We start from the raw sequence: 56,848 nt of genomic DNA on the forward strand, positions 1-56,848 counted from the left end.
TGCGGGAGGAACTCAGCAAATACCAGACCGCCATGCCGTGCGAGACCTGCCACGGCGCCCGCCTCAAGCCGGAGGCGCTGGCGGTGAAGATCGCGGGGGAAGACATCTCCATGTCCACCCGCCGCTCGGTGGTGGACGCGCTCGGTTTCTTCTCCACCCTCCCCAGCCGCCTCAACGATCAGCAGAACCAGATCGCCCGCGCCATCCTCAAGGAAATCGTGGAGCGCCTCGGCTTCCTCAACAATGTCGGCCTCGACTATCTGAACCTGGACCGCACCAGCGGCACCCTGTCCGGCGGCGAGTCCCAGCGCATCCGCCTCGCCTCGCAGATCGGCAGCGGCCTGTCGGGCGTCCTCTACGTCCTCGACGAACCCTCCATCGGCCTGCACCAGCGCGACAATGACCGCCTGCTCATCACGCTCAAGCGCCTGCGCGACCTCGGCAACACCGTCATCGTCGTGGAACATGACGAAGACGCGATCCGCACCGCCGACTATATCGTCGACATGGGGCCGGGCGCGGGCGTCCACGGCGGCACCATCGTCGCGCAGGGCACCCTGAACGAACTGCTCGCGCACAAGGACAGCCTGACCGCCGACTATCTGAACGGCACCCGCCGCATCGAAGTCCCGCCCCGCCGCCGCAAGGGATCGGGCAAGAAACTCACCGTCCACAACGCCCGCGCCAACAACCTGCAAAATGTCACCGCCAGCATCCCGCTCGGCACCTTCACCTGCATCACCGGCGTATCGGGCTCGGGCAAGTCCAGCTTCACCATCGACACCCTCTATGCGGCGTCCGCCCGCACCCTCAACGGCGCGCGCATCGTCGCCGGCCCGCATGACAAGGTGACGGGCCTCGAACATTGCGACAAGGTGATCGACATCGACCAGTCGCCCATCGGCCGCACCCCCCGCTCCAACCCGGCGACCTACACCGGCGCCTTCACCAACATCCGCGACTGGTTCGCCGGCCTCCCCGAAGCGCAGGCGCGCGGCTACAAGCCCGGCCGCTTCAGCTTCAACGTCAAGGGCGGCCGCTGCGAAGCCTGCCAGGGCGACGGCGTGCTCAAGATAGAGATGCACTTCCTCCCCGACGTCTACGTCACCTGCGACGTCTGCCACGGCGCCCGCTACAATCGCGAGACGCTGGAGGTGAAGTTCAAGGGCAAGTCCATCGCCGACGTCCTCGACATGACGGTCGAGGACGCGGTGGAATTCTTCAAGGCCGTCCCCCCGATCCGCGACAAGATGGCGATGCTGGCCGAAGTGGGCCTGGGCTATGTCAAGGTCGGCCAGCAGGCGACCACCCTGTCCGGCGGCGAAGCCCAGCGCGTCAAACTCGCCAAGGAACTCAGCCGCCGCGCCACCGGCAACACGCTCTATATCTTGGACGAACCCACCACCGGCCTCCATTTCGAGGACGTCCGCAAGCTACTGGAAGTCCTCCACGCCCTCGTCGAACAGGGCAACAGCGTGGTCGTGATCGAACACAATTTGGATGTCATCAAGACCGCTGATTGGATCATCGACATGGGACCAGAGGGGGGCGTCAAAGGCGGCGAAGTGGTCGCCGAAGGCACGCCCGAAAAGGTCGCAAAGAACGCCCGGAGCTTCACCGGACGCTATCTCGCGCCGTTGTTGGGGATGGAGGCTGTGGCGGCGGAGTGATTGACTTGAACGATCTTAACTGGAAATTTTAATATTTTTCAGCAAGATGGTGTGCAGGTATAATTGGGGGGTTAAATGGAACTGGCTACTAAACTGGTCGAACTCGAAAAACGAACAGCCCAACATCGCGAGCTATTGCTAACCGAGGAAGCAGCCAAAACGGCGCTAGTGATGCCGTTTATCCAATCATTGGGATATGATGTCTTCAATCCGGCAGAAGTCATACCCGAGTTCACGGCAGACGTAGGGATAAAGAAAGGTGAGAAAGTTGATTACGCAATCTGCATTGACGGTCAGCTAAAAATTTTGATGGAATGCAAACCTTCCTCTGTTGACCTCGATCTCAAACATGCTTCTCAACTATTTCGCTATTTCTCAACAACAGACGCTCGCGTCGCGGTCCTAACGAATGGCGTTCAATATCAGTTTTATTCTGATATAGAACAACCCAATAAAATGGACGAAAAACCATTTTACATCTTTTCCATGGATGGGATAAAGCGGACCGATCCGCCTATCTTAGAGAAATTTACACGTCAGCATTTTGATATCGACTCAATTGTCGCAGCCGCTGGTCGATTGAAGCTTGAATCACAAATGCGCATTGAATTGGAAAAGGAATTTGCCGACCCTTCGGATGACTTCATCAAAATGATGGCTGCAAGGGTGCAAGGAGGGCGTGTAACAGCATCCCTCAAAGAGCAATACCATGCTGTTCTTACGGCATCTATCGCCTCGATCATCAGAGACCGGGTCAACGATCGTTTAACATCGGCACTGAATGTTGCCAATCCGGCTTCCGAAATCATTGAGGAGGGTGGGTCTGATGACATGTCCGATGCGGCAGGCATCATCACGACGGATGATGAGATTAACGGGTTTCGTATCGTACAAGCCATAGCTGCACGACATGTAGATCCTAGTCGCGTGGTCATCCGGGATTCAAAATCATATTGCGCCATATTGCTAGATGACAACAATAGGAAATCTCTAGCCCGGCTCCACTTCAATAGCCCAACGACACGATATGTTGGCACGTTCGTTGACAAAGTAGAGACGCGGCATGCCGTTTCGTCCCTCACCGACATATACAAACTTGAGGAGTTAATCGTAGCGCGTATCACGGCTTTAGAAAGCGGGCCTGACAGCTAATCATACCATGCCTCAATATCGCTTAGAATTCACCGCCGCGCTGGAAATCTTCGCACAGATTTGTGATGCAATGGCCGCACGAGGCTTCACTCGACCTGTGCTGGTGGGAGGCGCGGCAGTAGAATTTTACAGCATGGGATTTATTACTACGGGCGACTTCGATCTCTGCTCACCGGCGCAGGATGCCCTCGAAGAAGAATTTCAGCGCTACGGGTTCGTCCGCCCCTCAGGACCAGGCCGTGCTACACGCGGGTGGGTTCATCCCGATCTCGGCCTCGGTTTCGAAGTCGTTGGCGACATGCCGCTCGACGGCGCTGTCACACGCGACCATATCGCCCTTGTCGAGGATTTTGAAAATGGTCCGCCCTTTGCGATTATCTCTGTGGAAGATCTGATAGCCGACCGCATGGGCCAATATGCCTCCGGCACCGCCCGCGAGATGCTGGCGCAAGCAAAAACGCTGCTACGCCTTCACCCGGAAGCCGACATGGATTATCTTGAACGCCGCGTCCGCCATGAAACTGGCGGTGATTTCGGAGCAGATGATGTCCTTGACCGACAAAACTGAGAATTGGCCCGGCCGCCGCATCGCCTTCAAAAGCTTTGCGGCCGATCTCGCGCGCCGCCGCGCCGAACTCGGTATCACCGACGCCGATATACCCCGCAACAGCGGCACCCGCCGCACAGCCAGCAAAAAGGCCCTCCTGAAAGCGATCAGGGACGCAGGCGGCAACTGGTAAATCCGACTCATCTAATCGGACCAATTCAGCCGTTCCATGATTGGCACAGACCGCGGCTACTGATATTTTCCAATCCATGACAAAACTCACTCCCATCGAGTCCGAGTTCGCGACCACCGAGGACGCCGAGGCCTATGACGCTTGGTTCCGCGCCAAGGTCGAAGCCGCCTTGGCCGATCCCCGACCCGGCATCCCGCACGATCAGGTCATGGCGAAACTGCGCGCCATCATTGAGGCCAAGAAAGCCAAGCAGGCCTGATGCCGCACGTCATCTGGCGCCCGAAGGCGCTCGAAGATGCCGACCGCATCATCGACTATATCTCCGACCGCAATCCCGCCGCTGCCGCCCGCCTTGCCGATCTGTTCGAATATGCCGCTGAGCGACTGGCCGACCATCCCTATATGCATCGCGCCGGTCGCGTCCCGGATACGCGGGAAGCCATCGTTACCCCCAACTATATTCTCGTTTACCGCGCAGGCGCAGACGTCATCGAAATACTGGCCATCCTCCACACCCGCCAACAATATCCTTGACTTCGTTCCCATTTTGTTCTGTCCTACACGCCCTCCCCTTACATATCCTCCCGGCAAAGCACCTAACGGAAAAGGGCCTTGCCATGACCTGCCAATTCCCTCCCCTCCCCACCACCGCGCAGCAGATCCGCGCCGACGGCTGGAGCCCCGCTCGCCAACGCGCCTTCCTTGAAACCCTCGCGGCCACCGGCATCATTCTCTCCGCCTGCGAAGCCGCCCGCATCAGCCCGCGCTCGGCCTATGCCCTGCGCATCCGCCGCGACGGCGCGGCCTTTCGCCTCGGCTGGGACGCCGCCATCCTCATCGCCCGCGCCCGCCTCGCCGACGATCTGCTCGCCCGCGCCCTCACCGGCCATGAGGAGGTGATCCGCAAGGACATGGACGCAGGCGAAATCACCCGCCACCGCCACGACAACCGCCTCGCCATGTCGATGCTCTCCTGCCTCGACCGCATGGCCGACAGCCCGCCGCAGGGCAGCGACGCCGCCCTCGCCCGCGTGGTGGCGCAGGATTTCGCCGCCTATCTCGACATGCTCTGTCCGGAGGATCAGGCGCAGCCCGACCGCCCCGACGCCGCGCCCCCGCCCATGGCCGCCGATGCGGACCACGCCGCCCTGCCTGACCACGCCGCCCCCGAAGATGCGCCGGCCATCGAACAGGCCGCCGCCGCCTTGTCCCCCGGCGCCTCCGCCGCGCTGTTCGTCGCCGCGCGCCTGGCGCTGGGCGAGGGCGGCAAGGCCCCGCTCTTCGCCCTCGATGGACGGTGTGAACTTCGGCCCATTCCGGCCGCTCCGCCGGTCGACCGCGCCAGCTTCCCGCCGGAGGAAGCCGCCGCCCGGCCGCGCGGCATCTGGTGGGATGAGGAAAGGGACGGCTGGCGCACCGACTATCCCGCGCCGCCCGGCTTCGACGGCGAAGAAAGCGACGCCCTCTACGACATCGACGCCTATGAGCGCGACCTGACGATGGCGGAGGAACAGGCGCTGGCCCTGCGCGCGGAGGCGGAGCGCCGCCCCTATGAACATGCCGCCGCCCGCGCCCGCGACGCCTTTTTCGGCTTCGCCGCGCTGGCGGGAGCAGGATGATCGCACCCGCCGATTTGCTATTCCGCCCCCATGCCCCTATATGGGGAAGGCTATAGTCGCAAATCGACGGTCTTTCGGCGCTTTGCGGCACCAAACTTCCTTCTTTCCCTGCCCCTCTAGCGCAAGGCCCGTCCACACGGGACGCGCCCACGTAAAGAAGGAAATACCCCATGAGCATCATCGGAACCGTCAAATTCTTCAACGCCGACAAGGGCTATGGCTTCATCGCTCCCGATGACGGCAGCCCGGACGCCTTCGTCCACATCTCCGCGGTGGAGCGCGGCGGTCTCGCCACCCTGCGCGAAAAGGACCGCGTCTCCTACGATCTGGAGCAGGACAAGCGCGGCAAGATGGCGGCGGTGAATATCCAGCACGCGCAATGATGCGCCGCTGACAGGCCGGGCGCCGCCCACGCGGCGCCCGCCACTCTTGAAAGGAGCGTCCCATGGCCAACCCCGATTTCCGCGCCCTCGCCCGTCAGGCCCGGAACGAAGCCGACGCCGCCACCCTGGACAATGTCCGCCAGCGCTGCCGGCGTTCCGAAGCCGCCTTTCTGGTCATGGCCCGACGACAGGAATATGTCGACGAAAGCCGCGCCCGCCGCGCCGCCGCCACCAACTGAACGGCCCCGGCCGGCCCTGCCACTCTTCGCATCGCCGGCCCCGCTCGCCCTGCCGCACCGCGCCGGAACCGATCCGCGCCGCCAATGTTATCCTTGCAAATTCCCCACGGAACAAGGAGCCCCCACCCATGATCCGCACCCTGATCTTCGGCGCGATCGCAGGCTATGTCGGCAAGAAACTCTATGACGAAGGCAAGCTGACAGAGTTCAAGGACGACCTCGTCGCCCGCTACAACCAGGCCAAGTCGGACCTCGACCAGCGCCGCGACAGCGACAGCACGGTGACCAGTCCCAACCTCGCCACGCCCGCCGCCAGCACCACCGGCGCCGCGCCCGTGACGCCCTGACGGCCCGACCCTTTCCTTTCCAGCGGTGAACACCCTCTCCCCGCTGGCATCACTGCCCGCCCGGCTGCCTTTCCCCCCTTTTGGTGCCGCGGCGGGCAGACTATTTCGCGCAACTTCCTCCCTTCCCAAGGGTTGTCATCCCAGCAGGGAAAGCACAGGAGAAAAGGACAATGCGCACCCCCCTATTGGCAGCGGCGCTGCTTGCAATGCCGTTGACGGCCTGCGTTTCGGACGGTGACGGTGGCCGCTACGGCTACGACCGCCCCGGCTACGGCCACCGCCCCGGCGGCCGGCCCATCGGCGACAACGACTATATCTACCGCGACAATGACGGCCGCTACTATTGCAAGCGCGACGACGGCACCACCGGCACCATAGTCGGCGCGATCGCGGGCGGCGTATTGGGCAACATCATCGCCCCCGGCGGCTCCAAGACGCTCGGCACCATCCTGGGCGGCGCTGGCGGCGCGCTCGCCGGCCGCGCCATCGACAAGAACGACGTCCGCTGCGAATAGAACGAAAAAGGGCGCGGACCCAAAGGCCCGCGCCTTCCTTCTGAACCCCGACAGGGCTTACAGCTTTTCGACCAGCTCCGGCACGACCTTGAACAGGTCGCCGACCAGCCCGATGTCCGCCACCTGGAAGATCGGCGCGTCCTCATCCTTGTTGATGGCGACGATGGTCTTGGAATCCTTCATCCCCGCCAGATGCTGGATTGCCCCGGAGATGCCCACGGCAATATAGACTTCCGGCGCCACGATCTTGCCGGTCTGCCCGACCTGATAATCGTTCGGCACATAACCCGCGTCGACCGCCGCGCGGCTCGCGCCGACCGCCGCGCCCAGCTTGTCCGCCAGCGGGAAGATCGTCGCCTCGAACGTCTCGCCGTCCTTGAGCGCACGGCCCCCCGACACGATCACCTTGGCCGAAGTCAGCTCCGGACGCTCCAGCTTGGCGATCTCGGCCCCGACGAAGGAGGAAATGCCCTTGTCACCCGTCGAAGCCACCGCCTCGACAGTCCCGTTGCCGCCTTCCTTGGCCGCCTTCTCGAAAGCGGTGCCGCGAACGGTGATGACCTTCTTGGCATCCTTCGACTTCACCGTCGCGATGGCGTTGCCGGCATAGATGGGCCGGGTGAACATATCCTCGCTCTCGACCGACAGAATGTCGCTGATCTGCATGACGTCCAGCAGAGCCGCCACGCGCGGCGCGATATTCTTGCCATTGCTGGTGGCGGGCGCGACGAACGCATCATGATGGCTCATCAGCTCAACGACCAGCGGCGCGACATTCTCGGCCAGCGCATGACCGAAGGCGGCGTCGTCGGCGACATGGACCTTGCCCACGCCCGCGATGCTGGCGGCTTCCGCAGCAACGCCGCCGACGTCCTGCCCCGCAACCAGCAGATGCACTTCACCCAGCTTCGACGCAGCGGTGACGGCGGAAAGCGTCGCGTCCTTGACCGCGCCGCCCTCATGTTCAACCCAAACGAGCGTCTTCGTCATGCTGCAACTCCCAGAGCCTTGAGCTTCGCGACCAGTTCATCGACATCGGCCACCTTCACGCCGGCCGAACGCTTGGCCGGTTCGGACACCTTGATCGTCTCCAGACGCGGCGCAATGTCCACGCCGTAATCGGCAGGCGCCTTGGTCGCGAGCGGCTTGCTCTTCGCCTTCATGATGTTGGGCAGCGAGGCATAGCGCGGCTCGTTGAGACGCAGGTCGGTGGTGACGATGGCCGGGACGTCGAGCTTCACCGTCTCCAGACCGCCGTCGACTTCGCGGGTCACGCTGACCTTGTCGCCTTCGACCTCCACCTTGCTGGCGAAGGTGCCCTGCGGCAGACCCAGCAGGGCCGCCAGCATCTGGCCGGTCTGGTTGCTGTCGTCATCGATCGCCTGCTTGCCCAGGATGATCAGGCCAGCGCCTTCCTCTTCCTGCACCTTGGCGAGCAGCTTGGCCACGCCCAGCGGTTCGACCTCATCGTCGGTCTGGATCAGGATCGCCCGGTCGGCACCCATGGCCAACGCCGTGCGCAGCGTCTCCTGCGCCTTGGCAACGCCGATCGACACCGCCACCACCTCGGTCGCCACGCCCTTCTCCTTCAGGCGAATGGCTTCCTCGACCGCGATCTCGTCGAACGGGTTCATCGACATCTTCACGTTCGCCAGATCGACGCCCGTCCCGTCCGCCTTCACCCGAGGCTTCACATTATAGTCAATCACCCGCTTCACGGGCACAAGGATCTTCATCTCCAACATCCTTCCTTCATTCACGCCAAGCCCGCAAATGCAAGCAGGGGCGCGGGCAGCCCGTCTCCGGACCACCCGCACCCTTTGGTGTCTTGTTCAGGCGAAAAGCTGCGTCAGGCTGCCTTCCTCACTTCCGCCACGATCTTCTTGGCCGCGTCGCCCAGATCGTCCGCCGGGACGATGGCCAGGCCCGACTTGGCCAATATGTCCTTGCCCTGCTGGACGTTCGTGCCTTCCAGGCGGACGACCAGCGGAACCGACAGGTTCACATCCTTGGCGGCGGCGACGATGCCGTCGGCAATGATGTCGCACTTCATGATGCCGCCGAAGATGTTGACCAGAATGCCCTTCACCGCCGGGTCCTTCAGGATGATCTTGAAGGCCGCCGTCACCTTTTCCTTGGAAGCGCCGCCGCCGACGTCCAGGAAGTTGGCCGGGAATTCGCCATTCAGCTTGATGATGTCCATGGTCGCCATGGCAAGGCCCGCACCATTCACCATGCAGCCGATATTGCCGTCCAGCTTGATATAGGCGAGGTCATATTCCGAAGCCTCGACTTCCGCCGCATCTTCCTCGGTCAGGTCGCGCAGTTCGACGATGTCCTTGTGACGGAACAATGCGTTACCGTCGAAGCCGACCTTGGCGTCGAGGACGAGGAGATTGCCCTGCTCGGTGACGGCGAGCGGGTTGATTTCGATCTGCGACGCGTCGGTCGCCAGGAAAGCGTCGTAAAGCGACGAAGCGACCTTGGCGGCCTGCTTGGCCAAGTCACCGGTCAATTCCAGCGCGGCGGCAACGGCCCGGCCATGGTGCGGCATGAAGCCGGTGGCCGGGTCGACGGCGAAGGTGTGGATCTTCTCCGGGGTCGAATGCGCGACTTCCTCGATGTCCATGCCGCCTTCGGTCGACACGACGAAGGCCACACGGCCGGTCGCACGGTCCACGAGCAGGGCGAGGTAGAATTCCTTCGCAATATCAGCCCCGTCGGTGATGTAGAGGCGATTGACCTGCTTGCCTGCTTCGCCGGTCTGCACCGTCACCAGCGTGTTGCCGAGCATGTCGGTGGCGTGAGCCTTAACCTCGTCCAGGTTGAAGGCCAGACGGACGCCGCCCTTCGCGTCGGGACCGAGTTCCTTGAACTTGCCCTTGCCGCGGCCACCGGCGTGGATCTGCGACTTCACGACATAGAGCGGCCCGGGCAGCTTCTTGGCGGCTTCGACCGCTTCATCGACGGAGAAAGCGGCGTAACCGGCGGCGATCGGCGCGCCGTACTTCGCCAGCAGTTCCTTCGCCTGATATTCGTGGATGTTCATGGGGCTCGCCCGTCCTTTCCGCTGAAACTCTTGTGTCCAGCGGCTAAGCACAGGCAAAAGGGCAACACCAGCAAATTTCGCAAAATGACTTTGCAAAATTGCAAAACCTTTGCGAAGCGCAAGCCTTGTTTATTGCGAAATCAGCCGTCGATGGCGCAGACGATCGCCGCCTTGCTGGTCACGGCAAAGATCTCCGGATCCTCCAGCGCGCGGACCTTGAAGAGGAACCGGTCCACCGTCATGTCTCCCATGTGAGACTTGCGGAGCGATGCCAGCGACTGAAGCCTGCGGAGCTGCATCAGACTCAGCCGATCGACCATCCTTTCGGCCATGCAGCCGGCCATGCGGGGCGATATGCCCGCATCGATCAGCCCGGTGCGAAGGCGCGATTCGGGCGAGACCGTCGCGCAGGACAGGAGGAGGAGCGAAGCGCCCAGCCCGCAGGCCAGCGAACGGAGGGGGATGGTTGTAATCCCTCCTTCATGGCAAGCATGGTCTGAACAGAGGCTAAATGCTGGCCGCGCCCAAGGGAGAAAAAGAGAGATGGACAGGATTTTCACGGCCTTTGCCCACCGGATCGCAAGCTGGTCGGGCCAGCCGGCCGCCTTCATCCTGGCCGCGCTGGTGATCCTGGGCTGGATCGTGACCGGCCCGATCTTCCATTATTCCGACACCTGGCAGCTCATCATCAATACAGGCACGACGATCGTCACCTTCCTGATGGTCTTCCTGATCCAGAATGCGCAAAATCGCGACGGCTCCGCCATACAGGCGAAAATGGACGAACTGATCCGCGCCGTATCGACGGCGCGGAACGAGTTCATCGGCATCGAACATCTGACTGAAGCGGAACTGGAGAAGATCAAGACGGTGCTGGAAAAGGAATGCGGCGACAATGAAACGCACCGCGAGTCGATAGAACGGCTGATCGAACGCCGCTAATGCGCCAAGTCGACCAGCCTTTCATTCTCACGGCGATAGGCGTCGATCTGATCGGTATAGCCGCGCGCAAGGCCTTCATAGGCCTCCCGGCCCTTCACCGACCGGCTCATCTGCGCGCGGATCAATGCAACTTGCTGTCTGTGCAGCAGATAGTTGACATCCATCTCCCCATTCATATTCACCCTCCTACCTGATCGCTGAAAGAGATTGGCTGGGGTTCGCATCCTGTGCGAGTCGCTCTACGGCGTGCTTACGATAGCATCGGCCCGATGGTCATGCGATTCCATCCGGCGCATGCGGAGAGCAGCCTGCCGGATATTACCCTCCTCCTCAAAAGCGGGCCGCCTTCCAAAAGGAGGCAATCCACAATGGTCAAAGCAGCAGCAAGCCAGCCAGAATGGCGGTCTTCGCCTGCTCGAAGAGCAGCGAGGGCCTGAAAGCCACTGTTGGGGAAGGCTATGTATCAATAAAAATTATTACGGTTATGAAATGATTATTTGTTTGAGAATCAAGTCTTTGCTGTCATAGCCGTTCGTCGGGAACAGGGGGAGCTCGATCCGTGGAGGCAATGATCTTCGCTTATCTGGCGGGGGTTCATCATGAAATTCTGCTGTTCGCGGTGGTGGCGCTGGCGATCGGCGGCATGGACGATTTCATCATAGACCTGGTCTTCCTGTGCCGAAGGCTGTGGCGCAAGCTGATTGTCTATTCCCGTCATCGACGAATGACGACCCTCACCCTGCCCGCCTCCCCGCAACCCGGCCGCATCGCCATCTTCATCCCAGCCTGGCAGGAAGCCGATGTGATCGGCCCGATGCTCCGTAACGCGCTCAGCCACTGGAGGGACCAGGACTATCGGATCTTCGTGGGCGCCTATCCCAATGACCGGGCGACATTGGATATTCTCACGCCCTTGGCCGGTCGGGAAACGCGGTTGATCCTGTGCATCAACGAACGAAATGGGCCAACTACGAAAGCCGATTGCCTGAATGTGGTCTGGCGCGCCATGCTGCGGGAGGAAGAGCGCACGGGGGTCCGGTTCAAGGCGATCGCCCTGCACGATGCGGAAGATGTCGTCCATCGCGACGAGATCAGGCTGTTCGACCTGATGACGGATCGGTTCCAGCTCGTTCAGCTCCCGGTCCTGCCCCTGCCCGGCCAGGGCGGCTGGTGGTCGAGGGCCATAGCCAATCATTACTGTGATGAGTTCGCGGAAAGCCATGGAAAGTTCCTGACCGTGCGCGAGGCCATGGGTGCGTCCATGCCCTCGGCCGGGGTGGCCTGCGCATTCGAGCGGCAAATGCTGGAAAGGCTTGTGAATCCGGCCAATGGCGGACCGTTCGATCCGGAATCGCTGACCGAGGATTATGAGGTCGGCCTGCGTATCAGCAATATGGGCGGGCGCGGCGTGTTCGTCCGCATGCGCGACGGTGAGGGCCAGCTTGTCGCGACCAAGGAATATTTCCCGGACAATCTGACGGATGCCGTCAAGCAGAAGGCGCGCTGGACGGTCGGCATCTCGCTTGCCGGATGGGATCGCATGGGCTGGCAGGGCGGCCCCGCCGAATGGTGGATGCGGATGCGGGACCGGGGTGCGGCGCTTTCCGCCTTCGTCCTGTTCACCGCCTATCTGGCGCTGCTGCTCTGGGGCGTGCTGCTTGCCGGGAGCCTGTTCAGCGCCTTTCCCGTGCCCAGACCCACGCCAGTGGTCGAAGCCCTGCTGTGGCTCAACTTCGGCTTCATGAGCTGGCGGATGGCGATGCGCGCGATTTTCTCGGGCATGGCTTATGGCTGGGCCTTCGGGCTGGGGGCGATACCGCGCACGCTGATCGCCAACATCATCGCGATGATGGCTGCCCGTCGCGCCATGTTCCTGTATCTTCAGTCGCTGTTCGGCAAGCCGCTGACCTGGGACAAGACGCATCACCGCTTTCCCGAGCTGGATTTTCCGGGGTGAGCGAAGCCGCCACCGGGCGCCCGCTCCGCTTCTTCGTCCTCGTGATGGCGGGTTGGGTCGCGATCCGTCTGGCAGGCCCAGAGGGTGATCTTCCCCAAATGGCGAGGGGAATTGACGGCGAGAGGCGTTTTCACCCCACCGCCTATTCGAAGAAGAAGGGCTCCGCAGCCGCGACGGGGCATGACGCACCGGCCTGGTTCGGTGAAATGCCGCAAAAGCGCCAGCCTGCCGCCATCCTGGGTCCTATATTCAAGGACTCTCGACGCCTTGGGAGAAGGACAAGCGCGGCCCCCTTCCTATCCGTCGAAGAGAAGGCGGCGCCGGCTGCACAGGACCAGAGTGGCGGTCGCGTCGTTCCATCGAACAATCCTGCGCCAGCCTTACCCCTCGCTTCCACGCCATCCGCAAGCGACGCGCGCTGGCATGGCAGCGCCTGGCTGCTCTGGCGCGACGGAAGCACGACCCGCGCCGATGCCGTGACGGGCGGCAGGCTGGGCGGATCGCAGGCGGGCCTACGCCTCGATTTCGACCTGACCCCGCGCTCATCGAGCCGGGCGGCCGCCTATGCGCGAGCCAGTGCCGCGCTGAACGAACCGGCATCTCCGGAAGGCGCGCTCGGCATTGCATGGCAACCGGCGCGCACCATTCCGGTCAGCTTCGCGGCGGAACGACGGATTGCACTGGGCAAGGGCGGGCGCAACGCCCATGCCGTGCTGGCGGCAGGCGGTTTCGGGCCGGCGCCGGTGGCGCCCTCGCTGGAAGTCGAAGCCTATGCCCAGGGCGGCATTGTCGGCTTCCGCTCTCACGACCTGTTCGTCGATGGCAAGATGTCGCTGCTGTCGCCGCTAGGCCATTCGCCCATGCGGATCGGCGCGAGCCTTTCCGGCGGCGCGCAGCCGCAGGTCGAGCGGCTGGACATCGGGCCGGAACTGCAGGTCCGCCTGCCGCTCAGGCCGGTGAGCGCAAGGCTGAGCATCGAATGGCGGGAACGGATTGCGGGGCGCGCGGCACCGCCGTCCGGCCCGGCCGTTACGCTGGGCGCTGATTTTTAAGCGGGAGCGCCTTTATCTCTCCGCATATTGCGCTTAACCCAGGAAGCGCATGGATCTCTATCTGCCCATCGCCAACCTGTCGGTGAATGCGCTGGTCATCATCGCCCTGGGCGGCGTGGTGGGCCTGCTTTCCGGCATGTTCGGGGTAGGCGGCGGATTTCTGACGACGCCGTTGCTGATCTTCTACGGCATTCCGCCGACCGTCGCGGCCGCTTCGGCGGCGAGCCAGGTGACGGGCGCCAGCGTATCGGGGGTCGTCACCCATATGTCGCGCGGAACGGTCGATTTCCGCATGGGCGGCGTGCTGATCGCCGGCGGCGTGGTGGGCGCCGGCCTCGGCGTGCTGATCTTCCGACTGCTTCAGGCCATCGGCCAGATCGACACGGTGATCGGCATCCTCTACGTGCTGATGTTGGGCGGCATCGGATCGCTGATGGCGAAGGAGTCCATCCAGGCGCTGATCGCGCTCAAGACCGGGAGGAAGATTCAGGCCCGTAAAAGACGGCACCATCCGCTGGTGGCGGCCATGCCGATGCGGTGGCGCTTCTATCGGTCCGGGCTGTATATTTCCCCGCTGGCGCCGCTGCTGCTGGGCATGGCGACGGGCATCCTCACCATGTTGCTGGGGGTGGGCGGCGGCTTCATCCTGGTTCCGGCGATGCTCTACCTGCTGGGCATGACGACCCAGTCCGTCGTCGGCACGTCGCTGTTCCAGATATTGTTCGTCACCATGGCGACGACGATGATGCACGCCATGACGACGCATGCGGTCGACCTGGTGCTCGCCCTGCTGCTGCTGATCGGCAGCGTCACCGGAGCGCAGGTGGGAACGCGCCTTTCGATGACGATCCGGCCGGAATATCTGCGCATCCTGCTTGCCGCGATCGTGCTGCTGGTGGCGGCACGCATGGCGCTGGGGCTGGGCTTTCGGCCCGACGAAATATACACGGTGGAGATCCGGTGAGGCGGCGGGCGCTTCTGGCCCTGCCGCCGGCCCTGCTGCTGCTGACGGCGGCGGACGAACCGATGCTGGTGCCTGACGTGTCCCAGCGCGAGGTGGAAATACAATATAGCTTCACCGGCGCTGACCTGCTGCTGTTCGGCGCCATCGTCTATCCCGATGGGCGTCGGCCCAGCAAGCCGCCGGACATCATGGTCGTGCTGAAGGGTCCGGACCAGTCGATCACGATGCGCGAAAAGCAGAAGGTGGCCGGCATCTGGGTCAATGCCGACAGCGCGCGCTTCCGGTCTGCGCCCAGTTTCTACGCCATCGCATCGTCCCGACCGGTCGACAAGGTGGTCGATGAGCGAACGGCGGCGATCTATGAAATGGGCGTGGACAAGCTCCAGCTCTCCCCTTCCTCGCTCAACGACAGCGCGGAGCTGGACCGGTTCCAGAAGGGGCTGATCGACCTCAGGGAACGGGCCGGGCTCTATGTCGAGCGGCCGGGAACGGTGGAGATCACCGACGGCGTGCTCTACCGGGCGCGGCTGCCGCTTTCGGCGCGTGTGATCGTCGGTGACTATACGGCGGAAACCTTCCTCGTGCAGGATGGCCGCGTGGTGGCCGCCGCCGTGCGCGACATCACCGTCCGCAAGTCGGGCTTCGAACGCTTCATGGCCGTCGCGGCGGAACAATGGCCCTTCGCCTATGGTCTGGTCGCGATGATGCTGGCCGTTGGCATGGGATGGGCAGCAGGCGCAATCGCCAGGCGGGTTTAGCGTCGCGCCGCTTTCCTGGGCCGCAGCGCATCGCGCATGGCGATGCTGCTGTTGATCCGCGTGACGCCCGGCATGCGGGAGAGGATTTCGCTGTGGATCGCTTCATAGGCGGCCACGCTCTCGGTCTCGACGCGCAGCCAGTAATCAACGCCACCGGTCATCAGGAAACATTCGCGGATTTCAGGACATTGCCGCACGGCATGTTCGAAACGGGCGAGATAATCCTCCGTCTGCCGGTCGAGCGTCACCTGCACAAGGACATCGACGGCGCGGCCCTCTTTTTCCATCGGTGCGGTCACGATGGTATAACCGCGGATCACGCCGGCATCCTCCAACATCCGGATGCGCCGGTGACAGGCCGAGGGGGACAGGCCGATCTCCGCCGCAATCTCCGAATTGGGACGCCGCGCATTGAGCCGCAGCAGACGGATGATCGAGCGGTCCACGGCATCCAGCGATTCTGCCATTTTTTCCATTCCTTGCGAAGGATCGTTCAATTATCCCGTCACATTAGACGATCCTGCGATCATTTGGGAGCATTTTCACCGAACGCCGCGTTACCCTCCCTGCAAAAGGGGGCAGATATGCAGTCCATCGATACCGCCGGAGCCGTGCTTCGCATCGACCTTGATGCACTGGTCGAAAACTACCGCACGATTCAGCGGCAGGTCGCCCCCGCCACCGTCGCCGGCGTGGTCAAGGCGGACGGTTACGGCCTGGGCGCGAACCTCGTCGCGCGCAGCTTGATCGGCGCCGGGTGCCGACACTTCTTCGTCGCGCATCTCAGCGAAGCCATGGCGCTCCGACCCATTCTGAGCGATGGAATGGCGCTGTTCATCCTCAACGGCCTGCAACCAGGCGCGGAAGGCGAGTGCGCAGCCATCGGCGCCATTCCGGTCCTGAACTCGCTCGACCAGATTGGGCGCTGGGCCAGGACGGCACGCACGCTGGAGCGGACCCTGCCCGCTGCGTTGCAGGTGGACAGCGGCATGTCCAGGCTCGGTCTTCCGCCCGAGGAGGTCGCCATTCTGCTTGCCCAGCGGGAAAGATTGGAGGGCGTGGACCTTCGCCTGCTGATGAGCCACCTCGCCTGCGCCGACGATCCCGATGCCCCCTCCAACGCGATGCAACGCCGGAAATTCGATGCGTTCAGCATGAATTTCCCCGGCGTGCCGCGCTCGCTGGATAATAGCGGCGGAAGCTTCCTGCCCGCCGATCATTTCGACATCGTCCGCGCCGGGATCGCCCTGTATGGCGGAGCGCCGCAGGGCGAGCGCCGGGAGATGCGGCCGGTGGTCTCGCTGGACGCGCGGATCATCCAGTTGCGGAACATCCCGGCGGGCGCTGCCGTCGGCTATGGCCTCACCCACCGTTGCGAGCGGCCGACGCAGATCGCGACGATCGCCTTGGGCTATGCCGATGGCTGGCCTCGCCACCTGAGCAACGGCGGCTCCGCCTATATCGACGGCCATCGCGCGCCGATAGCGGGACGGGTTTCGATGGACAGCATCACGCTGGACGTGACCGACGTGCCCGATGTGCTCCTCTATCCTGGCGCCCTGGTGGAACTTCTGGGGCCTCATCAGACCGTGGATCAGGTCGCCGCCGACGCCGGCACCATCGCCTATGAAATACTGACACAGCTCGGGCATCGCTATCACCGCTCCGTACGGGGTGGCCGCGATCCGGCACAAGCGGAGCATCACGCCATGAAAGTCGCCATATGAGGGTCGCCATTCTGGGCAGCGGCGTCATCGGCGTCACATCCGCCTGGTATCTGGCACAGGCCGGGCATGAAGTGACGGTGATCGACCGGCAGGACGGGCCGGCGCTGGAAACCAGCTTCGCCAACGCTGGAGAAATCTCGCCCGGCTATGCCTCCCCCTGGGCTGCGCCGGGGATACCGATGAAGGCGCTGCGCTGGCTGTTCATGAAGCACGCCCCGCTGATCCTGCGGCCGCGGATGGACATGGCCATGCTACGCTGGATGGTGGCGATGCTGGGCAATTGCAACGAACGCGCCTATGCCATCAACAAGAGCCGGATGGTGCGCCTGGCCGAATATAGCCGTGACCGGCTGATCGACCTGCGGCGCGAAACCGGCATCGCCTATGACGAGCGGTCGCGAGGCACCTTGCAGCTTTTCCGCGAGCAGAAGCAGCTTGACGGCATCGCGAAGGACATCGCCGTGCTGAAGGCGGACGGAGTGCCTTTCGAAGTGCTGGATGCGGCAGGCTGCATCGCGGCGGAACCGGGGCTGGCAGGCAGCGGCGCGCCTGTGGCCGGGGGCCTGCGGCTTCCCAATGACGAAACCGGCGACTGCTTCAAATTCACCAACGCGCTGGCCGACATGGCGAAGGCGAAGGGCGTGACCTTCCTCAACGGACGGACTATCGGAAGGATCGCCGTCGACAATGGAAAGGTCAGCCATGTCGAAACCGACAGGGGCCATGTCGTGGCCGACGCCTATCTTGTTGCGACGGGCAGCTATTCCCCGCTGCTGCTGGCCCCGCTGGGGATCAGGCTGCCGGTCTATCCGGTGAAGGGCTATTCGATCACCGTTCCGATCGTCGATGAGGCAAGGGCGCCGGTGTCGACCCTGCTCGACGAAAGCTACAAGGTTGCGATCACGCGGCTGGGCGACCGTATTCGTGTGGGCGGCATGGCGGAACTGTCGGGCTATTCCAAAGGGCTGCCCAGGGCGCGGCGTGATACGCTGGAATATTCGGTGGGTTCGCTCTTTCCGGGCGCAGGCGATCTGGGCGGCGCCAGCTTCTGGTCCGGGCTGCGGCCGATGACGCCGGACAGCACGCCGGTCATCGGGGCGACGAAAGTCCCGAACCTCTTCCTCAACACCGGGCATGGCACATTGGGGTGGACCATGGCCTGTGGGTCGGGGCATGTGATCGCGGACATCATCGGCGGGGGCAGGCCCCGGATCGAAACCGCCGATCTTGCGATCAGCCGCTATTCATAACCGAAAAGGAGCCTTTCCGCATGACCATCACCCGCATTGATCGCGGCCCGCGCATGAGCGAGGCCGTCATTCATGGCGACACCATCTATCTGGCGGGGCAGATCGGCGCCCCCGGCGAGAGCGTCACGGCGCAGACCCGGGCCGTGCTGGCCGAGATCGACGCCCTGCTGGAACGCACGGGCAGCAGCAGGAACCATATGCTGAGGGCGCAGATCTGGCTGGCGGACATGAACGACTTTGCCGAGATGAACGCGGTGTGGGATGCGTGGATCGCGGATGCCGAAGCACCCGCCCGCGCCACGGGCGAGGCGAAGCTCGCCAGCCCCGATTACAAGGTCGAGATCATCGTGACCGCCGCCAGGGCGAAGTGAATCGTGCGGGTGGAATGCCGTGCAGCAAGGCACGGCATTCCACCCAAAGCGTCGTCTGAAAAAGAGACGCACGACTTATATTCATATATTTATTGCGATTGACTTGCATTATTATGAGCAATAAGGCCCTTTCTGCCGGTTGCGCCCGGCAAGAAAAAGGGTCCGTCCGCATGTCCATCGCTTTCCGTTCCGTTCTGCTCACCCCTGTCCTTGCCGCTTGCTGGGCGTCGCCCGCCCAGGCCGACGTGCTGGCGGAGGCAGACAATATCGTCGTCACGGGCACGGTCACGGATGAGAACGCATCGGCCACCGGCCTTGCCCTGACGCTGCGCGAAACGCCCCAGTCGATCACCGTCGTCGACCGCGAACGGATCCAGGATTTCGCGCTGACCAATGTGAACGACCTGCTGACCCAGATGGTCGGCATCAATGTGGAGCGGGTGGAGACCGACCGGACCTATTATAATTCGCGGGGGTTCGACATCACCAATTTCCAGGTCGACGGCATCGGCCTGCCCTTGCGCTGGGGCATCCAGTTCGGGGACCTCGACACCATCCTGTTCGAGAATGTCGAGGCGGTTCGCGGCGCCAATGCAATCATGACCGGGGTCGGCAATCCGTCCGCCACGATCAACTATGTCCGCAAGAAGCCGACCAGGGAATTGCAGGCCTCCCTTTCCGCCATGCTGGGAAGCTGGGACAACCGCCGCGTGGAAGCCGATATTTCGGGCCCGTTGAATGAGTCGGGCACGCTGTCGGCACGGCTGATCTTCGCCCATGAAGACAGGGACAGCCACCTCCGCTACAATCATGTCGACCGCAACGTCTATGGCGCGATCCTGGATTGGGAGATCACGCCGCAATTAAGGGCGTCGGCCGGCTATACCCGGCAGGACAATGACGCGGACGGCGTGTTGTGGGGCGCGCTGCCGCTGCTCGACGATAATGGCGATCGGATCGCCTATCCGCATTCGGCCAGCACTTCAGCCGACTGGACCTATTGGAACGTCAGCGACGAAAGCGCATGGGCGGAACTGGCCTATGTTTTCGGCAATGGCTGGAACGCCCGCGGCCGCTTCACCTATAATCATCGCAGTTCGGGGGCGGAACTGCTTTACGCCTATGGCTATCCCGATGCGGCGACGGGCGTCGGCGTGACGGGGATGGCGGGCAAATATCGCTCCCCCTCCGACCAGTATCTGGGCGATTTCTACGCTTCCGGCCCAGTGACGCTGTTCGGGCGCGAGCATCAACTCGCCTTCGGCCTCTCCACCGGCAGGACCGACGGCCGCGAATATGAGCAAAGCGGGCTGGCTGCCGTCGCCTACCCGGCTGTTGCCCAATGGGCGTTCAACCGCACCACGCTGATCGAACCCGACTTCACGCAGGAAAGCCTGGAGGAAGAGGTGACGGACCGGCTGACGCGGGCCTATGGCGCGCTGCACGCCAATCTGGCCGACAGGCTGAAGGCGGTCGTCGGCGCCAGCGCCTTCTGGCTCAAGACCACCGGCGCATCCTACGGCACGGACCAGTATCGCAAGAACAGCGCGGTCAGCCCCTATCTGGGCCTGGTGTTCGACGCCACGTCCAACATCAGCTTCTATGCCAGCTACACCGACATCTTCAATCCGCAGGACAAGGTCGACATCACCAACCGCCGGCTCGATCCTGCCAAGGGCAGCAGCATGGAGGGCGGCATCAAGAGCGAATGGTTCGACAAGCGGCTCTATGCCAGCGCCTCACTCTTCCGCGCGAAGCAGAAGAACCTCGCGGAGCAGGCCGGCGTGTTCGGCGCGGGCGATCCGGGGCAGGTGGGCGACGTCTATTATGCGGGCGTCGACACCACGGCCAAGGGTTTCGAGATTGAGCTGACCGGCCGCGTGACGGACCACTGGTCGGTAAGCGGCGGCTATACGGGCCTCAGGATCGAGGATCAGGCCGGGAACCGCGCCCGCACCTACCTGCCGCGTCAGTCGCTGAAGCTTGCCAGCACCTATCATATTCCCGAGTGGCGCGACCTGAAGCTGGGCGCACAGTTCCGGTGGCAGAGCGACATCAGCACCCTCGACAGCACGGTCGGCCGCGACATCCGGCAGAAGGATTATGCGGTGTTGGACCTGATGGCCAGCATCAAGCCCATCGACAGGCTGACCGCCAGCATCAATGTGCGCAATGTGACCGACAGCAAATATCTGGGCAGCCTGATGTGGGGGCAGGCCTTTTACGCGGCCCCCCGCAGCGTGATGGGCACCTTGCGCTTCGATTATTGAGGATGATGGTGAACCAGCCTTCCCTTCTGCTCTGGACCAGCGCGCTTTTGGCGGCGGCGGCGGTGTGCCTGCTGCGCTTCTCATGGGGCAAGGCGCTACGATCGGCTCCGCTCAACGCTGCTGCCTGGGGGCTGCTCGCCTTTGCCCTGGCGATGGGAATGGCGGGAGCCGGCGCCTGGGGCGTTGCCATGGTGACGCTGGCCGCACTGGCAATGGCCTTCTCCTGCCTGGCCCTTGCCGCCGCGACCGCGCCGCCCGGCAAGACCGGCGCCTCCAACCGCCGCGCCCATATGCTGCCGGAAGGACAGGAGCCGTTGCGCATCGGCGGGCGGATGGTCAGTTTTCTGCTCAGCGTGCCGGGTGCGATGCTGGTGGCGCTGATCCTGGGACTGGCGGCGCGGGGCGCGGCCGGAGCGCTGGGCGCGCATGAGGCGGACGGCAATGTGCTGATGCTGTTCCTGATGCCGCTGCTCTGGGCGGTGCTGGCCATGCTGATCCTGCTCTGGCCGCAACGGCGGCGGCAAGTGGGACTGCTGGCGGCCCCTGCCCTGCTGGGTCTGGCCATGCTGTGGATGGCCCGGCCATGAACCTTGGCCTGTCCAAAACGCTGGTCCAACGGGGCCTGTCCGCCCATGCCGCCATCGGCCTGCTGGCAAGCGCATTGCTCTATATCGTCTGCCTGACCGGCACGGTGACGGTGTTCTACGAGGAATGGCAACGCGCCGAGCGGCCCGATGCTCCGGAAATGCAGCGGATCGCGCCCGATGCGGTGCAACGCGCCGTGGCTTCCGTGCTGGCAAGCGAGAAGGACCGGAAAGCGACCGAGCATCTCTACGTCCATCTGCCGACCGACGCGCTGCCGCGCACGACCGTCACCACCGACCATCAGGCGGTGCATGTCGACGATCAGGGACGGGTCGTCGCGAAGGAGTTGAACGGATGGTCCGAATTCCTGCTGAACCTGCACTATACGCTGAACATTCCCGGCATGGTCGGCCTGACGATCGTAGGCGGGCTGGGGGTGATGACCATCGCCCTGTCATTGACCGGCCTGATCGCCCATCCCCGCATCTTCCGCGATGCCTTCCGCCTGCGGGCGCGGGACCGGGGTGGCCTCGGGTTGGCGGACTGGCATAACAGGCTGGGAGTGTGGACCCTGCCTTTCGCGCTGGCGATCGCTCTGACCGGCGCGATGATCGGCCTGGGATCGATCAACGTCTATGGACTGGCGCAAGGCTTCTACAAGGGCGATATGGAGGCGGCCTATGCGCCGATCTTCGGCGCTGAGGGCAAGCCGAATGCCAAGCCCGCCCCGTTGGCGGACGTGGCCGCCGCGTTGCAGACGATGACCGCCCGCTTTCCGGAGGTGCGTCCGATCTACGTCTTCATGCACGAACCGGGAACCGCGGGGCAGCAGCTACAGGTGCTTGCCCTGCCGCAGCGACGGCTGGTCTATGGCGAAACCTATAATTTCGATCAGGCCGGGCGCTTTCTGGGGACGGTCGGCCTGGCGGACGGCGCGACGGGACAGCAGGTGGCGGCGTCGGCCTATAATCTGCATTTCGGCAATTATGGCGGACTGCCGGTGAAGATCGCCTATCTGCTGCTGGGTGGAGCGCTTTGCGTGGTGATCGCGACGGGCACTTCGATCTGGCTCGGCAAGCGGGAGCGGCGCGGCTACCGGCAACCGCGCTTGCGCAACGGGTGGAACGCGATCGTCTGGGGTTCGGGACTGGCCCTGGCCCTGACGCTGCTGGCACGGCTGTGGATCGGCAATGCGGCGCCGTTCAAGACGATCTTCTGGCTTTCGCTGGCGGTGCTGGTGGTCCTGAGCACCGCCTTGCCGGAGCGGTACCGCGTGCGGCGCGCCCTGCAATGGAGCCTGGGCATCTGCGTCGCGGCGCTGGTGCCGGCGGTGCTGGGAGGATAAGCGCTCCTGCGCCGATCCGGCGGACAAAGGGCATGGATGGTCGCTCTCGTCATTGATCCCATGCCGGTGGCTGTCTAGGCCATGCGCGAGGAGACCATCAGCTTATGAAACCACCCATTGGGCGGGATACCCGCTTGTGCATGTCCCTGTCCGGACGGCCCGGCAATGCGGGATCGCGCCTGCACAACCGGCTCTACGAACTGCTGGGACTGGACTATGTTTACAAGTCTTTCAGCACGACGGACCTGCCCGCGGCCATCGGCGGCATCAGGGCATTGCGCATCCGGGGATGCGCCATCTCCATGCCCTTCAAGGAAGCCGTGATCCCGCTTGTCGACCGGCTGGAGGAATCGGCGCGGATCATCGACAGCGTGAACACCATCGTCAATGACGTGGGCGTCCTCACCGGCTACAATACGGATTTCGTGGCGGTCCGCGACCTTCTGGAGCGGCGGATCGCAAGCCCCCAGCCCTTTCTGCTGCGCGGCAGCGGTGGCATGGCGAAGGCCGTTGCGGCGGCGCTGCGGGACGCGGGCTTCGACAAGGGCACCATCGTCGCCCGCAATGAGGCGGCGGGCCGGGCGCTGGCGGAACAATATGGCTATGCATGGCAGCCGGCCCTGCCCGATACGGGCGCGCCCCTGCTCGTCAATGTGACTCCCCTTGGAATGGAGGGGCCGGATAGCGAGGCGCTGGCCTTTCCGGCCGACTTCATCGCCGCCTGCGACATCGCCTTCGACGTCGTGGCACAGCCGGTGGAGACGCCGTTCGTCCGCGCCGCACGGGCGGCGGGGAAAGCGATCATCTCCGGCGGGGAGGTCATTGTGCTGCAGGCCGTCGAGCAATTCGCGCTCTATACCGGCATCCGGCCGACGCCGGAACAGGTGCGGGATGCCACGCTATTCGCGCATGGGCCAGAGGTCGCGGCCAGTCTCGAAGCGTGAACGGGTCGTCCTTCGTCACAGGGGCGTCACGAATTGGCGCTTTTCCGACGCCTGTATGGCCGCTACGGCATTCCCTGGTTCCATGCATGGCGTGCGTTCGGCGCGCCATATTCTCTTGAGCGAGTAAACCGCCTATGCAGTCCGTCACCCTCACCCGCTTCCTGATCGAGCAGCAGCGCGAGGCCAATGCCATCCCGCCGCAATTGCGCCTGCTGATCGAAACCGTTGCGCGCACCTGCAAGACGATCAGCCACAGCGTGTCCAAGGGTGCGCTGGGCGAAGTGCTGGGCAGCCTGGGTAGCGAGAATGTGCAGGGCGAGCTCCAGAAGAAGCTGGACGTCATCGCCAACGAACTGCTGCTGGACGCCAATGAATGGGGCGGACATCTGGCCGCCATGGCTTCGGAGGAGATGGAAACGATCCATCGCATCCCCAATCGCTACCCCAAGGGCGAATATCTGCTGCTGTTCGATCCGATCGACGGGTCCAGCAATATCGATGTCGACCTGAGCGTGGGCACCATCTTCTCCGTGCTGAAGGCGCCGGAGGAATGTTCGGGCCGTGAGGTGACGGAACAGGATTTCCTTCAGCCGGGCACGCAGCAGGTGGCGGCGGGCTATGCGATCTACGGACCGCAGACGCTGCTGGTGCTGACCATCGGAACCGGCGTCTATGAATTCACGTTGGACCGGGAAATCGGCTCCTGGCGGATGACGGATGGACCGATGCGGATGCCGCAGGGCAATGCCGAATTCGCCATCAACATGGCGCGTCGGCGGCAATGGTCGCCCGGCATCGCACGCTACATAGAGGAACGCATCCAGGGCACCGAAGGGCCGCTGGGCAAGGATTACAACATGCGCTGGACCGCTTCGATGGTGGCGGATGTGCATCGCATCCTGAAACGGGGCGGCATCTTCCTCTATCCCGCCGATCACCGCTACGCCGACAAGGCCCGGCTGCGGCTGATGTATGAGGCGAACCCCATGTCCTTCCTAGTCGAGCAGGCGGGCGGCGCGGCCAGCAACGGCTATCAGCGGATCATGGACGTCAAGGCGACCGGACTGCACCAGCGCGTCGGCGTCGTGCTGGGCGACAAGGCCGAGGTGGAAACCGTGGTCGCCTATGGGCGCGAGGAATAGAATCCCGACGCACAGGCGCGGCCTTGAGGAATGTCCTGTTTTGGCCAATCCAAGACATTCCCCTCCCGTAAACGGGAGGGGTTAGGGGTGGGCGCGAGCGTAGCGAGCTTCTGACTTAGCCGTTGCAAAACAGCGCAGATGCCGCGCCAGCCCACCCCCTAGCCCCCTCCCGCCTGCGGGAGGGGGAATGTCCTGATTCCACCCCATTCCCGCCGTCACTTACGGCAGGCGGATGTCAGGAAACCGTCAGCACACCGTCATAGGCGCGGTCTTCCAGCGCCCGGCCAGCGCCCATGGCCACGCAGATCAGCGGCTTGTCCGCGACCGTGACGGGCAGCCCCGTCGCGTCGGACAACGCTTCGTCCAGACGCCGGAGCAGCGCACCGCCGCCGGTCAGGGTGATCCCTTCCTCGATGATGTCGGCGGACAGTTCCGGCGCGGTCTGTTCCAGCGCGGTCATCACCGCCATCTTGATCTGGCCGACCGGTTCGGACAGGGCATCCGCGATTTCCGCCTCGCTGATCGACATTTCGGCGGGGCGGCCGTTCACCAGATCCCGGCCCTTCACCGTCATCCGGCGGCCTTCGCCATCGGGTGAGGTCGCGGCGCCCAGTTCGCATTTCACACGTTCGGACGTCGCTTCACCGATCATCAGATTATGCGTGCGGCGAATGTGGGAAGCGATGGCATCGTCCAGCCTGTCGCCACCGACCCGTGCCGAGCTGCTATAGGCGATGCCCCGCAGGGACAGGACGGCGACCTCCGTCGTCCCGCCGCCAATGTCGACCACCATCGCCCCGCGCGGCTCGGTGACGGGCAGGTCGGCGCCGATCGCGGCAGCCATGGGTTCCTCGATCAGCTGGACCCGATAGGCCCCCGCGTTGGAGGCGGCGTCGCGCAGAGCGCGGCGTTCAACCATGGTGGAACCTGTCGGTACGCAGATCACCACTTCATGGCGGCGGCCGAAGCGGTTGGCGCCGTTCAGCGCCTTGTCGATGAAATGCTTGATCATCTGCTCGGCCACGTCGATGTCCGCGATCACGCCGTCGCGCAGCGGCCGGATCGCCTGGATGCCGGCCGGCGTCTTGCCCATCATCAGCTTGGCTTCGTTGCCGACCACCTTGACCTTGCGGATGCCGTCGCGCGTCTCGATCGCGATGACGGAGGGTTCGTTGAGGACGATACCCCGGTCGCGCACATAGATGACCGTGTTGACGGTGCCGAGGTCGATGGCCATGTCGCAGGCGGAAGAGGAAAAGAAGCGCGGCAGTTTCATGCGAATGGCGGACAATCTGTGCAGGGGAAGCGGGATGGCATCCCCTGCACAGCCCCCTCTCCAAGCAGAAGCAGGGTGCGACAGCCCGTCCGGTATCCGGGGCCAGTTGAGGCGTTAATAGGCTCGCCGGGTATAGCTGATCGATATGGCCGGGGTCTGGTAAAGGATGAAATTCAATGGCCGGGAATAGGTCATGGTGATTTCCCTGTAGGAAACGCCATATTGCGTGCCCTGCACGACCGTCGGATCGTTGGTGTAGGTCGGGTCGAGGCCGAATTCACGGCTCTTCACCTTGGCGATGATCTCAGCGTCGGTGGGCTTGGGAAAGATGCTGGCATAGCGCGCGCCTTCGTCGACCGCATGTTGCAGGCCGGTGCGCGCGCAGGCGATGATGCCGAGTTGCAGCGCGCCCATCAGCAGCATGATGAAAGGCGGCACGGCGAGGACGAATTCGATCGCCGCGGCGCCGCGCTGGTCGCGTATCAAGCGCGTCATTGCAGGCGCACCGAGGCCGAGCCGGTGAGCGCGATGCCCTGGGACGACCATCTGCTGCCGGGGGCAAGTTTCGCGAACATCGGCGTATAGGTTCCTGAAATGCTGATCGCGACATAGCGCTTCGTCTGCTGGCCGTCGGGGCAAGGAACCTCCGGGCTGGCGGTCTGCACGGTTGCGTCGCAGAGCAGCGTGGGCGTGACGGTGACGTTGCCGGTCGGAACGCCGGCTGCTGCAGCGGCGTCTGCCGCCAGATTATTATAGGCCTTCGAAGTGTCTGTGGTGTCGTTGGTGTAGCCGCCCGCGGCCGCCAGTTGCGCCGTGCGCTCCGCCGCGCGCTGGAGCCCGATCTTCGCCTTGAACGCCATGGCGACATCCCCCGCCATGCAGGTCAGCAGGACCAGGACCGGCATGATGATCGCCAGTTCGACGGTGCTGTTGCCGTATCGGTCGGAGAGAAGCCGCTTCATCATCCCACCAGCTTCACCAGCGTGGCCGTGAATTTATCGACTCCCGTATCTTTGCATTGATTGACGATATTGCTGTTCCCGATGAAAGTGACGCGCTTGCCCACCATCTTCACGCAGTCGGTGGTCATGCCCGATGTGCCGCTGAAGGACAGCGCCTGGCCCGGAAAATAGAAAGCGCCTTGCAGGACGGAACTCGCATTGCCGTTGATCGTGTTGGTTCCCGAATCCAGCGCGCGCCGGTCCTGATAGAAGAGGACGCCATGATAAGGGTCACTGAGGTCCGTCGGCGCCTTCAGGTTGAGCGTCGCACCGCCATTGATATTGACGTTGGCGATGGAACTGGGGTTATTGGCTGCGTTACTGCTGGTCAGGATGATGGTGACGCCGGTGCCGTTGACCACTGCCTGCGACCCGATGTCGAAGGTCGTGCTGTCGATAAAATATACACCTGGCGCCATGTTGAGCGTGCCCTTGACGTTGAAATTTTTATAGCAGCCTGGCGAGATGGATTTGCTGTTATTGGGTTGAACATTGGCGTTGCCCCCACAGCCCGACAAATCCGACGCAGTGGGCGTTGGCAGCGATGCATAGGGGTCTAGCACCGGGATGCTGTAGGGCAGCAGCGTGGTCGGCGAGACATAGTTGGAACTGGACGTCAGCCCGCCCACCGCCGCCACCGGCGTCGCCGTCACCGTGCTGCTGCCGCCTGCATAGACGGCGTTGGATGCCCGCGAATTGGTGGCGATGCCGCAGCCCAGATTGACCGTGGCATTGCCCTGGAGCGTGATGCCGACCGCACTCGTCTTTTCAAGCGCAACGACGCAATAGTCGCCGCTGCCCACCACGGCTGCGGTCGCTTCGCCATAGATGACCGGCGCTTTCACTCCCAATATCTTCGAAAAGGGCAACTCCGCCGAGGTTTGCAGCACCACGCGCACCGCCTTGCTGTTGCCGGCATAGGAACCTGTCGTCGGCGCATTTTCGATCGTCGGGGTTTGCGTCAGGTTGACCAATGACATGCGGTTGATGTCCGATGTCGCGCTGTCCGACGCGCTGAAACCCTGCGCGACCGCATAGGCTCCAGCCAGCGCGGCGCTGTCCGCCTGGCGCTGGATCTGTCGTTTCCAGAGGGTCCATTGCACCGTGTCTGTCGCCAGGCCCGCCGCGCCGACCAGTACTGGCATGGAGGCTGCGGCCATCATCAGGACATTGCCCGTCCTGTCCCGCAGCAACCGCCCCACCGCTCTGCCGAACATTCCCATTCCCTTCCTGCGTGGAGCATCGCTCCAGATCACAGTCGGGGTTTTAAATATTATGGGTTAATGAAATATGATTTTCTAACATAAATTAGTTATATTGAATAGTATATAACTTTAGTTATATCAATATTGAGATAAATTAATTGATTTATTTTCGCATCTATATTCTAAATAATACCCGATAAATATATTATAATATGAAATATTTCTACATATTTTTGAAAATAACTGAGATTTTCTTGCCTGCCTCCTCTCTGGGACGACAAGCTCAACCACCCTTCAGTCTCAATGAAAATCCCGCGATTGCGGCAATATCCGCACATTGCGCGGATGTCCTGAAGCGTGCCTCTGGCGCGTGCGGGAAGACTCCTGCACATCCGTTTGCGAAAGCCGTGACAATTCCGCGGTCCTGTCATGCACGCGGGAAGCCATCAGGTGGACGACGCCTTCCTTGCTGCGCTGCACTTCCCCTTCGACCAGCATCAGCCGCGACGCCATGACCGGACGCCGCTGCATTTCGAACAATCGCGCCCATAGAAGAATATTGGTGATTCCCGTCTCATCCTCGATAGTGATGAAGACCGCATTGCCCTTGCCCGGCCGTTGCCGCACCAGCACCACGCCGGCCGTCTTCACCAGGGCTCCGTTCTTCGCCGCCGAAATCTGGTTGCAGCTCAGCACGCCCTCCGCCGCGAAGACCGGGCGCAGGAATTGCATCGGATGCCCTTTGAGCGACAGGCGCGTCACCAGATAATCGGCCTCGACATGCTCGGACAAAGCCATGGCAGGCAGCATCGCATCAGGCTCCTCCCCCAGTTCCTGGGCCTTGGCGGCGGCGAACAGCGGCAATTCATCCGAAGGCGTCCGTCGCGCTTCCCACAGGGCAGCCCGCCGGTCCTTCCCCAGCGAGCGGCAGGCATCGGCGTCCGCCAGCAACCGCAAGGCCCGCGCCGGCAATCCCGCCCGCCGCGCCAGATCCTCCATGGTGGAAAACAGCCCTTCCTTTCGCGCCGCGACCAGTTGCTTCGCCCAATCCTCGCGAAAACCATCCACCTGCCGCAGTCCAAGGCGCAGCGCCAGGGCCCGCCCCGCCCCCTCGCCCCGACCGTCATCCCGCGACCGCAGCAGCGGTTCGAGCGCATTGTCCCACCCGCTCATATTCACATCGACATCATGCACGGTGACGCCATGCTCCCGCGCATCGCGCACGATCTGGGCCGGGGCGTAGAAACCCATGGGCTGCGAATTGAGGAGCGCGCAGGCGAACACCGCCGGCTGATGGCATTTGATCCAGGCCGACACATAGACCAGCCGCGCGAAGGACAGGGCATGGCTTTCGGGAAAACCGTAGCTGCCGAAACCCTCGATCTGCTTGAAGCAGCGTTCGGCAAACTCCGCCTCATAGCCGCGCTTCACCATGCCCCTGATCATCTTCTCGCGAAAATGATGGATCGTGCCGACATTGCGGAAGGTCGCCATGGCGCGGCGCAGGGCATCCGCTTCCGTCGGCTTGAAGTCCGCCGCCGTGATCGCAAGCTTCATCGCCTGTTCCTGGAACAGCGGCACGCCATAAGTCTCGCCCAGCAATTTCTCCAGTTCATCGGCTGGTCCATGATGGGGGGACGGCCGGGGATATTCGACCTTCTCATCCCCGCATCGCCGCCGCAGATAGGGATGGACCATATTGCCCTCGATCGGCCCGGGACGAACGATCGCCACCTGCACGGTCAGGTCATAGATGGAGCGTGGCTTCAGACGGGGCAGCATGTTGATCTGCGCCCGGCTTTCCACCTGGAAAACGCCGATGCTGTCACCCTTGCACAGCATGTCGTAAACGGTTTCGTCCGCCGCCTCCATATCGACCGTCAGCTGGTGATCGCCCAGCCCCTGTTCCCGCATCAGGTCGAACGCCCGGCGGATGCAGCTCAGCATCCCCAGCGCCAGCACGTCGACCTTCATCAGGCCGAGCGCGTCGATGTCATCCTTGTCCCATTCGATGAAGCTGCGATCCTCCATCGCCGCATGATGCAGCGGCACCGTCTCGTCCAGCCGGTTCTGCGTCAGCACAAAGCCCCCCACATGCTGCGAAAGATGGCGCGGAAAGGGCTCTGACAGCAACTGGTCGACAATCGCCTTCAACTGCGCGATCTGCGGATTGTCGAGCGCGAAGCCCGCCTCCACGATCCGCGCATCGTTCATGTCGCTCGAATAACTGCCCCACACCGTGCTGGAGAGGCGGGCCGACACATCCTCGCTAAGGCCCAGCGCCTTCGCCACTTCCCGCACGGCGCTGCGCGAACGGTAATGGATGACGGTCGCGGCGATCCCGGCGCGATGACGGCCATAGCGTTCGTAGATATATTGCATCACCTCCTCGCGCCGCTCATGTTCGAAATCGACGTCGATGTCGGGCGGTTCGTTGCGATCTTCGGATACGAAGCGGGAAAAGAGCAGGTCGTGCTTGAGCGGATCGATGGATGTCACGCCCAACAGGAAGCAGACCATGCTGTTCGCCGCCGATCCGCGTCCCTGGCAAAGGATGCCCTTGGTCCGGGCAAAGGCGACGATGTCATGCACGGTCAGGAAATAATAGGCATAGTTGCGCTTGGCGATCAGTTCGAATTCTTTTTCCAGTGTCTCGCGGGCCTTCAGGGGAAGACGCGCGCCATAGCGGGCATGGGCGGCGGACCAGGTCAGTTCCTCCAGCCATTGCTGCGCCGTCCATCCTTCCGGCACCGGTTCATGGGGATATTCATAGGCAAGCTGGTCGAGCGTGAAATGCACCCGGCTCAGCAAATGTCCGCTTTCCGCCACTGCCTCCGGGCAATCGCGGAACAAATGGGCGATTTCGGCAGGGTCATGGATATGCCTTTCCGCATTCGCCTCCAGCAGGCGCCCTGCCCTGGCGATGCCGGTGCCTTCGCGAATGCAGCTCAGCACATCCTGCAGGGGACGCTGCGCCGGACTGGCGTAGAGCGCGTCCATGGTCGCCAGCAAAGGCACGCCCGCCGCCACGGACAAGGCCTTGAACTGCGCCAGCCGCCGCGCATCCCGCCCATCCCGCCCCAATGCCGCCGCCAGCCAGACCCGGCGCGGCGCAAGACGCGACAAGCGCGCCAGCAATCCCTTCAGATCGGACGGAGCCGGCGGCGGCACAAGACTGAGATGGCCCTGCCTGATCGCTTCCTTCGGGGGCCGGTCGTCATAATCATAGTCCACCGGCTTGCGATGCGCGGTCTGTTGGGTGGCGGTGGAGCCAGGCATCACGATCAGCAGCAGATCGTCCAGATAGGCGGTCAGATCCTCATAGCGCAGGATACAGTCGCCCTTCACCGAACGGAGATTGCCGACGGTCAGCAATTTGGTGAGTTCGCCCCAACCCCGCCGCGTCGCGGGATAGGCGACGATGTCCGGCGTTCCATCCACGAAGACCAGCCTTGCGCCGACGACCAGCCGCAGGTCGGTCCGGCAGGCGCGCTCCTCCTCTTCGCTGAGTTCCAGCGGCTGCCCCGCTTCCTTGCGCGCCTCCAGCAAAGCGGCGCGCATCCGTTCGGGCCAGCGCTTGCGCGCGACATGGGCGCGGACCACCCCGGCGACGCTATTGCGGTCGGCTATGCCCAGCCCCACAAGCCCCAGGGCGATGGCGCGCGTCACCATGTCCTGCGGATGGGATGCGCCGCGCAGGAAGGAGAAATTGGTCGCCGCCACCAACTCGGCAAAGGGAGGCGCCTCTGCCGGCCCGATCGGCGGAGATTCGCCGTGCGACCCGCGCCGCCCCTTTTCCCGCGCAGCCTCCAGCGCATTCAGTTCACGCCGGTCGATGGATTTGGGCCTGGACGGGTCTGGACCCTTGGCGTGGCGCTTCATGCGAACAGGCCATGGATGTACCAGCCGGGATGTTCCGCTTCGGCGCCGTAAAGCCCGTTGCGGAATATCCAGTAGCGCCGCCCGCGCGCATCCTCGACCCGGTAATAGTCGCGGGTCAGCCCCACGCTCTCGCCCTCCAGCGCGCCGTCCCTGGCCGTCCACCATTCGGGCGCGATGCGTTCGGGGCCTTCATAGCGCGTCACTTCATGCAATGCCTTGCGCCAGCGGAAGCGATGGGGCGGACCATCGGGCACCTCGGCCACCACGTCGATCGGCTGCGGCGGATCGAACAGATGCAGCGGGCGCATGGGCGGCTCCCCCTCCTGCCCCTCTTGCGGCCAGTTCATGGGGGCGCGGCTTTCCACGGCGGGCAGGGCAAGCTGGGCCTGTTCGGGGATATGGCTGTCCTTCGGGTGAAGCCGCTGGATGCGAGCCCGGCCTGCCCGGATCGACAGCCGGTCGACCAGAGCCGCGACGCTTTCCTCGCGACGCGCCTCTCCCCCTTCCAGCGCCAGTTGCGTCGGCGCCATCGGCTCCGCCTGCGGCACGGTGAGGCGCAGCATGTCGAAGCCGAAACCGGGATCGAGCGGATCGGACAGCGCATCGATCCGTTCCTGCACCAGCCGCATGATAGCGGGCGCGTCCCGCACCGGCAGGCTGGTTTCCACCCGCAAGGGAAAGGCAAGGCCGTCGCTGCGGAAGAACAGCGCCTCGAACCGTCGACCGCCTTGCCCGCGTTCGCTGAGCCGCTCCCCCACCTCGGCCGCCATCTCCTCCAGCGTCCGGAGGGCAAAGGCGGTGCTGCCCATCGGCTCGGCAAAACGCCGCTCGATCCGGATCGCGGGACGCGACCGCCGGGGTGCAAGAGGCCGCCTCCCCAATCCCAGCAAAGCGTGCAGCGCGTCCACCGCCGCCTCACCGAAGCGCGACGCCAGGACCGCCGCCGGCCGCGCCGCCAGATCGCCCACGGTCCGCAGTCCCGAGCGGCGCAACGCCACCGCGCTTTCATCCTCCAGCCGCAACGCCTCGACCGGCAGGCGGCGCAGCGCCGCATCCTCGTCCGCCGCCGCGCCCACCGGAAAACGGCACAGCGCATGCGCACCCTCCGCCGTTCCGGCAAGGGCATGGCGCACCCGCATGCCATGACGCTCCAGCCGTTCGGCCGCCTCGCGCGCCAGCATCTCCTCCCCGCCCCAGAGATGCGCGCAGCCGGTAATGTCGAGCATCAGACCGAAGGGTGAATCCAGCGCCGCAACCGGCGTGTAGCGGGAACAACCGTCGCAGAGCCGCTCCAGCCAGTCCTGATCGCCATGGGGATCGGCATCGAACACGCGCAGGTCCGGTTCCCGCGCACGCGCATCGGCCAGCGTCATGCCCGGCGTCAGGCCCAGCGCGAGAGCGTCGGCGTCGAGCGTGGCCAGCCGCATCGCGCCGCGCACCTGTTCGACGACGGCTGCGGGACCTTCGCCCTGCGCCCAGAGATCAGGCCGCGCGATCCGAAGCCGGTCGATCGGCAGGAACGGAAACCACAGCGCCAGATAGCGGCGCTTGCCCATCGCGTCCTCCGCCCTCCCGTCCGCTGCCATCCTGTCCAAGGCCATGGCGTTCATCGCGCCCACCTCCACTTCCTTCAAACATGCCCCGGCCATTGTCCCAGACCAGCCGCCAGCCGAGCCCGTCCCGTCCCGCCCGCCGTCGCAACAGGCCAAGGTCGAAGGCGCTTCTGCCCGGCCCGTTTCCCGGCAAGGGCAGAGAGGGCGCCGCCGCAACGCGCCAGCGCGTGTCCGCCGCGCTAGGCACCGGATCGCCGCCCACCCGCAACAGGAAAGCCGTGACGCCGGACGACTCCGCCGCCAGCGCCAGCCGCCGGCTGGCTGTCAGGTCGAGCAAGGGCGCCGGCCCGCGCAATTCCACCACAAGTGCGCCCAAAGCGGGGCATCGCAGCGCGTCGACCGCCGCTCGCAGCAGCATGGCGTCATCGGCCATCGCGCCGATCAGCAACCGGGCGGGATCGATGCCCAATGCGGCCAGTCCGGGGCCATAGGGCATGCCCCCCGCCCGGCCCGCCGCCATCGTGCGCAGCCAGAGCAGGGGCGCCTCCCCCGCCGCCAGCCGCGCGAGGATCAGGGCCAGCCCAGCCCCCGCCCCCCCTTCCTCTGTCGCGGCGAAGAATTCATGCACCCGACCCCGCGCCAGACCGCCGTCCAGCGCCAGGTCGAGCGGCGCATAGCCGGTTTCCACCCGCGCATGGGGCTGGGAGGCTGGAACGCCCTCCAGCGATGCGATATGCCGCCTGAGGGCGGCGAGGGTCTTCACCGACTCAGCCATATATTCGTTCCCTGTTTGTTCTTTTCGCCGCAATGACAGGCGCTGTCAATCGACCGTGAAGGCCCGAGCCGGAAAAGGCGCTGGCGACGCTCGCACCCCACAATTTCCCAAACGCTTCCCCCGTCAGCGCTTTTTCTGTAAGTTGTCGCGGCGGGTGTTACCGAGGCGACTCGAAATGCCGGACTGAAAGGCTGCGAGCGCCTGCCAATGTGGGAGAGGGCTTGTGCCGGTTGCGGTAGCCATCGCCATGCTCGTGGTCGGTTCGGTCGCCTTTCACCTGTTCAGTCCATGGTGGCGCACGCCCATCGCATCCAATTGGGGATCGATCGATTCCGCGCTCGACGTGACGCTCTGGATATGCGGGGCGGCCTTTGTCGGGCTGAACCTGTTCCTTGCCTGGGCGCTGGTCAAATATCGCCATCGCCCCGGCCATCGCGCCCATTATGAGCCGGAAAACCCTTCGCTGGAAAGGCGGCTGACATTCTGGACCGCCATCGGCATCGCCGGCATGCTGGCGCCGGGGCTCGCGGCCTGGGGCAAATATGTCTCGGTGCCGAAAGAAGCCACCGTCATCGAGGCGGTCGGCCAGCAATGGCAATGGTCCTTCCGCTATCCCGGTCCGGATGGCGTGCTGGGTGCGGCGGGGGTCAAATATATCACCCCCGACAATGGGCTGGGCCTCGATCCGCTCGACCCGTTCGGCCGGGATGACATATTGGTGGAAAGCGGCGACCTTCATCTGCCGGTCGGCAAGCCGGTGAAGATCGTGCTGCGCTCCAAGGACGTGCTGCACGACTTCTATGTGCCGGAATTCCGGGCCAAGATGGACCTCGTACCCGGCATCGTCACCTATTTCTGGCTGACCCCGACCAAGACGGGCACGTTCGACATCCTCTGCGCCGAACTGTGCGGCACCGGCCACCATGCGATGCGCGGCAAGGTGGTGGTGGAGACGCCCCAGGCCTTCGCGCAATGGCAGGCGCAGCAGAGCAGCTTCGGACAGATTCTGGCGGAGGCGCCGCCGGCCGCCATGTCGATCCTGCTGATCAAGGCCAATGCCTGTATCGTCCCTGCCTCCTGGAGCATTCGCTGATGGCTACCACCCTGGCCGACGACCTGCGCCCGCTGCATCATCCGCATAGCTGGGTCACCAAATATGTCTGGAGCCAGGATCACAAGGTCATCGCCATCCAATATAGCTGCACCGCCATCGGGATCGGGCTGGTGGCGCTGGTGCTGTCGGCGCTGATGCGGTTGCAGCTTGGGTTTCCGGGGGCTTTTCCGGCGATCCAGCCTGATAATTATCTGCAATTCGTGTCGATGCACGGCATGATCATGGTGGTCTATCTGCTGACGGCGCTGCTGCTGGGCGGCTTCGGCAATTATCTGATCCCGCTGATGATCGGGGCGCGGGACATGGTGTTCCCCTTCGTCAACATGCTGAGCTTCTGGTTCTATCTGCTGTCGGTGATCGTGCTGGTGGCGGGATTCTTCGTGCCGGGCGGGCCGACCGGGGCGGGATGGACGCTCTATCCGCCGCAGGCGATCAGCGAGGGGACGCCGGGGCATCAATGGGGCATCGTGACCATGCTGGTCAGCCTCGCCATCTTCGTCGCGGCCTTCACCATGGGCGGGTTGAATTATGTGACCACGGTGTTGCAGGCGCGGACCAGGGGCATGACGCTGATGCGGATGCCGCTGTCGGTGTGGGGCATCTTCACCGCTTCGGTGATGGGCCTGCTGGCCTTTCCGGCCTTGTTCGTCGCGGCGATCATGATGCTGTTCGATCATCTGGCGGGCACCAGCTTCTTCATGCCCACCATGCAGTCGATGGGTGCGATCACCCCGACGCAGGGCGGCAGCCCCCTCCTCTTCCAGCATCTCTTCTGGTTCTTCGGCCATCCCGAAGTCTATATCGTCGCCCTGCCCGCCTTCGGCATCGTGTCGGACCTGATCAGCGTCCATGCGCGGCGGAATATCTTCGGTTATCGCATGATGGTGTGGGCGATCGTGATCATCGGGGCGCTGAGCTTCCTGGTATGGGCGCATCATATGTATGTGAGCGGCATGAATCCCTATTTCGGGTTCTTCTTCGCCACGTCGACTTTGATCATCGCCATTCCGACGGCGATCAAGGTCTATAACTGGCTGCTGACCCTGTGGCGCGGCGACATCCATTTGCGGGTGCCGATGCTGTTCGCCATCGCCTTCATCTTCACCTTCATCCACGGCGGGCTGTCGGGGCTGTTTCTGGGCAATGTCAGTGTCGATGTGCCGTTGTCCGACACTTTCTTTGTCGTCGCGCATTTCCATATGGTGATGGGCGTGTCTCCGGTTCTGGTGATATTCGGCGCCATCTATCACTGGTATCCCAAGATATTCGGCAGGATGTGGAACGAAACTTTGGGGAAGCTCCATTTCTGGATCACTTTCCTGGGCGTCTATGCGATCTTCCTGCCGATGCATTATCTGGGGATTTTGGGGGTTCCGCGCCGTTATTACGCTCTGGGCGAGACGGCCTTCATCCCGCAATCGGTGCATCTCGCCAATGCGTGGATCAGCATTGCGGCGCTGGTCGTCTTCTGCGCGCAGGGGCTGTTCTTCTTCAACATGATCTGGAGCCTGTTCCGGGGGCCTCGCGCCGATCCCAATCCCTGGGGCGCGGCCAGCCTGGAATGGCTGACGCCCGACACGCCGCCGGCGCATGGCAATTGGGGGCCGCATCTGCCGGTCGTCTATCGCTGGGCCTATGATTATAGCGTGCCGGGGGCGGCGCGGGACTTCATTCCCCAGACGGAACCCCAAGTGGAACAGCGGGCATGACCATCCTCGCGCGCCTCACCGAAAAGAGCTGGGAGCCGGGCCCGCAGCCGGTGGAGCGGGATCGGCCGTCGGCGGGGGCGGTGGGGATGGTCGCCTATTTCGGCGTGGCCATGGTGATGTTCTCGCTGCTGCTGGCGGCCTATCTGATGCGCATGGGGCTGCATGCAGGCACGGAACATGTCCATGACTGGAAGCCCATGCCCGATCCGCCGCTGCTGTGGATCAATACGCTGGTGCTGGCGGCGAGCAGCGTCGCCTGGGAAGTGGCGCGGAGGGAACGGGCGGTTCGGGCGGCAATCGTCGGATCGGCGCTGGGGGTGCTGTTCCTTGGCGGGCAGTTGTTGCTCTGGCGGCATTATCAGGGGGCGGGCTATACGCTGTCGAGCAATCCGGCCAATGCCTTTTTCTATCTGCTGACGGCGCTGCATGGTCTGCACATCATCGGCGGGCTGTTTGCCGCCGGACGGGCGCTGGCGGCGGCCAATATGCGCAATGTCGCCCTTTGCGCGCTCTACTGGCATTTTCTGTTGATCGTCTGGCTGGTTCTCGCCGCTTTGCTGCTGTCGACTTGAGGATGTTCCGCCATGGCTCAGGCTGTCCCAGATAGAGAAGTCATCGCTCCCACGTTGAGGGAGATCGCGTCCGACTGGTCAGCCGATCAGGAAGTCTTCCGCCATACCCATTGGGGCAAGGCGATGATGTGGATCTTCCTGCTGAGCGACACCTTCATCTTTTCCTGCTTCCTGACCGGTTACATGACGATGCGGGCGTCGGCTGTACTGCCCTGGCCCAATACGGCGGAAGTGTTCGCCCTGAATATCGGCGGGCAGGAACTACCGCTCGTCCTGATCGCGATCATGACCTTTGCGCTGATCAGTTCCAGCGGCACCATGGCGATGGCCGTGAACTTCGGCTATCAGCGCGACCGGCGGAAAACGACGGCGCTGATGCTGATCACCGCCCTGTTCGGGCTTGTCTTCCTTGGCATGCAGGCGTTCGAATGGAGCAAGCTGATCTTCGAAGAGGGCGTGCGGCCCTGGTATAATCCGATGGGCGCGCCGCAATTTGGCGCGACCTTCTTCATGATCACCGGCTTTCACGGGCTACATGTGACCTGCGGGGTCATATTGCTGCTGATCATCGCGTCCAAGGTGGCGCGGGGACATTATGACAAGGCGGGCGATTATTCGGCGGTCGAGATCGCCGGGCTGTACTGGCACTTCGTCGATCTCGTCTGGGTGTTCATCTTCGCCTTCTTCTATCTCTGGTGAGGGGCTCCATGCAGCATGATCCTTCAGCGACCCATAAGGGCCAGCAACATCCGATCAGCCTGTATCTGAAGGTCTGGGGCCTGCTGTTCCTGCTCAGCGCCATGTCCTATCTGGTCGACTATATGCATGTGCAGGGGATCGTGCGCTGGGTGCTGATCGTGACCTTCATGTTGCTGAAGGCGGGGCTGATCCTGTCCATCTTCATGCATCTGGCGTGGGAGCGGCTGTCGCTGATCTATGCGATATTGGTGCCGCCGCTGGTGCTGCTGGTGCTGGTGCGGATCATGACGATCGAGGCGAATTACGCCTTCTGGACCCGCGCCATCTTCATGGGCGGAGGGGGGTGAGCCATGGGCCGGATGCATGGGATGGCGGTGGGACTGTGCGTTGCGGGAGCGGCGGTGACGGCGCTGGGGCTGGGATGGTTCAGCGACAAGCTCTATACGCGGGTGCGGCCGGGGGAGCTGGCCTATAAGCCGATGGACGAGATGCCGCCGCGCGTCGACATGGCGTCGATCCAGCGCGACTGGCCCGCCAGTTTCAGCGAGGCGGGGGAAGGCAGCCGGGTGATCGCCTATCATCGGGACATGCGGGGGAAAGCGCCGATGCCCGGGACGGGCGGCGGCGGGGCGGCGGCTGCTCCTCCGGTCGATCTGGGCACCCTGCTCGCCAGCGCGGATGCGGGGGTGGGGAAGCAGAAGGTGCAGCTTTGCATGAGTTGTCACGACTTCACCCAGGGCGGACCCAACCGCATCGGGCCTAATCTGTGGGGCGTGGTCGGGCGGCCGGTGGCGAGCCATGCGGGCTTTGCCTATTCGCCCGCCATGCAGGGACATAAGGGCAGTTGGAGCTATGAGTCGCTGTTCGCTTTCCTCGCCTCTCCGGGGCGCGAGGTGCCGGGAACGAAGATGAGCTTTGCCGGGCTGCGCAAGCCGGAGGATCGGGCGGCGGTGATCAAATATCTGGCGACCTTGGGGACGGGGGCGCCGCCTTTGCCGCAGCCGAAGGTGGTTGCGGCGCGATAGAGCGGTGGCGGCGGGTCGCATACCACCCCGCTCTTTTCTTGAAGAGAAGTGAAGCCGTTCGACAGGTTCAGGGCGAACGGGGCGTGGAGATGCCCGTGGCTTCAGGGGCTGGGCCGCCGCCAGTCTTCCTCGACCAGATAGCGGCTGAGGAATGTCGATCCCTGCCGCGCCGCCGTTCGCGCGATGTGGCGGCGGATGTCATGATCGGTCGATCCGAGCACGGTGCGAAAGGCCTCCATGGCGCTGGCGGTCGGTTCGCGTTTCAGATCGACATAAGGCTGGAAAATATCGCCCAGCGCCTGTTCCCACGCTTTCTCGATCTGGAGCAGCCGGTTTTCCATGGCGCGCCTCGTTCTGCATGAACCTCATCACAATATGGGACGACGAGGGCGGCGGGACAAGAGGAGGGAGGATGCGGTTCCGGCTTGACTTCAATCAACTGCGTTAATATGAAATCTGCACCATAGGATAATAATATTGCAGCAGGAGAGCCCATGTCCTCCCTTCGCGCCAAGCTCGGCCGGCAATGCCTGCCAGCCCTCCCCCTGCTGGCGCTCGCCATGCCGCCGGCCACGGCGCAGGACGCGCCCGCGCAAAAGGTCTATGGCCGCACGCCCGCCGAATCCTCTCCGCCCGCCTGGCCTCAACCGGTGCGCGCCGCCAGGGGCGCGCCCAATATCCTGCTGATCATGACCGACGATGTCGGTTTCGGGTCCAGCAGCACCTTCGGCGGACCGGTGCCTACGCCGACCTTCGACGCGCTGGCGAAGGCAGGGCTGCGTTACAATCAGTTCAACACCACCGCCATCTGCTCCCCCACGCGCGCCTCGCTGCTGACGGGGCGCAATCCGCAGGCGGTGGGCATGGGCTATGTCGCCAATTGGGCGACGGGCTATGACGGCTATAACAGCGTCATCCCCAAAAGCGCCGGGACGATGGCGCAGATATTGAAGGAAAATGGCTATAACACCGCCATGATCGGCAAGGGGCATGTGACCCCGGAATGGGAAATGAGCCGGGCCGGGCCGTTCGACCGCTGGCCGACCGGTCTGGGCTTCGAATATTTCTACGGCTTTCTGGGCGCCGACAGCAGCATGGCGGAACCCAATCTGGTCGAGAATATCAATCCGGTCACACCGCCCGCCGATCCCCGCTATCATCTGGAGCGCGATCTGGCCGACCATGCGATAGGCTGGATCGACAGCCAGCATGCGGCCGCCCCCGACAAGCCCTTCCTGCTCTATTATGCCACCGGCACGGCCCACGCGCCCAATCAGCCGCCCGCCGACTGGCTGAAGAAATTCCGGGGCAGGTTCGACGCGGGCTGGGACGTGCTGCGCGCCGAAACCGTGGCGCGGCAGAAGAAGCTGGGCGTCATTCCGCCCGGCACCGACGATGCGCCGCATCCGGGCACGCTGCCGCGCTGGGACAGTCTGACGCCAGACAGGAAGCGGCTCTATGCCCGCTATATGGAGGCCTATGCCGCTTCGCTCGCCTATGCCGACGAGCAGATCGGGCGGGTCATCCAGAAGCTGCGCGACAATGGCGAACTGGACAATACGCTGATCATCTACATCCAGGGCGACAATGGCGCGAGCGCGGAAGGCAGCTTCGACGGCAAGCTGTTCGAGCAGTCGGCGCTGAGCGGGGTCCGGGAAGACCCGTCCTACGCCCTCGCCCATATCGATGAGATCGGGACGAAGGACGCCTATAATCTGATGCCGGGCGGCTGGGGCTGGGCGATGAACGCGCCCTTCCCCTGGGCCAAGCGCTATGGATCGCATTTCGGCGGCACGCGCAACGGCATGGTGATCGCCTGGCCGGGGCATATCGAGGATGCCGGCGGCCTGCGCAGCCAGTTCCACCATGTCAGCGACATCATGCCCACCATATTGGAGGCGGCGGGGGTGAAAGCGCCGGAGATACTGGACGGCGTACCGCAACAGCCGATCACCGGGATCAGCATGGCCTACAGCTTCAGGGCCAGGGACGCGCCCTCCCGCCGCACCGTGCAGGTGTCGGCCATGGCGCAGAATCTCAGCATCTACAAGGATGGCTGGGTGGCCGCGACCGCGCCCATGGCGACCCCCTGGGAGCGGACGCCGCCCCCGCCGGTGCCGCTGGATCAACGGACCTGGCAGCTTTACGACACCCGCAGCGACTTCAGCGAGGCCCATGACGTCGCCGCCGCCAATCCGCGGAAGCTGGAGGCGCTGAAGGAGTCGTTCTGGGCGGAGGCCGCGCTGTCCAACATTCTGCCCATCCACGGCAGCGAGGGCGGGCAGAAGGGCAGGCCAGACCCCAATGAGGGGCGGACGAACTTCGTCTACAGCGCGCCCGTCAGCCATATTCCGGAAAGCGCCGCGCCGGCCCTGATCGGGCGATCCTTCGCGATCACGGCGAAGCTCGGCATAGCGGCGGAGGGCGGCAAGGGCGTCATCGTCGCGCAGGGCGGACGCTTCGGCGGCTACAGCCTGTTCTTCGACCGGGGGAGGATTGCCTTCACCTATAATCTGACGCCCGCGCATATGACGCGGATCGTGGCGCCTGCGCCATTGGCGGCCGGCGCGCATGTCGTCGGGCTGGACTTCGCGATGGACAGGGCAGCCCCGACCAGCGGCGCCACCGTCACGCTGACCGTCGATGGCAAGGCGGTGGCGCAAGGGCGGGTCGAACGGACCTTCGCGCAGGTGGTTTCGCATACGGAAGACTTCGACATCGGCATGGACCTGGTGAGCCCCGTCGACCCGGCGGCCTATGACAGCGCGGCGAGCCGGTTCAACGGGCCGCTGGACCGGGTCGAGGTGACGATCAGATAAGCTGCCGGGCGCCGCGCCTCCGCAAAGGGACCCGAACGAGACGAGCGGCTAGCGGGAGCGCGGTTTCAACGGTGGGATTCGGCTTCATCGGCGCGTCCGGAACCGAAGGGCCGTATCAGCCGAGGCCGTCGAACCATTCCTCTACGGAGGCGGGCACGCCCTTGTCCTCCGGCCCCGCCAGCAGGCTGGCGCAGGCGGCTCGCATCACGTCGCGCACATGCGCCTGCAACGGCACCGCGCTATCCTGCGGCTCGCCATGGTCCCAGCGGACCAGCACGCATTGCAGCATCATGTTGCAGAGCAGGATGCGATTGCGGGCGATGTCCGGGTGCACATGCCCGACCAGCGCCGTCAAATGCCCCATCAGGCGCATCAGGTTCGGCGCCTTGTCCCGCACCTGTGCAAGCAGGCCGGCGTTCAGCGACCAGTAGCGCGTCGCGAAATGCAGCATGAACGCCGCATAGGGATGGCGTCCCCGGCCATCGGCCAGATGGAGCTGCGGCAGGAACAATATGCCGAGCAGCGCCATCGGATCGTCCAGCCTGCCCTGCCGTTCCAGCCTGTCCAGCATCCCGCCCCGCACGCCCTCCATCTTCTCGGCACGGCTCGCGAAGATGGCGGAGAGCAGCCCTTCCTTCGATCCGAAATAATAGGTCACCGCATTGGTGTCGCCGCAACGGGCGGCGGCCGCGATCTCCCGCATCGAAACGGCGTCGATGCCCCGCTCCGCGAACAGCGCCTCGGCCGCCTCGATCAGCCGCAGCGCGGCGGGGATGGCATGGCGCCTGGGGTGACGTCGGTCGGTCATGCCTTGGCGGACAGGGCGCTCAGTTCCTCCAGATCGAGGTCGCGTTCCAGTTCCTGCAACGTATGTTCATCGATCTCTCCTGTGCGGTGGAGGCGCAGCAGTTCCGCCCGCCCGGCGGCTATGGCCTTCAGCACCAGGTCGAAATGGGCGTGGAGCGTCTCCGAAAACTGCGCCTCCTGCCCGGCATAATTGGCGGAAAGTTCGGCATGGCGCTGATAGCGCTCCAGCAGCCGGGGGTGGAGCAGCCTGCCTTGCGCATCATAGGCGTGCACCTCCACGACGCGGACCTGCGCCTGCGCCATGGCGGCTTCCGCCTCGCTCATCGTCATGCGCGGACGGTCGCTTTCCGGTTCCTCCAGCTTCACCAGCCGGATCACGGCGCCCAGGGTCGTCCCTTGCAGCAATACGGTGCCGATGATGACCGCGAAGGCGGCCGTCAAGATGAAGTCGCGTCCGGGGAAATCGGCCGGCACGCTGAGCGCGACCGCCAACGTCACCACGCCGCGCATCCCGGCCCAGCCCAATATGGCCGCCGCCCGGAATCCCAGCGGGCGATAGCCGCAAAGACCCGTCGCCCTGAGCCCCGCGATCACCGCGTCGGAACCGAAAACCCAAATGAAGCGTGCGGCGGTGAGCGCGGCCAGTATCGCCAATATCGGCAGCGCCATTTCGTCCAGCACGACGCCGAAACCGCCGACGCGATCGATCACGCCGCGCAGCGACGAACCGATCAGCAGGAAGACGAACGCCTCCATCAGGAAGATCATCACCGCCCAGAAGGCCGTGCCGTTCATCCGCACCATCGCGGGGAAGACGACATGCTGGTACCAGCCGCAGATAAGGCCGGTGGTGACGGTCGCGATCACGCCGGAGGCATGGATGGATTCCGCCAGCAGATAGGACGCCCATGGCGCCAGCAGGGAGGAGGCGATCATCAGATATTTGTCGTCGAGCCGCTTGACCGTCAGCACCCAGAGCGCGCCGATGACCGCCCCGACCAGCGCCCCGCCCACGGCCAGCAGGGCAAAGCTCTGCAAGGCGTCGACCATGCTGAACGCGCCGGTGACGCCGGCCGCTATGGCGAAGCGAAAGAGCACCAGCCCCGTGGCGTCGTTGAACAGGCTTTCCCCCTCCAACAGGATGGAGAGGCGACGGGGCAGGTGGACATGCTGCAACACCGCGCGGGCCGATACGGCGTCGGGCGGCGAGACGATGGCGCCCAGGGCTGCGCATGCCGCCCAGGGGAGGCCGGGCACCAGCCAGTGCGCGACCGCCGCGACCACGGCTGTGGTGAAGACCACCGCGCCCAGGGCCAGCGCTAATATGCCGAACATATGCCGCCGCAAGTGACGCAGGGCGATGAACCAGGCGCCGTCCATCAGCAGCGGCGGCAGGAAGATCACCAGCACCAGTTGCGGATCGAGCGAGATCACCGGCAGGCCGGGCAGGAAAGCGAACAGCGCGCCCCCCGCCAGCAGCGCGACGGCGGGCGGCAGGCCCAGCCTGTTCGCGGCATAATGCAGGACGATGATCGCCAGCAGCATGACGATCACCAGTTCGAACAACTGCATCGGGTGCATTGGCCCTCCCCCCCGTCCATCCGCATCATGGCCATATGACATGGAAATCCATCGGCCGACGATGAAAATGCCAGCAGCGCCAGCAGTTTCAAGAGGCGTCTTCCATGCAGCGAAATTCCCCGAAACCGTAGAGGAAAGCGGCGCGCCACTGGCCGCCGGACGGATGTAATTTCACGATAGTCATGGTTTTTCAAATAGATAGCGGATCATACTGAATACGTATGTGGGATTCTGTGCAGACCATGGGCGGCGCGGCTATCGGTGACGGCAAGAAACACAAGCAATGCGTCTTGGGGAGGGTCCACAAATGCACATGTCCCATCATTCCATCCTGCGCGCGGCCCTTCTGGCCGGCGCTTCGCTGTCGGTCGCGGCGGCAGCCTCCGCTCAGACCGCGGCTGAGACCACCGCCCCCGCCGAGCCGCAGGGAGAGGCCATCGTCGTCACCGGCATCCGCGCATCGCTCGCCTCCGCCGCGAAGCTGAAGCGGGATTCTGTGCTGATCGTGGATTCCATCTCCGCCGAGGATGTCGGCAAGCTGCCCGACGTGTCCATCGCGGATTCGCTCGCCCGCCTGCCCGGCGTGACGGCGCAGCGGCTGGAGGGGCGCGACCAGCGTCTGTCGATCCGTGGACTTGGTCCCGATTTCTCCACCACGCTGCTCAACGGGCGCGAGCAGGTGACGGTGGGCGACAATCGCGGCGTCGAATATGACCAATATCCGTCCGAATTCTTCCAGAACGTCAATGTGTACAAGAGCGCCGACGCGGCGCTGATCGCGGCGGGGATTTCCGGCACGGTCGACCTGCGCATGCTGCGCCCGCTGGACAAGAAGGACCGCGTGATGGCGGTGTCGCTGCGCGGGCAGATGAACGGGATGGACAAGCTCAATCCCGACGGCAAGCGCTACGGCTATCGCGCTTCGGCCACCTATATCGACCAGTTCGCGGACGACACGCTGGGCCTGTCGCTGGGCTTTTCCGCCTCGCAAACGCCCTCCCAGAACGAACGGTTCAATTCCTGGGGCTATCCTTCCGCTCCCGACGGCACGCTCATCATCGGCGGCGCGAAGCCCTATGTGCAATCGAACCTGCTGAAGCGCTATGGCGCGGTGGGCACGCTGGAATGGCAGCCCAGCGACGATTTCCATTCGACCTTCGATGTGCTGGCGTCGCATTTCGAGGAAGAACAGCGGCTGCGCGGCATCGAATTCCCGCTGGTCTGGGGCACCGATGTCGGCGTCAGCGACGTGACGGTCGAAAACGGCTTCGTCACCGCTGCGACCTTCAGCAATGTCTATGGCGTGCAGCGCAACGACTATAACAAGCGCAAGGCCGACATGATCTCGCTGGGGTGGAACAATGACATCCGCCTGAACGATGCGCTGAAACTCAATGTCGATGCGAGCTGGTCGCGGGCCAAGCGCACCGACTTCCTGCTGGAGACCTATTCGGGCACCGGCTATCTGCGTTCCGGCGTGCCGGACACCGTGCGGGTGGAACGCCAGTCGAACGGATTGTTCCACATCGCCCCGACGCTCGACTATACCGATACCGGCATCATCAGCCTGACCGATCCCAATGGCTGGGGCTATAACGGCACGACCGCGGTGGTGCAGGCGGGTTTCCTCAACCGGCCGAAATTCATCGACGACATGAAGTCGTTCCGCGCGAACCTGGTCGGGGACATTTCAGGCAGTCTCTTCTCCCAATGGGAAATCGGCGGCAATTATAGCCGGCGCAAGAAGACCAGCGCCTATACATCCTATTTCCTCTGTCCGCCGGGCGGCACGGACTGCACCATCGCCGGCGGGACGCCGGGATCGGTGGCGGTGCCGAACGAAGCGCTGCTGGGATCGAACGTCTCGCTCGATTATCTGGGCGTGCCGGCGATGCTGACGCTGAACCCGCTCTATCTGTACGACAATGTGCTGGATGCGGTGTATGATAACCGCCCCGGCTCGCTGGTTCGCGACAATGTGGTGAAGGAAGACGTGTTCACCGGCTATGCGAAGCTCAGCATGGACGGGGAACTGGGCGGAAAGCCGCTGAAGGGCGCGATCGGCGTGCAGGTGATCCATTCGCGGCAGGCATCGACCGGCACGATTTCCAACTTCGCCAACGGCGTGGTGACGATACTGCCGGTGTCGGGCAAGGACAGCTACACCAACGTCCTGCCAAGCGCGCAGATTTCGGTGGAACTGGAGCCGAGCTTCTTCGTGAAGCTGGGCGCGGCGCAGACCATGGTGCGTCCGCGTCTGGACCAGGAGCGGATCAACCAGGAGTTCAAATATAATTTGAGCTATGTCGGAATCGGATCTTCCGATCCGCAGTTCAGTCCGTTCAAGTCAGAGGGCGGCAACATCTTCCTGCGTCCTTATCAGTCGACCAATATCGACCTGTCGCTGGAGAAATATTTCCGGGGCGGCGGTTATGTATCGGTCTCCGGCTTCTTCAAGAACCTGACCGACTTCGTCGATCCCAACAACAATATCGCTTACGACTTTTCCGCCGTTCTGCCGACATTGCCGGCCGATCAGCGCGACGCCATTCTGGCCGACGGAAGCTATATCGGGCTGGTGAAGTCGCCCGCCAATACCGGCAAGGGCACGATCATGGGCGTAGAGGCGACCGCGTCGCTGCCGTTCAAGCTGTTCAGCCCGGCGCTCGACGGCTTCGGCATCTTCGCCAGCGGGTCCTATACGCATAGCGAGGTCGAATATGGCAGCAATCCGACCGAAAGCGTCACCCTGCCCGGCCTGTCGAAATGGGTCGCCAGCGGCACCGCCTATTTCGAGAAGGCGGGTTTCCAGGCGCGGGTGAGCTATCGTTACCGCTCCTCATTCCTGGGCGAGGTGGCGGGGCTTTCGGCGGCGCCGACCTTCCGCACGGCGAAGGCCGAGGGCATTCTCGATGCGCAGATCGGCTATGAGTTCCAGTCCGGGCCGCTTCAGGGGCTTTCGATCCTGTTGCAGGGCAAGAACCTGACCGATCAGCCCTTCGTCACCTATCAGAATGACGATCCGCGGCAGGTGATCGACTATCAGCGCTATGGCCGGGATTATTATCTGGGTCTGACTTACAAGTTTTAACGTCCCCCGACTGCCTGACTGCACGCAGGCAGTTCTCCCCCGGACCGCCGCCCCTTTCAGGGGTGGCGGTCCTCCCTTTTTATGTTCCCCTCCCGTAGACGGGAGGGGTTAGGGGTGGGTGCGAGCGGAGCGAGCTTCTTCACTATCGGTTAGGGAGGAACGCCGCTGCGCGGCTTGCCCACCCCCGGCCCCTCCCGCTTGCGGGAGGGGAGAAGTCAGGCGGTCATTCTTGTGACCAGTCTTGGCGCGAGCAGCGTGGGCTCCACCGGCTTGCGGTCGATCTGGCCGATCAGCGCGTCCACCAGCACCTCGCCCGCGCGCAGATAGTCCTGGGCGACGGTGGTCAGCGGCGGGCGCGTCAGGCTGGCGGCGGGGATGTCGTCGAAGCCGATCAGCGCCACATCCTGCGGCACGCGCATGCCCGCTTCGTCCAGCGCCCGCATCGCACCGATGGCGATCAGATCCGACCCGGCGAAAATCGCGTCGAAGGGCAGGCCGCGCGCGATCAGGCGGCTGGCCGCCTCATGCCCCGACTGTTCGGTCGAGAGGGCGTCGACATGCAGGCCGATGTCGACCAGCAATCCGGCCTCCCGCATCGCCTCGGTCAGTCCGGCATAGCGGTCGCGGAATTCGGGATAGCGGCTCGACGCATCGCCCAGGAAGGCGATGGTCCGGCGCCCCCGCTCGATCAGATGCTGTCCCGCTTCGCGTCCGCCCCGCCGGTTGTCGCAGCCGATGGTCATGCCCAGCGCATTGGGGTCGACCGATCCCCAGCGCACGAAATGGGTGCCCTGCGCCACCAGTTGCTCCAGCCGGGCGCGATAGCTTTCATAATCGCCATAGCCCAGCAGGATGATGCCGTCGGCCTTGCGGCTGTCCTCATAATCGACATGCCAGTCGGTCGAAAGCTGCTGGAAGGAGGTCAGCAGGTCGTAGCCCCGCTTGGCGCAGGTTTGCAGGATCGGCCCCAGCATCGAGAGGAAGAAGGGATTGATATAGCTTTCATCGGGCAGCAGATCTTCGAAGAAGAGCAGCGCCAGCGTGTTGCTCTTGCCCCGGCGGAGGGAGGAAGCGTTCTTGTCCACCGTATAGTTGAGCTGGCGGGCGATGGCCTCGATCCGCTTGCGGGTGGCTTCGCTGACGGTGCGGTCGCCGCGCAGGGCCCGGGACACGGTCGGCTGGGAAACCCCCGCAAGCGTCGCGATGTCGAAGGACGTCGGTTTTTCGTTCACGGCCATCGCGCGATCCTACGCCCTGCCCCGGATATTGGAAAGATAAGCTTTTGAATACGTATGTCGGCTGCTTGGCCCGGCGGGTGCGAACCGATTAAGACCCCTATGAAAGCCGCTGCGATCAAGCCAGAAGGCCAAGGGAGGAACGCCATGCGTGGAAGGAAGGCGATGCTGTTTGCCGCGCTGGCTGCCCTGGCCCGCCCTGCCCTGTCGCTGGCAGCCGAGCCATGCGATTTCCGGGCGCGGCTGCCGGAGGATGAGGTCATCTATTTCCTGCTGCCCGACCGGTTCGACAATGGCGACCCGGCCAATGACAAGGGCGGGCTGAAGGGCGATCGGCTCGTCACCGGCCATGACCCCGCCTCCAAGGGTTTCTATCATGGCGGCGACCTGAAAGGGCTGATCAGGCGGCTGGACTATATTCAGGGGCTGGGCGCGACCGCCATCTGGGTCGGGCCGATCTTCCGCAACAAGCCGGTGCAGGGGCCGAAGGGGCAGGAAAGCGCGGGCTATCACGGTTACTGGATCACTGACTTCACCCATGTCGATCCACATTTCGGCACCGACGCCGATTTCGCCGCTTTGGTGGAGGCCGCGCATCGCCGGGGGATGAAGGTCTATATGGACATCATCGCCAATCATACGGCGGATGTGATCCGTTACCGGGAATGCCCAAGTACAAATGCGGACACGACATGCCCCTATCGTTCGCGGGCCGACTATCCCTATCAGCGGCGGGGCGGCATAGGCGGCAAGGCGATCAACGCCGGTTTCGCGGGCGATCAGGACCATGGCGAGGCGAATTTCGCCAGACTGACCGATCCGTCCTTCGCCTACACGCCTTATGTGCCCAAGGGCGAGGAACGGGCGAAAGTTCCGGCTTGGCTCAACGATCCGCTTTATTATCATAATCGCGGGGAAACGACCTATTCGGGCGAGAGCGCGACCATGGGGGACTTTGCGGGGCTGGACGACCTGATGACCGAGAATCCGCGCGTGATCGCGGGGATGATCGATATTTTCGGCGGCTGGATCGACCGTTTCGGCGTGGATGGCTTCCGGGTGGATACGGCGAAGCATGTCGATCCGCATTTCTGGCAGATGTTCGTTCCTGCCATGCAGGCCCGCGCCAAAGCGAAAGGCATCCCCAATTTCCATATTTTCGGGGAAGTCTATGTCGAGACGGTCGATGCCGGGCCGCTCGCCTGGCATACGAAGGAAGGCGGCTTTCCAGCCGTGCTGGACTTCGCCTTCCGGCAGGCGGCGCTGGAGACGGTCGCGGGCAGCGGCGCGACGGCGGTCTGGGAGCGGATGCTGGCGGGAGATGCGCTCTATCGCGATGGCGAGGCGACGGCGCGGACCTTGCCGACCTTCGTCAGCAATCATGATGCGGGGCGCTTCGCCACCTTCGTGCGCAAGGCTTTCCCGCAGGCGAGCGATGAGGAAGTGTTGCGCCGGGTGATGCTGGCCAACGCCATGCTGCTGACGATGCGCGGCGTGCCGACACTCTATTATGGCGATGAACAGGGCTTTGTCGGGGACGGCGGCGATCAGGATGCGCGGGAGGATATGTTCGGCAGCCGGGTGGCGAGCTATAACGACAATCGCCTGCTGGGGACCAACGCCACCACGGCGACGCCGCGCTTCGACACCGGCCATCCGCTTTATCGGGAGATCGCCGCGCTGGCCCGTCTGCGCACTACCCATCCGGCGTTGCGGCGCGGCCGGGAGGTCATCCGGGCGCGGGGCGACCAGCCGGGCCTGTTCGCCCTATCCCGCTTCGATCCCGACAGCGGCGCGGAAACATTGATCGCCTTCAACACGTCCACCGCGCCGATCAGGGCGCAGGTCGAGGTGGATGCGCGGTCCGACCAGTTCACCACATTGGCCGGAGCCGAATGCGCCGCAAGCGCTTCCGCCCCCGGCAGCATCGCCGTCTCCCTCCCCCCTCTCAGCTACAGCGTCTGCGCTGTCCGGAGTGCCGTACCCCAATGACCGACACGACCCTCCCCTGGTGGCGCGGCGCCGCCATCTACCAGATTTATCCGCGCAGCTTTGCCGACTCCAATGGGGATGGCATCGGCGACCTCAAAGGCATCACCGCCCATCTGCCCTATGTGGCGTCGCTGGGGGTGGATGCGATCTGGCTGTCGCCCTTCTTCAAGAGCCCGATGCGCGATTTCGGCTATGACGTGTCGGATTATTGCGACGTCGATCCGATCTTCGGCACGCTGGAGGATTTCGACGCGCTGGCGGCGCGGGCGCATGAACTGGGGCTGCGCATCATCGTCGATCAGGTCTGGGCGCATACGTCGGAGGAGCATCACTGGTTCGTCGAAAGCCGCTCCAGCCGCGACAATCCCAAGGCGGACTGGTATGTCTGGGCCGATCCCAAGCCGGACGGTTCCCCGCCCAACAACTGGCAGTCGGTGTTCGGCGGGCCGGCCTGGACCTGGGATGCGCGGCGCGGCCAATATTATATGCACCAGTTTCTGGCGCAGCAGCCGCAACTGCATTTGCATCATCCGCAGGTGCAGGAGAGCGTCTTCGACATCATCCGTTTCTGGCTGGACCGGGGGGTGGACGGGTTCCGCATCGATGCCATCAACCATTCGATGCACGATCCGGAGTTGCGCGACAATCCGCCCGCGCCGGAGGATGGCAAGGTGCGGACGCGGCCGTTCGACTTCCAGATCAAGAAGTACAGCCAGAGCCATCCGGACATTCCGCTGTTCCTGGAAAAAGTCCGGCAAGTATTCGATGAATATCGGGATCGCTTCACCGTGGCCGAAGTCGGCGGAGCGGACAGCGACATAGAGATGAAGGCCTTCACGCAGGGCGACGGCAGGCTGAATACCGCCTATGGATTCGACTTTCTCTATGCGCCGAAACTGACCGCCGAATTCCTCAAGACGGCGCTCGTCAAATGGCCCTGCGAAACCCATACGGGCTGGCCGAGCTGGGCGTTCGAAAATCATGACGCGCCCCGTGCGGTGTCGCGCTGGGCCAAGGGGGTGGACCCGGACGCCTATTGCCGGATGAAGATCCTGCTGCTCGCCTGCCTGCGCGGCAATATCTTCCTTTATTATGGCGAGGAACTGGGGCTGCCGCAGGTCGACATCGCGTTCGAGGATCTGCGGGACCCCGAGGCCATCGCCAACTGGCCGCTGACGCTTTCCCGCGACGGCGCGCGAACGCCGATGCCGTGGCGGGCGGATGCGCCCTATCTGGGATTTTCGGAGGCCAAGCCCTGGCTGCCGGTCGGGGAAACGCATCGCGCGCTCGCCGTGGATGTGCAGGAGGCGGATGCGGATTCGCTGCTGCACTGGACGCGGCGGGTGCTGGCGTTGCGCAACGGGTCGCCCGCGCTGCGCGTGGGGGCGATCGATTTCCTGGAGGCGCCGGAGGAATTGCTGGCGTTCGAGCGGGAGCATGAGGGCGAGAGGATGCTCTGTGTCTTCAACCTTGGGGACGAGCCTGTGACATGGACGCCGGCGGGTCATTGGCAGCCGTTGCTGTCGACCGGCGGAGTCGAAGGATGGCATTTCCCCGCAGCTTCCGGTCTTGTCGCGCGCGTTTAAAGGCATCGTACAATGTTCCTGCGTAGGCAGGCAACCAGTCCCACCACCTGAACTGGGCTCCTGCCTCCGCGGCAGCACGTCGCGCTTTGATCTCGTCAGGGCAGACTCAAAAGGAATTATCATGAAGAAACCGACCGCGCTCACCCTGCCGCTTTTCGCGCTTTCGCTGGCCCCGGTGGCTGCCCGCGCCGATGTGGTAGCCAAGGCCGCCTCCCCCGATGGCCGCATCACGCTGACCGTCAGCCTCGATAATGAAGGCCGCCCCAGCTACGCCGTGCAGCGCGACGGCAAGGCGCTGATCGCGGACAGCCGCCTTGGTTTCATGTTCACCGACGCACCGAAGATCGAGCGCAATCTGACGCTGGCCGACAGCAGGACCGGCAAGAGCGACACGACATGGACCCAGCCCTGGGGCGAATGGTCCAGCATCCGCGACCATCACAATGAGATCCGCCTCGCCTTTCGCGAGAAAAGCGACCTTCAGCGCGAGATGGACGTGACCTTCCGCCTGTTCGACGACGGCGTGGCCTTCCGCTACACGCTGCCCGATCAGGCCCATCTGCACCACGCCAATATCGCGGAGGAACTGACCCAGTTCGCCTTTGCGGAGGGCGGCACCGCCTGGTGGAAGCCCGCCTTCGAATGGAACCGGGAGGAATATCTCTATAACAGGACGCCGCTCGATGCGGTCGGGACCGCGCAGACGGTGATGACGGTGAAGCTCGCCAGCGGCACCCATGTCGCGCTGCATGAGGCGGCTTTGGTGGACTATGCGGGGATGAACCTGGCGCGGGCGCAGGGCAATATATTCCGCGCCGCGCTGACGCCGGGTTCCGGGGCGCCCAAGGTTTCGCGGGACGCCGGTTTCTCGACGCCATGGCGCACCATCGCCATCGCGGACGATGCGGCGGGGCTGTACATGAACCATATGATCCTGAACCTGAACGAACCCAACAAGCTGGGCGACGTGTCGGGCTGGATCAAACCGGGCAAGTTCGTCGGCGTGTGGTGGAACATGATCAAGGGCGAGTGGACGTGGGCGCGCGGGCCGAAGCATGGCGCGACCACCGCCAATGTCCGCCGCACTATCGACTTCGCCGCCGCCAACGGCATCCCCGCCGTGCTGGTCGAGGGATGGAATGTCGGCTGGGACGGCAATTGGTTCGGCAATGGCAACGGCATGAACTTCTCCCAGTCCACCGAGGATTTCGACGCCGATGGGCTGGCCGCCTATGCCAGGTCCAAGGGCGTGACGCTGATCGGCCATCATGAGACGGGCGGTTCGGCCAGCCATTATGACGGGCAGCTCGACAGTGCGTTCAAATGGGCCGCCGACCATGGCGAGCGGGTGGTGAAGACCGGCTATGTCACCGATGCCGGGCAGATCGAGCGGGTCGATCCCGACGGCTCGCAGCATCGCGAATGGCATGAGGGGCAGTGGATGGTGAACCACTATCTCCGCGTGGTGCAGGCAGCGGCGAAATATAAGGTCAGCATCGATAGTCACGAGCCGGTGAAGGATACGGGCCTGCGCCGCACTTATCCCAATTGGGTGGCGCGCGAAGGCGGGCGCGGCATGGAATATAATGCCTGGGTCGGCGGCAAGAATCCGCCTGAGCATGAGGCCAATCTCGTCTTTACCCAGTTGCTGGGTGGGCCGATGGACTTCACGCCGGGCGTTCTCAGCCTTTCCGGGTCGGAGGGGAGCGCGATCCAGTCGACCATCGCCAAGCAGTTGGCGCTTTATGTCGTGCTGTACTCGCCCTTCGTGATGGCCGCGGATACGCCCGAAAATTACGCGAAATATCCGGGGCCGTTCCAGTTCATCAAGGATGTGCCGACCGACTGGTCCGATACCCGCGTCCTGAATGGCGAGGTGGGCGACTATGTGACCATCGCGCGCAAGGCCAAGGGCAGCAATGACTGGTATCTGGGCGCGGTCGGGGATGAAGAGGCGCGCTCCACTCAGGTGAAGCTCGACTTTCTGGAGGCCGGGCGGTCCTATGTGGCGGAGATTTATCGGGATGGGCCGGGGGCGGACTATCGCACCGAGGCGCGTCATGCGATCGTGATCGAGAAGAAGGCGGTGAAGAGGGGGGATGTGTTGAGCATTGACCTCGCGCCGGGTGGGGGGGAAGCGATCCGCTTCGTGGCGGGCGGGGGCAAGGGCAAGCGCTCAATACGATAAGATACCCCGCACCGTTCGCCCTGAGCCTGAACGGCGATAGGAATAAGTATAAAGCAAAGGTTGGGGACGCATGGATCAGGCGCAAGATAATCTGGAACCGCAGTCCCGCCCTCGCCAGGGCTTTTGGGGCCTGTGGAACATCAGCTTCGGCTTTTTCGGCATCCAGATCGGCTTTGCGCTGCAGAACGCCAATATGAGCCGCATCTTCCAGTCGCTGGGCGAAAGCCTGGACGATCTGGCGCTGCTGTGGATCGCGGCGCCGCTCACCGGCCTGCTGGTCCAGCCGATCATCGGCCATTATAGCGACCGGACATGGTGCCGTTTCGGGCGGCGGCGGCCTTATTTCTTCGCGGGCGCGCTGTTCGCGGCGCTGGCGTTGGTCGGCATGCCCAATGCGCCAGGCCTGCTCGCCGCGGCGATGATGCTGTGGGTGCTCGACGCCTCGCTCAATGTTTCCATGGAGCCCTTCCGGGCCTTTGTCGGGGATATGCTGGCGAAGGAGCAGCATATGGCGGGCTACGCGCTCCAGACCGCCTTCATCGGCGCGGGCGCGGTGATCGGGTCGTCCACCCCGTGGCTGCTGGACCGGCTGGGGGTCGCCAATGTCGCCAGCGGGTCCGGCATTCCCGACACGGTGCGGATCAGCTTCTATATCGGCGGCGCGGCCCTGTTCCTGGCGGTGTTGTGGACCGTGCTCACCACCCGCGAATATTCGCCCGAGCAGATGACGCGCTTCGAACCTTCGGAGGGCAAGCCGGTCGCTGAAAGGGACGCTGTCCCGGCCATCCCGCCCGGCGGCACGCTCTGGATCGTCGCCGGGCTGGCCGTCGTCGCGATCGTCCGCATCCGGTCGCTGGAGAAGGAACTGTACCTGCTCGGCGCGCTGCTGGCCGGCTATGGCGCGGCGCGGATGCTGGCGCGCCGGCTGCACTGGGGCGGTCGCACCGACAATCTGCTCACCCATGTGGTCGGCAATTTCGCGGCCATGCCCGCGATGATGAAGCGCCTTGCGCTCGTCCAGTTCTTCACCTGGTCCGCGTTGTTCATCATGTGGATCTACACCACCCCGGTCGTCGCCCAATATGTCTTCGGGTCCGCCGATCCCGCCAGCGCCGCCTATAATGCGGGCGGCAACTGGGTCGGCATCCTCTTCGCCACCTATAATGGCGTCGCCGCCCTGGCCGCACCCTTCCTGCTGCAACCGCTCGCCCGCCGGATCGGCCAGGCGCAGACCCATGCCCTGGCGCTGATGCTGGGCGCGTTGGGCTTCCTTTCCTTCCTGTTCCTGCGCGACGCCCGCATGCTGCTGCTGTCGGAAGTCGCCATCGGCATCGCCTGGGCATCCACGCTCGCCATGCCCTATGCGATGCTCGCCTCCAGCGTGCCGCAGGCGAAGCTCGGCATCTATATGGGGCTGTTCAACGCCTTCGTGGTCATCCCGCAATTGCTGGTGGCCACCGTCATGGGCACGATCATGCGGCATTTTTTCCCGACGGAGCCGATCTGGACCATGGCCTTTGCAGCGGGCGTCATGCTGCTCGCCTCAATGGCCGCCCTGCGCTGCCGCCAGGCGCGAAGCTGAGGAAACCGGCGAATCGCAAAAGCGCTTCATGGAAAAGTCGACAGGCTCAGCAAAGGCAGTCGACACCCGATTCCTCTTCGTCGGCAATCATGGCGTCCGCCACCTTCTTATATCTGCCTATTATTCGCCTGCATT

54 protein-coding genes (2 of these 54 running past the window's edge) are annotated in these 56,848 nt (G+C 63.9%); 36 read left to right on the forward strand and 18 right to left on the reverse strand.

The features are described from left to right. From uvrA to EGM87_RS08895, 11 genes are all read left to right on the forward strand, one after another. Positions 1-1,670: the 3' portion of an excinuclease ABC subunit UvrA gene (gene uvrA, locus EGM87_RS08845; RefSeq protein WP_044662615.1), read on the forward strand. 1,243 nt of this gene lie to the left of the window's left edge; the window shows 1,670 of its 2,913 coding nt (coding positions 1,244-2,913); its start codon lies off the left edge, out of view; it ends in the stop codon at positions 1,668-1,670. A 75-nt stretch (positions 1,671-1,745) separates the two neighbouring features. Continuing rightward, on the forward strand, positions 1,746-2,822 hold the full coding sequence (locus tag EGM87_RS08850; protein ID WP_044662616.1) for a type I restriction endonuclease: 1,077 nt from the start codon (positions 1,746-1,748) through the stop codon (positions 2,820-2,822). 7 nt (positions 2,823-2,829) lie between these two features. Further along, a complete protein-coding gene (locus EGM87_RS08855) occupies positions 2,830-3,390 on the forward strand; it encodes a hypothetical protein (protein ID WP_083199195.1) in 561 nt (186 codons plus the stop codon). Beyond that, positions 3,368-3,562 carry a hypothetical protein gene (locus tag EGM87_RS08860; protein WP_099185664.1) on the forward strand — a complete coding sequence of 65 codons (195 nt, stop codon included), beginning with the start codon at positions 3,368-3,370 and terminating at the stop codon, positions 3,560-3,562. The genes EGM87_RS08855 and EGM87_RS08860 overlap by 23 nt, the downstream gene beginning before the upstream one ends. 76 nt (positions 3,563-3,638) lie before the next feature. Further along, a complete protein-coding gene (gene relB, locus EGM87_RS08865; RefSeq protein WP_044662618.1) occupies positions 3,639-3,821 on the forward strand; it encodes a type II toxin-antitoxin system RelB family antitoxin in 183 nt (60 codons plus the stop codon). Next, positions 3,821-4,096, forward strand: coding sequence for a type II toxin-antitoxin system RelE/ParE family toxin (locus EGM87_RS08870; protein WP_044662619.1), 276 nt, complete (start codon positions 3,821-3,823; stop codon positions 4,094-4,096). Before relB ends, EGM87_RS08870 begins: the two co-directional genes overlap by 1 nt. An 83-nt stretch (positions 4,097-4,179) precedes the next feature. Next, on the forward strand, positions 4,180-5,181 hold the full coding sequence (locus tag EGM87_RS08875; protein WP_044662620.1) for a hypothetical protein: 1,002 nt from the start codon (positions 4,180-4,182) through the stop codon (positions 5,179-5,181). A 170-nt stretch (positions 5,182-5,351) separates the two neighbouring features. After that, positions 5,352-5,564 carry a cold-shock protein gene (locus tag EGM87_RS08880; protein WP_007684722.1) on the forward strand — a complete coding sequence of 71 codons (213 nt, stop codon included), beginning with the start codon at positions 5,352-5,354 and terminating at the stop codon, positions 5,562-5,564. Positions 5,565-5,626: 62 nt separating this feature from the next. After that, positions 5,627-5,803: a hypothetical protein gene (locus EGM87_RS08885; protein ID WP_171010079.1), complete on the forward strand. Its 177-nt coding sequence runs from the start codon at positions 5,627-5,629 to the stop codon at positions 5,801-5,803. Between the two features lie 128 nt (positions 5,804-5,931). Continuing rightward, on the forward strand, positions 5,932-6,150 hold the full coding sequence (locus tag EGM87_RS08890) for a hypothetical protein (RefSeq protein ID WP_025550213.1): 219 nt from the start codon (positions 5,932-5,934) through the stop codon (positions 6,148-6,150). Between the two features lie 170 nt (positions 6,151-6,320). After that, the gene (locus EGM87_RS08895; RefSeq protein WP_025550214.1) at positions 6,321-6,665 is read left to right on the forward strand and encodes a glycine zipper 2TM domain-containing protein; all 345 of its coding nucleotides are present in this window, start codon (positions 6,321-6,323) and stop codon (positions 6,663-6,665) included. A gap of 57 nt (positions 6,666-6,722) precedes the next feature. Here EGM87_RS08895 and EGM87_RS08900 read toward each other — a convergent pair whose 3' ends face one another. From EGM87_RS08900 to EGM87_RS08915, 4 genes are all read right to left on the reverse strand, one after another. Then, complete coding sequence (locus tag EGM87_RS08900) at positions 6,723-7,655, reverse strand: electron transfer flavoprotein subunit alpha/FixB family protein (RefSeq protein ID WP_044662621.1); 933 nt, start codon at positions 7,653-7,655, stop codon at positions 6,723-6,725. Further along, positions 7,652-8,401 (reverse strand): electron transfer flavoprotein subunit beta/FixA family protein, encoded by a 750-nt coding sequence (locus EGM87_RS08905; RefSeq protein ID WP_044663190.1) that lies wholly within the window; start codon positions 8,399-8,401, stop codon positions 7,652-7,654. Before EGM87_RS08905 ends, EGM87_RS08900 begins: the two co-directional genes overlap by 4 nt. A 113-nt stretch (positions 8,402-8,514) precedes the next feature. Then, positions 8,515-9,714: an ADP-forming succinate--CoA ligase subunit beta gene (gene sucC / locus EGM87_RS08910; RefSeq protein ID WP_044662622.1), complete on the reverse strand. Its 1,200-nt coding sequence runs from the start codon at positions 9,712-9,714 to the stop codon at positions 8,515-8,517. Positions 9,715-9,854: 140 nt separating this feature from the next. Then, complete coding sequence (locus EGM87_RS08915) at positions 9,855-10,187, reverse strand: hypothetical protein (protein ID WP_065847390.1); 333 nt, start codon at positions 10,185-10,187, stop codon at positions 9,855-9,857. Between the two features lie 70 nt (positions 10,188-10,257). Between EGM87_RS08915 and EGM87_RS08920 the strand changes: the two genes are divergently transcribed. Then, positions 10,258-10,656, forward strand: coding sequence for a low affinity iron permease family protein (locus EGM87_RS08920; protein ID WP_044662623.1), 399 nt, complete (start codon positions 10,258-10,260; stop codon positions 10,654-10,656). On the opposite strand, the gene EGM87_RS08925 is transcribed toward EGM87_RS08920, so the two are convergent. Next, a complete protein-coding gene (locus EGM87_RS08925) occupies positions 10,653-10,832 on the reverse strand; it encodes a hypothetical protein (RefSeq protein ID WP_025550220.1) in 180 nt (59 codons plus the stop codon). The genes EGM87_RS08920 and EGM87_RS08925 overlap by 4 nt on opposite strands. 392 nt (positions 10,833-11,224) lie before the next feature. Here EGM87_RS08925 and EGM87_RS08930 point away from each other — a divergent pair, with 392 nt between their 5' ends. The 4 genes from EGM87_RS08930 to EGM87_RS08945 are packed head-to-tail and all read left to right on the forward strand — an operon-like array spanning position 11,225 to position 15,387. Then, positions 11,225-12,613, forward strand: coding sequence for a glycosyl transferase family protein (locus tag EGM87_RS08930; RefSeq protein WP_044662624.1), 1,389 nt, complete (start codon positions 11,225-11,227; stop codon positions 12,611-12,613). Beyond that, positions 12,610-13,665, forward strand: a complete 1,056-nt coding sequence (locus EGM87_RS08935; RefSeq protein ID WP_044662625.1) for a hypothetical protein — start codon at positions 12,610-12,612, stop codon at positions 13,663-13,665. Before EGM87_RS08930 ends, EGM87_RS08935 begins: the two co-directional genes overlap by 4 nt. Before the next feature lie 49 nt (positions 13,666-13,714). Then, positions 13,715-14,629 carry a sulfite exporter TauE/SafE family protein gene (locus tag EGM87_RS08940; RefSeq protein WP_025550226.1) on the forward strand — a complete coding sequence of 305 codons (915 nt, stop codon included), beginning with the start codon at positions 13,715-13,717 and terminating at the stop codon, positions 14,627-14,629. Next, complete coding sequence (locus EGM87_RS08945) at positions 14,626-15,387, forward strand: TIGR02186 family protein (protein ID WP_025550228.1); 762 nt, start codon at positions 14,626-14,628, stop codon at positions 15,385-15,387. The genes EGM87_RS08940 and EGM87_RS08945 overlap by 4 nt, the downstream gene beginning before the upstream one ends. On the opposite strand, the gene EGM87_RS08950 is transcribed toward EGM87_RS08945, so the two are convergent. Next, complete coding sequence (locus EGM87_RS08950; RefSeq protein WP_025550230.1) at positions 15,384-15,854, reverse strand: Lrp/AsnC family transcriptional regulator; 471 nt, start codon at positions 15,852-15,854, stop codon at positions 15,384-15,386. The two genes, EGM87_RS08945 and EGM87_RS08950, sit on opposite strands and share 4 nt — an antisense overlap. Before the next feature lie 117 nt (positions 15,855-15,971). Here EGM87_RS08950 and alr point away from each other — a divergent pair, with 117 nt between their 5' ends. From alr to EGM87_RS08990, 8 genes are all read left to right on the forward strand, one after another. Further along, on the forward strand, positions 15,972-17,114 hold the full coding sequence (alr, locus tag EGM87_RS08955; RefSeq protein WP_044662626.1) for an alanine racemase: 1,143 nt from the start codon (positions 15,972-15,974) through the stop codon (positions 17,112-17,114). Next, positions 17,111-18,364 (forward strand): D-amino acid dehydrogenase, encoded by a 1,254-nt coding sequence (locus EGM87_RS08960; protein WP_044662627.1) that lies wholly within the window; start codon positions 17,111-17,113, stop codon positions 18,362-18,364. The genes alr and EGM87_RS08960 overlap by 4 nt, the downstream gene beginning before the upstream one ends. A gap of 20 nt (positions 18,365-18,384) precedes the next feature. Next, positions 18,385-18,735, forward strand: a complete 351-nt coding sequence (locus EGM87_RS08965) for a RidA family protein (RefSeq protein ID WP_025550234.1) — start codon at positions 18,385-18,387, stop codon at positions 18,733-18,735. A gap of 170 nt (positions 18,736-18,905) precedes the next feature. Further along, positions 18,906-21,005, forward strand: coding sequence for a TonB-dependent siderophore receptor (locus tag EGM87_RS08970; RefSeq protein WP_044662628.1), 2,100 nt, complete (start codon positions 18,906-18,908; stop codon positions 21,003-21,005). Between the two features lie 8 nt (positions 21,006-21,013). Continuing rightward, entirely contained in the window at positions 21,014-21,592 is a 579-nt protein-coding gene (locus EGM87_RS08975; RefSeq protein WP_137710348.1) for a hypothetical protein, read from the forward strand. Then, entirely contained in the window at positions 21,589-22,935 is a 1,347-nt protein-coding gene (locus tag EGM87_RS08980; RefSeq protein ID WP_044662629.1) for a PepSY-associated TM helix domain-containing protein, read from the forward strand. The genes EGM87_RS08975 and EGM87_RS08980 overlap by 4 nt, the downstream gene beginning before the upstream one ends. Before the next feature lie 104 nt (positions 22,936-23,039). Further along, entirely contained in the window at positions 23,040-23,879 is an 840-nt protein-coding gene (locus EGM87_RS08985) for a shikimate 5-dehydrogenase (RefSeq protein WP_083199187.1), read from the forward strand. A gap of 134 nt (positions 23,880-24,013) precedes the next feature. Further along, entirely contained in the window at positions 24,014-25,021 is a 1,008-nt protein-coding gene (locus EGM87_RS08990) for a class 1 fructose-bisphosphatase (RefSeq protein WP_137710347.1), read from the forward strand. A gap of 235 nt (positions 25,022-25,256) precedes the next feature. Here the strand turns inward: EGM87_RS08990 and EGM87_RS08995 are convergent, their stop codons facing one another. The 7 genes from EGM87_RS08995 to EGM87_RS09025 form a co-directional block, all read right to left on the reverse strand. After that, on the reverse strand, positions 25,257-26,297 hold the full coding sequence (locus EGM87_RS08995) for a rod shape-determining protein (protein WP_025551712.1): 1,041 nt from the start codon (positions 26,295-26,297) through the stop codon (positions 25,257-25,259). Between the two features lie 114 nt (positions 26,298-26,411). Continuing rightward, a complete protein-coding gene (locus EGM87_RS09000; protein WP_044662632.1) occupies positions 26,412-26,792 on the reverse strand; it encodes a TadE/TadG family type IV pilus assembly protein in 381 nt (126 codons plus the stop codon). After that, entirely contained in the window at positions 26,789-27,262 is a 474-nt protein-coding gene (locus tag EGM87_RS09005) for a TadE/TadG family type IV pilus assembly protein (RefSeq protein ID WP_044662633.1), read from the reverse strand. The genes EGM87_RS09000 and EGM87_RS09005 overlap by 4 nt, the downstream gene beginning before the upstream one ends. Then, on the reverse strand, positions 27,259-28,515 hold the full coding sequence (locus EGM87_RS09010) for a pilus assembly protein TadG-related protein (RefSeq protein WP_044662634.1): 1,257 nt from the start codon (positions 28,513-28,515) through the stop codon (positions 27,259-27,261). Before EGM87_RS09010 ends, EGM87_RS09005 begins: the two co-directional genes overlap by 4 nt. A gap of 288 nt (positions 28,516-28,803) precedes the next feature. Continuing rightward, entirely contained in the window at positions 28,804-32,385 is a 3,582-nt protein-coding gene (locus EGM87_RS09015; protein ID WP_044662635.1) for an error-prone DNA polymerase, read from the reverse strand. After that, on the reverse strand, positions 32,382-33,971 hold the full coding sequence (locus tag EGM87_RS09020; RefSeq protein WP_044662636.1) for a Y-family DNA polymerase: 1,590 nt from the start codon (positions 33,969-33,971) through the stop codon (positions 32,382-32,384). Before EGM87_RS09020 ends, EGM87_RS09015 begins: the two co-directional genes overlap by 4 nt. Then, a complete protein-coding gene (locus EGM87_RS09025) occupies positions 33,868-34,713 on the reverse strand; it encodes an ImuA family protein (RefSeq protein WP_044662637.1) in 846 nt (281 codons plus the stop codon). The genes EGM87_RS09020 and EGM87_RS09025 overlap by 104 nt, the downstream gene beginning before the upstream one ends. 223 nt (positions 34,714-34,936) lie before the next feature. Between EGM87_RS09025 and EGM87_RS09030 the strand changes: the two genes are divergently transcribed. The 6 genes from EGM87_RS09030 to EGM87_RS09055 are packed head-to-tail and all read left to right on the forward strand — an operon-like array spanning position 34,937 to position 39,832. Continuing rightward, positions 34,937-35,806, forward strand: a complete 870-nt coding sequence (locus tag EGM87_RS09030; protein WP_044662638.1) for a cytochrome c oxidase subunit II — start codon at positions 34,937-34,939, stop codon at positions 35,804-35,806. Next, complete coding sequence (locus tag EGM87_RS09035) at positions 35,806-37,536, forward strand: cytochrome c oxidase subunit I (protein ID WP_044662639.1); 1,731 nt, start codon at positions 35,806-35,808, stop codon at positions 37,534-37,536. The genes EGM87_RS09030 and EGM87_RS09035 overlap by 1 nt, the downstream gene beginning before the upstream one ends. Beyond that, positions 37,533-38,108 carry a cytochrome c oxidase subunit 3 gene (locus EGM87_RS09040; protein WP_044662640.1) on the forward strand — a complete coding sequence of 192 codons (576 nt, stop codon included), beginning with the start codon at positions 37,533-37,535 and terminating at the stop codon, positions 38,106-38,108. The genes EGM87_RS09035 and EGM87_RS09040 overlap by 4 nt, the downstream gene beginning before the upstream one ends. A gap of 12 nt (positions 38,109-38,120) precedes the next feature. Continuing rightward, on the forward strand, positions 38,121-38,807 hold the full coding sequence (locus EGM87_RS09045) for a heme-copper oxidase subunit III family protein (protein ID WP_044662641.1): 687 nt from the start codon (positions 38,121-38,123) through the stop codon (positions 38,805-38,807). 8 nt (positions 38,808-38,815) lie between these two features. Continuing rightward, positions 38,816-39,154 (forward strand): cytochrome C oxidase subunit IV family protein, encoded by a 339-nt coding sequence (locus tag EGM87_RS09050; RefSeq protein WP_025547798.1) that lies wholly within the window; start codon positions 38,816-38,818, stop codon positions 39,152-39,154. Positions 39,155-39,157: 3 nt separating this feature from the next. Next, complete coding sequence (locus EGM87_RS09055; RefSeq protein ID WP_025547796.1) at positions 39,158-39,832, forward strand: c-type cytochrome; 675 nt, start codon at positions 39,158-39,160, stop codon at positions 39,830-39,832. A gap of 101 nt (positions 39,833-39,933) precedes the next feature. Here EGM87_RS09055 and EGM87_RS09060 read toward each other — a convergent pair whose 3' ends face one another. Further along, positions 39,934-40,173, reverse strand: coding sequence for a hypothetical protein (locus EGM87_RS09060; RefSeq protein ID WP_025547794.1), 240 nt, complete (start codon positions 40,171-40,173; stop codon positions 39,934-39,936). A 153-nt stretch (positions 40,174-40,326) separates the two neighbouring features. Between EGM87_RS09060 and EGM87_RS09065 the strand changes: the two genes are divergently transcribed. Next, positions 40,327-42,651, forward strand: coding sequence for an arylsulfatase (locus EGM87_RS09065; RefSeq protein WP_044662642.1), 2,325 nt, complete (start codon positions 40,327-40,329; stop codon positions 42,649-42,651). A 115-nt stretch (positions 42,652-42,766) separates the two neighbouring features. Here EGM87_RS09065 and EGM87_RS09070 read toward each other — a convergent pair whose 3' ends face one another. Beyond that, positions 42,767-43,459, reverse strand: a complete 693-nt coding sequence (locus tag EGM87_RS09070; RefSeq protein WP_044662643.1) for a TetR/AcrR family transcriptional regulator — start codon at positions 43,457-43,459, stop codon at positions 42,767-42,769. Continuing rightward, on the reverse strand, positions 43,456-45,039 hold the full coding sequence (locus EGM87_RS09075; RefSeq protein WP_044662644.1) for a Na+/H+ antiporter: 1,584 nt from the start codon (positions 45,037-45,039) through the stop codon (positions 43,456-43,458). The genes EGM87_RS09070 and EGM87_RS09075 overlap by 4 nt, the downstream gene beginning before the upstream one ends. A 313-nt stretch (positions 45,040-45,352) precedes the next feature. On the opposite strand from EGM87_RS09075, the gene EGM87_RS09080 reads away from it, so the two are divergent. After that, complete coding sequence (locus tag EGM87_RS09080; protein WP_371873073.1) at positions 45,353-48,130, forward strand: TonB-dependent receptor; 2,778 nt, start codon at positions 45,353-45,355, stop codon at positions 48,128-48,130. A 215-nt stretch (positions 48,131-48,345) separates the two neighbouring features. Here the strand turns inward: EGM87_RS09080 and EGM87_RS09085 are convergent, their stop codons facing one another. Continuing rightward, positions 48,346-49,368 (reverse strand): LacI family DNA-binding transcriptional regulator, encoded by a 1,023-nt coding sequence (locus tag EGM87_RS09085; RefSeq protein ID WP_044662646.1) that lies wholly within the window; start codon positions 49,366-49,368, stop codon positions 48,346-48,348. 144 nt (positions 49,369-49,512) lie between these two features. Between EGM87_RS09085 and EGM87_RS09090 the strand changes: the two genes are divergently transcribed. The 4 genes from EGM87_RS09090 (at position 49,513) to EGM87_RS09105 (ending at position 56,713) form a co-directional block, all read left to right on the forward strand. Next, positions 49,513-51,357 (forward strand): alpha-amylase family glycosyl hydrolase, encoded by a 1,845-nt coding sequence (locus tag EGM87_RS09090; protein WP_084694386.1) that lies wholly within the window; start codon positions 49,513-49,515, stop codon positions 51,355-51,357. Continuing rightward, a complete protein-coding gene (locus tag EGM87_RS09095) occupies positions 51,354-52,943 on the forward strand; it encodes an alpha-glucosidase family protein (RefSeq protein ID WP_044662648.1) in 1,590 nt (529 codons plus the stop codon). Before EGM87_RS09090 ends, EGM87_RS09095 begins: the two co-directional genes overlap by 4 nt. Positions 52,944-53,064: 121 nt before the next feature. After that, positions 53,065-55,131: a glycoside hydrolase family 97 protein gene (locus tag EGM87_RS09100; protein ID WP_044662649.1), complete on the forward strand. Its 2,067-nt coding sequence runs from the start codon at positions 53,065-53,067 to the stop codon at positions 55,129-55,131. 70 nt (positions 55,132-55,201) lie between these two features. Then, positions 55,202-56,713 (forward strand): MFS transporter, encoded by a 1,512-nt coding sequence (locus EGM87_RS09105; RefSeq protein ID WP_044662650.1) that lies wholly within the window; start codon positions 55,202-55,204, stop codon positions 56,711-56,713. Positions 56,714-56,759: 46 nt separating this feature from the next. On the opposite strand, the gene EGM87_RS09110 is transcribed toward EGM87_RS09105, so the two are convergent. Beyond that, positions 56,760-56,848, reverse strand: partial view of a hypothetical protein gene (locus tag EGM87_RS09110; RefSeq protein WP_044662651.1) — the end only. The gene runs 187 nt beyond the window's last position; only the last 89 of its 276 coding nucleotides appear in the window; its start codon lies beyond the right edge, outside the window; the stop codon is at positions 56,760-56,762.

The sequence above is a fragment of the Sphingobium sp. RSMS genome, assembly GCF_005406185.4.
GTDB lineage: Bacteria > Pseudomonadota > Alphaproteobacteria > Sphingomonadales > Sphingomonadaceae > Sphingobium > Sphingobium fuliginis.

Coding starts and splice junctions, on each gene's coding strand:
- EGM87_RS08850 (WP_044662616.1), top strand. CDS start 1,746: ATGGAACTGGCTACTAAACTGGTCGAACTCGAAAAACGAACAGCCCAA.
- EGM87_RS08855 (WP_083199195.1), top strand. CDS start 2,830: ATGCCTCAATATCGCTTAGAATTCACCGCCGCGCTGGAAATCTTCGCA.
- EGM87_RS08860 (WP_099185664.1), top strand. CDS start 3,368: ATGTCCTTGACCGACAAAACTGAGAATTGGCCCGGCCGCCGCATCGCC.
- relB (WP_044662618.1), top strand. CDS start 3,639: ATGACAAAACTCACTCCCATCGAGTCCGAGTTCGCGACCACCGAGGAC.
- EGM87_RS08870 (WP_044662619.1), top strand. CDS start 3,821: ATGCCGCACGTCATCTGGCGCCCGAAGGCGCTCGAAGATGCCGACCGC.
- EGM87_RS08875 (WP_044662620.1), top strand. CDS start 4,180: ATGACCTGCCAATTCCCTCCCCTCCCCACCACCGCGCAGCAGATCCGC.
- EGM87_RS08880 (WP_007684722.1), top strand. CDS start 5,352: ATGAGCATCATCGGAACCGTCAAATTCTTCAACGCCGACAAGGGCTAT.
- EGM87_RS08885 (WP_171010079.1), top strand. CDS start 5,627: ATGGCCAACCCCGATTTCCGCGCCCTCGCCCGTCAGGCCCGGAACGAA.
- EGM87_RS08890 (WP_025550213.1), top strand. CDS start 5,932: ATGATCCGCACCCTGATCTTCGGCGCGATCGCAGGCTATGTCGGCAAG.
- EGM87_RS08895 (WP_025550214.1), top strand. CDS start 6,321: ATGCGCACCCCCCTATTGGCAGCGGCGCTGCTTGCAATGCCGTTGACG.
- EGM87_RS08900 (WP_044662621.1), bottom strand. CDS start 7,655: ATGACGAAGACGCTCGTTTGGGTTGAACATGAGGGCGGCGCGGTCAAG.
- EGM87_RS08905 (WP_044663190.1), bottom strand. CDS start 8,401: ATGAAGATCCTTGTGCCCGTGAAGCGGGTGATTGACTATAATGTGAAG.
- sucC (WP_044662622.1), bottom strand. CDS start 9,714: ATGAACATCCACGAATATCAGGCGAAGGAACTGCTGGCGAAGTACGGC.
- EGM87_RS08920 (WP_044662623.1), top strand. CDS start 10,258: ATGGACAGGATTTTCACGGCCTTTGCCCACCGGATCGCAAGCTGGTCG.
- EGM87_RS08925 (WP_025550220.1), bottom strand. CDS start 10,832: ATGAATGGGGAGATGGATGTCAACTATCTGCTGCACAGACAGCAAGTT.
- EGM87_RS08930 (WP_044662624.1), top strand. CDS start 11,225: ATGATCTTCGCTTATCTGGCGGGGGTTCATCATGAAATTCTGCTGTTC.
- EGM87_RS08940 (WP_025550226.1), top strand. CDS start 13,715: ATGGATCTCTATCTGCCCATCGCCAACCTGTCGGTGAATGCGCTGGTC.
- EGM87_RS08950 (WP_025550230.1), bottom strand. CDS start 15,854: ATGGCAGAATCGCTGGATGCCGTGGACCGCTCGATCATCCGTCTGCTG.
- alr (WP_044662626.1), top strand. CDS start 15,972: ATGCAGTCCATCGATACCGCCGGAGCCGTGCTTCGCATCGACCTTGAT.
- EGM87_RS08960 (WP_044662627.1), top strand. CDS start 17,111: ATGAGGGTCGCCATTCTGGGCAGCGGCGTCATCGGCGTCACATCCGCC.
- EGM87_RS08965 (WP_025550234.1), top strand. CDS start 18,385: ATGACCATCACCCGCATTGATCGCGGCCCGCGCATGAGCGAGGCCGTC.
- EGM87_RS08970 (WP_044662628.1), top strand. CDS start 18,906: ATGTCCATCGCTTTCCGTTCCGTTCTGCTCACCCCTGTCCTTGCCGCT.
- EGM87_RS08980 (WP_044662629.1), top strand. CDS start 21,589: ATGAACCTTGGCCTGTCCAAAACGCTGGTCCAACGGGGCCTGTCCGCC.
- EGM87_RS08985 (WP_083199187.1), top strand. CDS start 23,040: ATGAAACCACCCATTGGGCGGGATACCCGCTTGTGCATGTCCCTGTCC.
- EGM87_RS08990 (WP_137710347.1), top strand. CDS start 24,014: ATGCAGTCCGTCACCCTCACCCGCTTCCTGATCGAGCAGCAGCGCGAG.
- EGM87_RS08995 (WP_025551712.1), bottom strand. CDS start 26,297: ATGAAACTGCCGCGCTTCTTTTCCTCTTCCGCCTGCGACATGGCCATC.
- EGM87_RS09000 (WP_044662632.1), bottom strand. CDS start 26,792: ATGACGCGCTTGATACGCGACCAGCGCGGCGCCGCGGCGATCGAATTC.
- EGM87_RS09005 (WP_044662633.1), bottom strand. CDS start 27,262: ATGATGAAGCGGCTTCTCTCCGACCGATACGGCAACAGCACCGTCGAA.
- EGM87_RS09010 (WP_044662634.1), bottom strand. CDS start 28,515: ATGTTCGGCAGAGCGGTGGGGCGGTTGCTGCGGGACAGGACGGGCAAT.
- EGM87_RS09015 (WP_044662635.1), bottom strand. CDS start 32,385: ATGAAGCGCCACGCCAAGGGTCCAGACCCGTCCAGGCCCAAATCCATC.
- EGM87_RS09020 (WP_044662636.1), bottom strand. CDS start 33,971: ATGGCAGCGGACGGGAGGGCGGAGGACGCGATGGGCAAGCGCCGCTAT.
- EGM87_RS09025 (WP_044662637.1), bottom strand. CDS start 34,713: ATGGCTGAGTCGGTGAAGACCCTCGCCGCCCTCAGGCGGCATATCGCA.
- EGM87_RS09035 (WP_044662639.1), top strand. CDS start 35,806: ATGGCTACCACCCTGGCCGACGACCTGCGCCCGCTGCATCATCCGCAT.
- EGM87_RS09040 (WP_044662640.1), top strand. CDS start 37,533: ATGACCATCCTCGCGCGCCTCACCGAAAAGAGCTGGGAGCCGGGCCCG.
- EGM87_RS09045 (WP_044662641.1), top strand. CDS start 38,121: ATGGCTCAGGCTGTCCCAGATAGAGAAGTCATCGCTCCCACGTTGAGG.
- EGM87_RS09050 (WP_025547798.1), top strand. CDS start 38,816: ATGCAGCATGATCCTTCAGCGACCCATAAGGGCCAGCAACATCCGATC.
- EGM87_RS09055 (WP_025547796.1), top strand. CDS start 39,158: ATGGGCCGGATGCATGGGATGGCGGTGGGACTGTGCGTTGCGGGAGCG.
- EGM87_RS09060 (WP_025547794.1), bottom strand. CDS start 40,173: ATGGAAAACCGGCTGCTCCAGATCGAGAAAGCGTGGGAACAGGCGCTG.
- EGM87_RS09065 (WP_044662642.1), top strand. CDS start 40,327: ATGTCCTCCCTTCGCGCCAAGCTCGGCCGGCAATGCCTGCCAGCCCTC.
- EGM87_RS09070 (WP_044662643.1), bottom strand. CDS start 43,459: ATGACCGACCGACGTCACCCCAGGCGCCATGCCATCCCCGCCGCGCTG.
- EGM87_RS09075 (WP_044662644.1), bottom strand. CDS start 45,039: ATGCACCCGATGCAGTTGTTCGAACTGGTGATCGTCATGCTGCTGGCG.
- EGM87_RS09080 (WP_371873073.1), top strand. CDS start 45,353: ATGTCCCATCATTCCATCCTGCGCGCGGCCCTTCTGGCCGGCGCTTCG.
- EGM87_RS09085 (WP_044662646.1), bottom strand. CDS start 49,368: ATGGCCGTGAACGAAAAACCGACGTCCTTCGACATCGCGACGCTTGCG.
- EGM87_RS09090 (WP_084694386.1), top strand. CDS start 49,513: ATGCGTGGAAGGAAGGCGATGCTGTTTGCCGCGCTGGCTGCCCTGGCC.
- EGM87_RS09095 (WP_044662648.1), top strand. CDS start 51,354: ATGACCGACACGACCCTCCCCTGGTGGCGCGGCGCCGCCATCTACCAG.
- EGM87_RS09100 (WP_044662649.1), top strand. CDS start 53,065: ATGAAGAAACCGACCGCGCTCACCCTGCCGCTTTTCGCGCTTTCGCTG.
- EGM87_RS09105 (WP_044662650.1), top strand. CDS start 55,202: ATGGATCAGGCGCAAGATAATCTGGAACCGCAGTCCCGCCCTCGCCAG.